At 55.6% G+C, this 57482-nt stretch carries 54 protein-coding genes (2 of these 54 cut by a window edge); 30 read left to right on the forward strand and 24 right to left on the reverse strand.

All coding sequences use genetic code 11. From position 1 onward, the window contains the following. The 4 genes from ABFV38_RS11110 to ABFV38_RS11125 all read left to right on the forward strand — a co-directional run. Positions 1–885, forward strand: partial view of a four-carbon acid sugar kinase family protein gene (locus ABFV38_RS11110; RefSeq protein ID WP_348959391.1) — the 3' portion only. Its footprint begins 333 nt before the window's first position; only the last 885 of its 1218 coding nucleotides appear in the window; its start codon lies off the left edge, out of view; it ends in the stop codon at positions 883–885. Continuing rightward, the gene (locus ABFV38_RS11115; protein WP_032640168.1) at positions 878–1864 is read left to right on the forward strand and encodes a D-threonate 4-phosphate dehydrogenase; all 987 of its coding nucleotides are present in this window, start codon (positions 878–880) and stop codon (positions 1862–1864) included. The genes ABFV38_RS11110 and ABFV38_RS11115 overlap by 8 nt, the downstream gene beginning before the upstream one ends. A 1-nt stretch (position 1865) precedes the next feature. Continuing rightward, positions 1866–2627 carry a DeoR/GlpR family DNA-binding transcription regulator gene (locus tag ABFV38_RS11120; RefSeq protein ID WP_023311787.1) on the forward strand — a complete coding sequence of 254 codons (762 nt, stop codon included), beginning with the start codon at positions 1866–1868 and terminating at the stop codon, positions 2625–2627. An 80-nt stretch (positions 2628–2707) separates the two neighbouring features. Then, positions 2708–3190 carry a GNAT family N-acetyltransferase gene (locus ABFV38_RS11125; RefSeq protein ID WP_348959392.1) on the forward strand — a complete coding sequence of 161 codons (483 nt, stop codon included), beginning with the start codon at positions 2708–2710 and terminating at the stop codon, positions 3188–3190. On the opposite strand, the gene ABFV38_RS11130 is transcribed toward ABFV38_RS11125, so the two are convergent. Further along, complete coding sequence (locus tag ABFV38_RS11130) at positions 3144–4022, reverse strand: LysR substrate-binding domain-containing protein (protein ID WP_348959393.1); 879 nt, start codon at positions 4020–4022, stop codon at positions 3144–3146. The genes ABFV38_RS11125 and ABFV38_RS11130 overlap by 47 nt on opposite strands. Before the next feature lie 98 nt (positions 4023–4120). Between ABFV38_RS11130 and sad the strand changes: the two genes are divergently transcribed. The 9 genes from sad (at position 4121) to ABFV38_RS11175 (ending at position 14487) form a co-directional block, all read left to right on the forward strand. After that, positions 4121–5509, forward strand: a complete 1389-nt coding sequence (sad, locus tag ABFV38_RS11135) for a succinate-semialdehyde dehydrogenase (protein ID WP_348959394.1) — start codon at positions 4121–4123, stop codon at positions 5507–5509. Positions 5510–5620: 111 nt separating this feature from the next. Continuing rightward, the gene (locus ABFV38_RS11140; protein WP_348959395.1) at positions 5621–7210 is read left to right on the forward strand and encodes a methyl-accepting chemotaxis protein; all 1590 of its coding nucleotides are present in this window, start codon (positions 5621–5623) and stop codon (positions 7208–7210) included. 62 nt (positions 7211–7272) lie between these two features. After that, positions 7273–8199, forward strand: coding sequence for a glutaminase B (gene glsB / locus ABFV38_RS11145; RefSeq protein ID WP_045910537.1), 927 nt, complete (start codon positions 7273–7275; stop codon positions 8197–8199). After that, positions 8199–8555 carry a DUF4186 domain-containing protein gene (locus ABFV38_RS11150; RefSeq protein WP_069719235.1) on the forward strand — a complete coding sequence of 119 codons (357 nt, stop codon included), beginning with the start codon at positions 8199–8201 and terminating at the stop codon, positions 8553–8555. The genes glsB and ABFV38_RS11150 overlap by 1 nt, the downstream gene beginning before the upstream one ends. 113 nt (positions 8556–8668) lie before the next feature. Next, a complete protein-coding gene (locus ABFV38_RS11155; RefSeq protein ID WP_348959396.1) occupies positions 8669–10108 on the forward strand; it encodes a GGDEF domain-containing protein in 1440 nt (479 codons plus the stop codon). A 119-nt stretch (positions 10109–10227) separates the two neighbouring features. Then, positions 10228–11193, forward strand: coding sequence for a sensor domain-containing diguanylate cyclase (locus tag ABFV38_RS11160; protein WP_348959397.1), 966 nt, complete (start codon positions 10228–10230; stop codon positions 11191–11193). Between the two features lie 82 nt (positions 11194–11275). Further along, positions 11276–11803, forward strand: a complete 528-nt coding sequence (locus ABFV38_RS11165; protein WP_348959398.1) for a GNAT family N-acetyltransferase — start codon at positions 11276–11278, stop codon at positions 11801–11803. Between the two features lie 117 nt (positions 11804–11920). After that, the gene (locus ABFV38_RS11170; RefSeq protein ID WP_348959399.1) at positions 11921–13372 is read left to right on the forward strand and encodes a tagaturonate reductase; all 1452 of its coding nucleotides are present in this window, start codon (positions 11921–11923) and stop codon (positions 13370–13372) included. Between the two features lie 200 nt (positions 13373–13572). Beyond that, complete coding sequence (locus tag ABFV38_RS11175) at positions 13573–14487, forward strand: bestrophin family protein (RefSeq protein WP_262763778.1); 915 nt, start codon at positions 13573–13575, stop codon at positions 14485–14487. Here the strand turns inward: ABFV38_RS11175 and ABFV38_RS11180 are convergent. After that, complete coding sequence (locus ABFV38_RS11180; protein WP_045910544.1) at positions 14475–15023, reverse strand: GNAT family N-acetyltransferase; 549 nt, start codon at positions 15021–15023, stop codon at positions 14475–14477. The two genes, ABFV38_RS11175 and ABFV38_RS11180, sit on opposite strands and share 13 nt — an antisense overlap. 253 nt (positions 15024–15276) lie before the next feature. Here ABFV38_RS11180 and ABFV38_RS11185 point away from each other — a divergent pair, with 253 nt between their 5' ends. The 5 genes from ABFV38_RS11185 (at position 15277) to ABFV38_RS11205 (ending at position 20269) form a co-directional block, all read left to right on the forward strand. Further along, complete coding sequence (locus ABFV38_RS11185) at positions 15277–15717, forward strand: GNAT family N-acetyltransferase (RefSeq protein WP_348957250.1); 441 nt, start codon at positions 15277–15279, stop codon at positions 15715–15717. Between the two features lie 145 nt (positions 15718–15862). Continuing rightward, positions 15863–16858, forward strand: coding sequence for an alpha/beta hydrolase (locus ABFV38_RS11190; protein ID WP_063621625.1), 996 nt, complete (start codon positions 15863–15865; stop codon positions 16856–16858). Between the two features lie 44 nt (positions 16859–16902). After that, the gene (locus ABFV38_RS11195; protein WP_348959417.1) at positions 16903–17643 is read left to right on the forward strand and encodes a response regulator; all 741 of its coding nucleotides are present in this window, start codon (positions 16903–16905) and stop codon (positions 17641–17643) included. Further along, entirely contained in the window at positions 17640–18941 is a 1302-nt protein-coding gene (locus tag ABFV38_RS11200) for an ATP-binding protein (protein WP_235401767.1), read from the forward strand. Before ABFV38_RS11195 ends, ABFV38_RS11200 begins: the two co-directional genes overlap by 4 nt. Before the next feature lie 137 nt (positions 18942–19078). After that, a complete protein-coding gene (locus ABFV38_RS11205) occupies positions 19079–20269 on the forward strand; it encodes a cytochrome c biogenesis protein/redoxin (RefSeq protein WP_348957251.1) in 1191 nt (396 codons plus the stop codon). A gap of 5 nt (positions 20270–20274) precedes the next feature. On the opposite strand, the gene tam is transcribed toward ABFV38_RS11205, so the two are convergent. Continuing rightward, positions 20275–21033: a trans-aconitate 2-methyltransferase gene (gene tam, locus ABFV38_RS11210; RefSeq protein ID WP_348959418.1), complete on the reverse strand. Its 759-nt coding sequence runs from the start codon at positions 21031–21033 to the stop codon at positions 20275–20277. A 439-nt stretch (positions 21034–21472) separates the two neighbouring features. On the opposite strand from tam, the gene ABFV38_RS11215 reads away from it, so the two are divergent. Beyond that, positions 21473–22111, forward strand: a complete 639-nt coding sequence (locus tag ABFV38_RS11215) for an acyl-homoserine-lactone synthase (RefSeq protein WP_048223222.1) — start codon at positions 21473–21475, stop codon at positions 22109–22111. 14 nt (positions 22112–22125) lie between these two features. On the opposite strand, the gene ABFV38_RS11220 is transcribed toward ABFV38_RS11215, so the two are convergent. Next, positions 22126–22818: a LuxR family transcriptional regulator gene (locus ABFV38_RS11220; RefSeq protein WP_048030459.1), complete on the reverse strand. Its 693-nt coding sequence runs from the start codon at positions 22816–22818 to the stop codon at positions 22126–22128. Between the two features lie 306 nt (positions 22819–23124). Further along, a complete protein-coding gene (locus tag ABFV38_RS11225) occupies positions 23125–23709 on the reverse strand; it encodes an NUDIX domain-containing protein (RefSeq protein WP_045910554.1) in 585 nt (194 codons plus the stop codon). An 86-nt stretch (positions 23710–23795) separates the two neighbouring features. Here ABFV38_RS11225 and ABFV38_RS11230 point away from each other — a divergent pair, with 86 nt between their 5' ends. After that, a complete protein-coding gene (locus ABFV38_RS11230) occupies positions 23796–24569 on the forward strand; it encodes a DeoR/GlpR family DNA-binding transcription regulator (protein WP_223540555.1) in 774 nt (257 codons plus the stop codon). Positions 24570–24607: 38 nt separating this feature from the next. Here ABFV38_RS11230 and ABFV38_RS11235 read toward each other — a convergent pair whose 3' ends face one another. The 4 genes from ABFV38_RS11235 to ABFV38_RS11250 all read right to left on the reverse strand — a co-directional run bounded on the left by ABFV38_RS11235 (position 24608) and on the right by ABFV38_RS11250 (position 26675). Beyond that, positions 24608–24970: a DUF4406 domain-containing protein gene (locus ABFV38_RS11235; RefSeq protein WP_048030456.1), complete on the reverse strand. Its 363-nt coding sequence runs from the start codon at positions 24968–24970 to the stop codon at positions 24608–24610. A 135-nt stretch (positions 24971–25105) separates the two neighbouring features. Continuing rightward, entirely contained in the window at positions 25106–25477 is a 372-nt protein-coding gene (locus tag ABFV38_RS11240) for a VOC family protein (RefSeq protein WP_069719226.1), read from the reverse strand. A 94-nt stretch (positions 25478–25571) separates the two neighbouring features. Continuing rightward, complete coding sequence (locus ABFV38_RS11245) at positions 25572–26015, reverse strand: PACE efflux transporter (protein WP_348957252.1); 444 nt, start codon at positions 26013–26015, stop codon at positions 25572–25574. A 336-nt stretch (positions 26016–26351) separates the two neighbouring features. Continuing rightward, positions 26352–26675 carry a Silver-binding protein gene (locus ABFV38_RS11250; RefSeq protein ID WP_348957253.1) on the reverse strand — a complete coding sequence of 108 codons (324 nt, stop codon included), beginning with the start codon at positions 26673–26675 and terminating at the stop codon, positions 26352–26354. Between the two features lie 301 nt (positions 26676–26976). Between ABFV38_RS11250 and ABFV38_RS11255 the strand changes: the two genes are divergently transcribed. Continuing rightward, positions 26977–27423, forward strand: coding sequence for a hypothetical protein (locus ABFV38_RS11255; protein WP_325818348.1), 447 nt, complete (start codon positions 26977–26979; stop codon positions 27421–27423). Between the two features lie 41 nt (positions 27424–27464). On the opposite strand, the gene silA is transcribed toward ABFV38_RS11255, so the two are convergent. The 4 genes from silA to ABFV38_RS11275 are packed head-to-tail and all read right to left on the reverse strand — an operon-like array spanning position 27465 to position 33628. After that, the gene (gene silA / locus ABFV38_RS11260) at positions 27465–30605 is read right to left on the reverse strand and encodes a Cu(+)/Ag(+) efflux RND transporter permease subunit SilA (protein WP_348959419.1); all 3141 of its coding nucleotides are present in this window, start codon (positions 30603–30605) and stop codon (positions 27465–27467) included. 10 nt (positions 30606–30615) lie between these two features. Next, positions 30616–31866, reverse strand: a complete 1251-nt coding sequence (locus ABFV38_RS11265; protein ID WP_348957254.1) for an efflux RND transporter periplasmic adaptor subunit — start codon at positions 31864–31866, stop codon at positions 30616–30618. 11 nt (positions 31867–31877) lie between these two features. Next, entirely contained in the window at positions 31878–32219 is a 342-nt protein-coding gene (gene cusF / locus ABFV38_RS11270) for a cation efflux system protein CusF (protein WP_045910573.1), read from the reverse strand. A 23-nt stretch (positions 32220–32242) separates the two neighbouring features. After that, positions 32243–33628, reverse strand: coding sequence for an efflux transporter outer membrane subunit (locus ABFV38_RS11275; protein ID WP_348957255.1), 1386 nt, complete (start codon positions 33626–33628; stop codon positions 32243–32245). 162 nt (positions 33629–33790) lie between these two features. Here ABFV38_RS11275 and ABFV38_RS11280 point away from each other — a divergent pair, with 162 nt between their 5' ends. Together ABFV38_RS11280 and ABFV38_RS11285 are read left to right on the forward strand one after the other, a co-directional pair. Next, positions 33791–34474, forward strand: coding sequence for a copper/silver response regulator transcription factor (locus ABFV38_RS11280; protein ID WP_045910575.1), 684 nt, complete (start codon positions 33791–33793; stop codon positions 34472–34474). Beyond that, positions 34464–35918, forward strand: a complete 1455-nt coding sequence (locus ABFV38_RS11285) for a Cu(+)/Ag(+) sensor histidine kinase (RefSeq protein WP_348957256.1) — start codon at positions 34464–34466, stop codon at positions 35916–35918. The genes ABFV38_RS11280 and ABFV38_RS11285 overlap by 11 nt, the downstream gene beginning before the upstream one ends. A gap of 3 nt (positions 35919–35921) precedes the next feature. Here the strand turns inward: ABFV38_RS11285 and ABFV38_RS11290 are convergent, their stop codons facing one another. Continuing rightward, a complete protein-coding gene (locus tag ABFV38_RS11290) occupies positions 35922–36827 on the reverse strand; it encodes a LysR family transcriptional regulator (protein ID WP_063621652.1) in 906 nt (301 codons plus the stop codon). A gap of 117 nt (positions 36828–36944) precedes the next feature. Here ABFV38_RS11290 and ABFV38_RS11295 point away from each other — a divergent pair, with 117 nt between their 5' ends. After that, entirely contained in the window at positions 36945–38348 is a 1404-nt protein-coding gene (locus tag ABFV38_RS11295; protein ID WP_348957257.1) for an MFS transporter, read from the forward strand. Between the two features lie 144 nt (positions 38349–38492). Here ABFV38_RS11295 and ABFV38_RS11300 read toward each other — a convergent pair whose 3' ends face one another. From ABFV38_RS11300 to ABFV38_RS11310, 3 genes are read right to left on the reverse strand one after another with little or no spacing between them, the layout of a single operon-like run. Beyond that, complete coding sequence (locus tag ABFV38_RS11300; RefSeq protein ID WP_348957258.1) at positions 38493–39488, reverse strand: DUF2891 domain-containing protein; 996 nt, start codon at positions 39486–39488, stop codon at positions 38493–38495. A 9-nt stretch (positions 39489–39497) separates the two neighbouring features. Continuing rightward, on the reverse strand, positions 39498–40484 hold the full coding sequence (locus ABFV38_RS11305) for a DUF979 domain-containing protein (protein WP_348957259.1): 987 nt from the start codon (positions 40482–40484) through the stop codon (positions 39498–39500). Next, positions 40481–41203 (reverse strand): DUF969 domain-containing protein, encoded by a 723-nt coding sequence (locus tag ABFV38_RS11310; protein ID WP_008501655.1) that lies wholly within the window; start codon positions 41201–41203, stop codon positions 40481–40483. Before ABFV38_RS11310 ends, ABFV38_RS11305 begins: the two co-directional genes overlap by 4 nt. 200 nt (positions 41204–41403) lie before the next feature. Between ABFV38_RS11310 and ABFV38_RS11315 the strand changes: the two genes are divergently transcribed. Beyond that, positions 41404–41949 (forward strand): winged helix DNA-binding protein, encoded by a 546-nt coding sequence (locus tag ABFV38_RS11315; protein ID WP_024908533.1) that lies wholly within the window; start codon positions 41404–41406, stop codon positions 41947–41949. Here the strand turns inward: ABFV38_RS11315 and glgX are convergent, their stop codons facing one another. Genes glgX through treZ form a run of 3 tightly spaced genes read right to left on the reverse strand, consistent with a single transcriptional unit; the run spans position 41950 to position 48293 of the window. After that, a complete protein-coding gene (glgX, locus tag ABFV38_RS11320; RefSeq protein WP_348957260.1) occupies positions 41950–44025 on the reverse strand; it encodes a glycogen debranching protein GlgX in 2076 nt (691 codons plus the stop codon). A 15-nt stretch (positions 44026–44040) separates the two neighbouring features. After that, on the reverse strand, positions 44041–46509 hold the full coding sequence (gene treY / locus ABFV38_RS11325) for a malto-oligosyltrehalose synthase (RefSeq protein WP_348957261.1): 2469 nt from the start codon (positions 46507–46509) through the stop codon (positions 44041–44043). After that, positions 46506–48293, reverse strand: coding sequence for a malto-oligosyltrehalose trehalohydrolase (gene treZ, locus ABFV38_RS11330; RefSeq protein WP_348957262.1), 1788 nt, complete (start codon positions 48291–48293; stop codon positions 46506–46508). Before treZ ends, treY begins: the two co-directional genes overlap by 4 nt. 132 nt (positions 48294–48425) lie before the next feature. Between treZ and ABFV38_RS11335 the strand changes: the two genes are divergently transcribed. Then, positions 48426–48953, forward strand: a complete 528-nt coding sequence (locus ABFV38_RS11335; protein ID WP_045910584.1) for a GNAT family N-acetyltransferase — start codon at positions 48426–48428, stop codon at positions 48951–48953. Between the two features lie 77 nt (positions 48954–49030). Next, on the forward strand, positions 49031–49771 hold the full coding sequence (locus tag ABFV38_RS11340) for a 5'-nucleotidase, lipoprotein e(P4) family (protein WP_348957263.1): 741 nt from the start codon (positions 49031–49033) through the stop codon (positions 49769–49771). Between the two features lie 118 nt (positions 49772–49889). Here ABFV38_RS11340 and ABFV38_RS11345 read toward each other — a convergent pair whose 3' ends face one another. The 3 genes from ABFV38_RS11345 to ABFV38_RS11355 form a co-directional block, all read right to left on the reverse strand. Beyond that, positions 49890–51245, reverse strand: a complete 1356-nt coding sequence (locus tag ABFV38_RS11345; RefSeq protein ID WP_348957264.1) for a NosD domain-containing protein — start codon at positions 51243–51245, stop codon at positions 49890–49892. A gap of 43 nt (positions 51246–51288) precedes the next feature. Further along, entirely contained in the window at positions 51289–52683 is a 1395-nt protein-coding gene (locus ABFV38_RS11350) for an MFS transporter (protein WP_348959420.1), read from the reverse strand. A 91-nt stretch (positions 52684–52774) separates the two neighbouring features. Continuing rightward, positions 52775–53782, reverse strand: a complete 1008-nt coding sequence (locus tag ABFV38_RS11355; protein ID WP_348957265.1) for a LacI family DNA-binding transcriptional regulator — start codon at positions 53780–53782, stop codon at positions 52775–52777. A 252-nt stretch (positions 53783–54034) separates the two neighbouring features. Here ABFV38_RS11355 and ABFV38_RS11360 point away from each other — a divergent pair, with 252 nt between their 5' ends. After that, positions 54035–55021 carry an MBL fold metallo-hydrolase gene (locus ABFV38_RS11360; RefSeq protein WP_048223266.1) on the forward strand — a complete coding sequence of 329 codons (987 nt, stop codon included), beginning with the start codon at positions 54035–54037 and terminating at the stop codon, positions 55019–55021. A gap of 4 nt (positions 55022–55025) precedes the next feature. Then, positions 55026–55925: a LysR family transcriptional regulator gene (locus ABFV38_RS11365; RefSeq protein WP_348957266.1), complete on the forward strand. Its 900-nt coding sequence runs from the start codon at positions 55026–55028 to the stop codon at positions 55923–55925. Here ABFV38_RS11365 and ABFV38_RS11370 read toward each other — a convergent pair. Beyond that, positions 55916–56800: a LysR substrate-binding domain-containing protein gene (locus tag ABFV38_RS11370; protein WP_348957267.1), complete on the reverse strand. Its 885-nt coding sequence runs from the start codon at positions 56798–56800 to the stop codon at positions 55916–55918. The genes ABFV38_RS11365 and ABFV38_RS11370 overlap by 10 nt on opposite strands. Before the next feature lie 113 nt (positions 56801–56913). Here ABFV38_RS11370 and ABFV38_RS11375 point away from each other — a divergent pair, with 113 nt between their 5' ends. Next, on the forward strand, positions 56914–57482 hold the 5' portion of the coding sequence (locus ABFV38_RS11375; RefSeq protein ID WP_348957268.1) for a UbiD family decarboxylase. The gene runs 919 nt beyond the window's last position; only the first 569 of its 1488 coding nucleotides appear in the window; its start codon is at positions 56914–56916; its stop codon lies off the right edge, out of view.

A 57482-nucleotide genomic window follows, 5' to 3' on the forward strand; every position in this document is an offset into this window, starting at 1 on the left:
CCGGCATACCCGTCAGCAGGGCGGATCACGCGGTACGGCAGGTGTCTGGTAAACGGCGTTCCGGTGAATGAAACCGAATTTGCCAGCGATCCCAAAACGCCTGTCCCGTCTGCCGCTATTGCTGACCTGTTTACCGGGGTGAGCGCTAAAAGCGTGACCGTGAAAACGCTCACTGCCGAACTTGCCCGAGGAACGGAATGGCTCATCGTGGATGCGCACACCGATGAGGAGATGGACGCCATTATCGATGCCGCGTTGGCCTGCTCACAGAGGCCGCTGCTGGTGGGCTCTGCCGGACTATGCGATGCGCTGGCCCGTCATCTGGCCCCGGTTCGGCGTAAACAACTGCTGGCCGTCGTCGGCTCGATGAGTGAGATCGCGCAACGACAGATTGCACTGGCGGTAAGCCAGGCGGACGTCTCGTCGGTACTCATTGATGTGAATGACGCGCTGCGCGGAGACACGTCCGGGTATCTCGAACAGATTGCGCAGGTACTTCAGTCTGGCCATCACTGCATTGTGCATACCTGTGCGGGCCACGAGGCTCGGCATCAGGTCGAGCAACTCTGCCAGCAGTATCGCGTCACCCGCGCAGGCCTGGGCGAAAAAATTTGTACGTTTTTAGGCGAACTGACCCGACAGGTGCTGGCGGCGCAGACGCCTGACGCGCTGTACGTCTCCGGTGGCGACGTGGCGATGGCTGTCGCGAGGGCACTGGATGCTCGGGGGTTTGAGATTACCGGGTGCGTCGCACAGTGCGTGCCAGTCGGAAAATTTCTGGGTTGTGGCTGGCAGCAGCCGGTAATGACCAAAGCAGGGGGCTTCGGAAACGAAGAGACGCTGCTTGAGGTGTTGCATTTTATCGAGGAGAGACTGAGTGACTAAAATTATTGCTGTAACCATGGGTGACCCGGCTGGCATTGGCCCGGAAATCATCATCAAATCCCTCACCGAGGGTGAGTTGTCAGGGGCGCCTGTGGTGGTTGTGGGCTGCGCCAGAACGCTGCAGCGGGTGCTTGAGAAAGGAATCACCGGGCAGGCGGATATCCGCACTATCGACACGGTCAGCGGCGCGCGCTTTGCCGCTGGCGTGATTAACGTGCTTGATGAACCTCTGGCCGATCCTGATGCACTGAAGCCGGGTATCGTTCAGGCTGAGGCCGGGGATCTGGCTTATCGCTGCGTGAAGCGTGCTACCGAACTGGCGATGGCGGGTGAGGTGAAGGCGATTGCAACGGCTCCCCTGAATAAAGAGGCGCTGCACCTGGCCGGGCATCTCTATCCGGGTCATACCGAGCTGCTGGCGCATCTGACCGACAGCAAAGATTACGCCATGGTGCTGTATACGGACAAACTGAAGGTGATTCACATCACGACCCACATTGCGTTGCGCAAATTCCTTGATACGCTCAATCAGGATCGGGTAAAAACCGTGATTGGGATTGCGGATAGATTCCTGAAACGCGTCGGCTTTCAACAACCGCGCATTGCGGTTGCCGGCGTTAACCCGCATGCGGGTGAAAACGGCCTGTTTGGCGATGAAGAGATCAAGATTGTCGGCCCGGCTATCGACGCGATGAAAGCGCAGGGGTTAAACGTCACCGGACCGTGTCCACCGGATACGGTATTTATGCAATGCCACGAAGGAATGTATGACATGGTCGTTGCGATGTATCACGATCAGGGGCATATTCCGCTAAAATTACTCGGCTTTTATGACGGGGTGAATATCACCGCCGGCTTGCCGTTTATCCGTACCTCTGCGGACCACGGTACCGCATTCGATATTGCCTGGACCGGCAAAGCGAAGTCTGAGAGCATGACGGTGTCTATCCAGTTGGCTATGCAAATTACACGGGAATGATATGAAGGGATATAACCGGTTAGAGCAGATAATGGATTACCTGAAAGGGCACAATCTGGTGACGGTGGATCAGCTGGTGGCAATTACCGATGCCTCTCCGGCGACGATCCGCAGGGATTTGATAAAGCTCGATCAGGAAGGTGTCATTAGCCGCACCCATGGCGGCGTTACCCTTAACCGGTTTATTCCTTCCCAGCCCACAACGCATGAAAAAATGCAGCGCAGTCTGGCAGAAAAACATGCCATCGCCAGCGCGGCGGCAAGCTTTGTTAAAGCGGGCGACGCCATTGTGCTCGATGCTGGCACCACGATGATTGAACTCGCTCGCCAACTTACGCATCTGCCACTTCGCGTCATCACCAGCGACTTGCACATCGCGCTGTTTCTCTCGGAATTCCGTCAGATTGAAGTGACGATAATTGGCGGGCGTATTGATGATTCAAGTCAGTCCTGCATCGGTGAGCACGGGCGTCGCTTGCTGCAGAACGTGTGGCCAGACGTGGCTTTCGTTAGCTGTAACGGATGGGATATCACCCGCGGCATTACCTCACCAACGGAAGAGAAGGCTGCCTTAAAGCGGGATCTGATTGCCAATGCTAAACGTCGCGTGCTGCTGGCGGACAGTTCCAAGTACGGAGCCTGGTCGTTGTTTAACGTGGCGCATCTTAATACCCTGACGGATATCGTCACGGACAGCAGGCTGGACGAAGCGACACAGGCCGGGTTGAGGGCGTTAGATGTCCAGTTGACGCTGGCGTCATGACATAAGTTAATACTATGAAGCACCCTGGCAGGCCTGCGCTATGTTGAAATTTAGCCTCATAAAAAAGCAAGGAGCCTGCCATGTATTCCATTACCTCTGAATCTGCACGTCACCCGGACATTCTTAGCCTGATCGCGGCGCTTGACCGCTATCAGAGCGAACTCTATCCCGCTGAAAGTAATCATCTGCTCGATCTGGCTGCGCTGCCGGAAGCCTCGCTGATCCTGATGATCATTCGCGACCAGCAGCTTCAGGCCGTTGGCTGTGGCGCTATCGTGCTCAACGGCGACGGTACGGGCGAGATGAAGCGGGTCTATATTGACCCGGCCCATCGTGGCCAGCATCTGGGAGAGACGCTGCTGGCCGCCCTGGAAGATGAAGCTCTGAGCCGTCATTGCCATACGGTACGGCTGGAGACGGGCATCAGGCAGCATGCCGCGGTGCGTCTTTATGAACAGTGCGGATACGATTTGCGTCCGGCGTTTGCTCCGTACGTTGACGACCCGCTCAGCCTGTTTATGGAGAAGGCGCTGGTTGAAGACGTTCGTTTAGCAGCGCTATAAAGGCCTCCAGCTGGCGGGTCATCGCCCCGCGTCGCCACACCAGCCAGGTGGTGAGCCAGCGCCAGTTTTCTGCCAGCGGCCAGGCTTCCACCTGATGATGCCCAGGCATACTCTCCAGCATCGAGCGCGGCATCAGCGCGATGCCCGCGCCCGCAATCACGCAGGCGAGCATGCCGTGATAGGACTCCATCTCATGAATGCGGCCGGGCGCGGCGCGGTCAGCGTGAAACCAGCTCTCCAGGTGTCGGCGATACGAGCAGTTGGCGCGAAAGGCATACACGTCGCTGCCGCTGACCTGCGCGGCGCGCGAGATTTCCGTCTGCCCGGCAGGCGCGACCAGCATCATCTCTTCCCGGTAGACCGGCATTCCTTCCAGCTCCGGGTGCGACAGCGGCCCGTCGACGAAGGCGGCGCTCAGGGTTCCCTCCAGTACGCCATCAATCATCGTCCCGGATGGCCCGGTCGAAAGGGCAAACTGAATGCGCGGATAGCGCTGATTAAACTGTGCCAGCGTTTCAGGAATGCGCACGGCGGCGGTACTTTCCAGCGCGCCGAGGGCAAATAAGCCCTGCGGCTCATCCCCCGCGACAACCATGCGCGCTTCATCCACCAGCGCGAGGATCTGCTTGCTGTAGCGCAGGAAGTTATGGCCAGCCGGGGATAAACGCAAACGCTGGTTCTCACGAATAAACAGCTCAACGCCCAGATCGGCTTCCAGTTGGCGAATGCGGGTCGTCAGGTTAGACGGCACGCGGTGCACCTTTTGCGCCGCCTGGGTGATACTGCCCGTCAGCGCGACGGCGTTAAACATCTCAAGCTGGGTTAAATCCATAATGTTCTCGTTTCGTGAATAAGGTGGTTAGTATTATTCATTTTTAAGAAATAGCAGAGTGGGCCACAATTAATCAACCGAAAAACGTGGAGAACACCATGACTTATTCCTCTGCAACACATGCCTTCTCTGTCAACCCGGCCACGGGTGAAACCCTCGCCGCGTATCCGTGGGCGACGCCGGAACAGGTTGAACGCGCGATTTCTCAGTCCGACGCGGGCTATCGCCAGTGGCGTCGCGAAAGCGCCTCCCACCGGGCGCAAAAGCTGCGCGATCTTGGTGCCGCGCTGCGTCATCGCGCTGAAGAGATGGCGCAGACGATCTCCCGTGAAATGGGCAAACCCATTCAGCAGGCGCGGGCCGAAGTGGCGAAATCCGCCGGCCTGTGCGACTGGTACGCCGAGCACGGCCCGGCGATGCTGCGTGCGGAACCCACTCAGGTGGAAAACCAGAACGCGGTTATTGAATACCGTCCGCTGGGGCCGATCCTCGCGGTAATGCCGTGGAACTTCCCGCTCTGGCAGGTGCTGCGCGGCGCGGTGCCGATTCTGCTGGCAGGGAACAGCTATCTGCTCAAACACGCGCCCAACGTGCTCGGCTCGGCGGATCTTATCGCGCAGATTTTTGCGGATGCGGGTTTCCCTGACGGCGTGTTCGGCTGGGTGAATGCCACCAACGACGGCGTCAGCCAGGCGATTAACGATCGTCGTATTGCGGCGGTGACCGTCACCGGCAGCGTGCGTGCCGGGGCAGCCATTGGTGCTCAGGCGGGGGCCGCGCTGAAGAAATGCGTTCTTGAACTGGGCGGCTCAGACCCGTTCATTGTTCTCAACGATGCCGACCTGGATCTTGCCGTGAAGGCGGCGGTAGCAGGCCGCTACCAGAATACCGGACAGGTGTGCGCGGCGGCCAAACGCTTCATTGTGGAAGAAGGTATTGCAGACACCTTTACCCAACGCTTTGTCGATGCGGTTGCGGCCCTGAAGCTGGGTGCGCCGGACCAGGAAGAAAACTACCTGGGCCCGATGGCGCGTTTCGATCTGCGCGATGAACTGCATCAGCAGGTACAGGCGACGCTGGCAGAAGGGGCAACGCTGCTGCTGGGCGGTGAGAAAATCAGCGGCGAGGGGAATTATTATGCGCCAACCGTGCTGGCGAATGTCACCCCGTCGATGACGGCGTTCCGTCAGGAGCTGTTTGGGCCGGTCGCGGCCATTACGGTCGCGAAAGACGCGGAGCACGCCCTGATGCTGGCCAACGACAGCGATTTTGGTCTGTCAGCCACGGTCTTTACCGCCAGTGATGCGCTGGCAGAGACCTTCTCCCGCGAGCTGGAGTGCGGTGGGGTGTTTATCAACGGCTTTAGCGCCAGCGATGCGCGCGTAGCCTTTGGCGGCGTGAAGAAAAGCGGCTTTGGCCGCGAGCTCTCCCACTTTGGCTTGCACGAGTTCTGTAATGCGCAGACGGTGTGGAAGGATCGCGTGTAATCTTGAATTTCGGCCCTCTTCACGAGGGCCGTTGTCACTATTCTGCAATGGTTCTGTCATTTTCATTTCGTAGACTCGCTCGCGTCTAACGCCTTGTAAATGAAGCTAATTATGAACCTAACGCAAATTTTCCGCCGTATTGCGCAGCGTCTCACCCCCCGTCACTTTGGCCTGCTGACGGGCATCTTTTGCATCATTGGCCTTTTCTCCGCGCTGCAGCTCTCCTCGTCACTCCTGCTTAATGCCTCCCTGAACGAAGCCCAGCGCAACGAGCAGCACAACCTGTTGGCCTGGCAGCAGCAGAGCAAGCTGGATTTGGCTCGCGTCTCTCTGCTGGCCGCAAGCGATCTCCTTAACCGCTCCGGTGTCTGGTTTATGCAGGATAAAGAGACCGGCTCCGACGGAAGCTGGCATAGCCTGATGGATGACGCGCAAAAGGCGCTGACGGTTTCGCAGCAGGCATGGAAGGCCTGGCTGGCGCTGAATCCACCGAAAGACGACGCGCTGGTGAATAGCTATCAACTTTTCTACGGTGCGATCAAAGAGCAGGCGGAAGGTCTGGTCAAAACCAACACCATCGACGCTTTTTTTGCCGTTCCGGCGCAGGCGTTTCAGACGGATTTTAACGACAACTATGCGCGCTATCAGCAGGCAAGCGAGAAGCAGGCGATGCAGGGGCGTCAGAGCCTCATGGCGCAGCTCTCCGACCTGCAAACGTTATTCCTGTTTGCCCCGGTGCTGTTAGTCGCCATCGCCGCTGTCGTCTGGTTCGGTATGTCCCGATGGGTGATTACACCGCTGCGTCGGCTCATCGCGCATATCAACCGGCTGGCAGCAGGGGATCTCTCCGGCACGCCGCCGAACGTTATGCGCTTCAATCGCGAGATTGGGCAGCTTAGCGACAGTATTGCCACGATGCAGCTTGGCCTGCAGCAGCTGGTGACGCAGGTCAGCCATGCCACGGCGACCATGGTGGAGAACATTGATGCCCTGGCACAGGGTAACCAGAAGCTGTATCAGCAGTCGGCACGTCAGGCGAAAGAGCTTGAGGATGTGACGGCGCATATCGCGGCGCTGGAAAGCCACGTTGAAGGCAACACCGGGTATGCCAGACTCGCCAGCGCCCGGGCCGATGAAGCGCGCCAGGCAGCCGTGGGGGGAGACCAGATGATGTCGACCGTAAACGCGTCGATGCAGGCGATCGTCGACCGATCGTCCGAGATGCGCGGGATCGTGGCGATGATCGACAGCGTGGCGTTTCAGACGAACATCCTGGCGCTGAATGCCGCTATTGAGGCGGCCCATGCCGGAAATCAGGGGCGCGGATTTGCCGTCGTTGCCCGGGAGGTTGGGCTGCTGGCCAGAAAGAGCAGCCACTCGACGCAGACCATTCAGGAGCTTATCAACCGCTCGGTGCAGGGGATTGAAGACGGTTCTCGTGCCGTCACCCTGATGGAAGAGAATCTGCAGCAGGTCACCGGTCTGGTGGGCAATTTAAGCAGTTTGCTTAATGAGATCTCCACCGCCACGCTCAGCCAGGGAGACAGTATTCACCAGATGACGCGTCAGCTTCAGTCGCTGAACCAGGTCTCCCGTCAGACGGATTTACTGGTCTCTGACGCCTCGGATGCTTCTGAACGTCTGCAAAAGCAATCCGATCTTTTATTGCAGGCCGTTTCGCGTTTTCGTCTTAGTGCCTGACGCAATACATAAGCCTCTGTTATACTCGCAGCCCGTTTTAGCCTGAGGGCAAGGAGCAAAGTGTGGCTGCGGTCATCCATAATGAGATGTTGGACGAGATTCTGGCGCAGGTTCGTCCGTTAATTGGAAAGGGGAAGGTTGCCGACTATATTCCGGCCCTTGCCTCGGTCAGCGGGAATAAGCTGGGCATTGCTATCTGTACCATCGACGGACAGCGATATCAGGCAGGGGATGCAACAGAACGTTTTTCCATTCAGTCCATTTCGAAAGTGCTCAGTCTGGTTGCGGCGATGCGGCAGTATGAAGAAGACGAGATCTGGCAGCGGGTGGGCAAAGATCCGTCCGGACAGCCTTTTAACTCGCTGCTTCAGCTCGAGATAGAACAGGGTAAACCGCGAAATCCCTTTATCAACGCCGGGGCGCTGGTGGTCTGCGATATGCTGCAAAGCCGCCTCAGCGCGCCGCGTCAGCGTATGCTGGAGATCGTGCGCCAGCTTTCGGGCGTCGACGACATTGCCTACGATCCGGTGGTGGCCCGCTCGGAATTTGAACACTCCGCCCGTAACGCGGCCATCGCGTGGCTGATGAAATCCTTCGGCAATTTCCATAACGACGTGGCGACCGTCCTGCAAAACTACTTTCATTACTGCGCCCTGAAGATGAGCTGCGTTGAGCTGGCTCAGACGTTCCTGTTCCTGGCGCATCAGGGGCACGCGCCGCATCTCGATCAGGAGGTGGTTTCACCTCTGCAGGCTCGCCAGGTTAACGCGCTGATGGCGACCAGCGGGATGTATCAAAACGCCGGCGAGTTTGCCTGGCGCGTTGGTCTCCCGGCTAAATCGGGCGTCGGTGGCGGAGTCGTGGCTATTGTGCCGCATGAAATGGCGATTGCGGTCTGGAGCCCGGAGCTGGATGAAACCGGAAATTCGCTTGCCGGTGTGGCGGTTCTGGAGAAACTGACCCAGCGTATGGGACGTTCAGTCTACTGATGTCTGACCTGGATCCTCTTTTTTCCCGTCTGGCGCGATCGACGTTTCGCTCGCGCTTTCGCTTAGGCGATAAGGAACGGCAGTACTGCTGGGACAAAGGCCCGGATACCATTGACCAGCATGCCGCGGATTTTGTTGAAAAGCGTCTTGCCCCTGCACAACCTGCAAACGACGGGAAACAGACGCCCATGCGCGGTCACCCGGTGTTTATCGCCCAGCATGCTACCGCCACCTGTTGTCGGGGCTGCCTGGCAAAATGGCATAATATTCCACCCGGTGTTCAGCTCACCGCGCAGCAGCAGCAGTATATCGTCAGCGTCATTCACCACTGGCTGGTACTGCAGATGAACGCCTAAATTTGACAAGTTATGATCCCGCTGTATTTGTGTTATAGATGCATCTTAAGTGAGCTCCGATCGTGCTGACGACCGCAATAATTGCCATAAGCTTTCATATGGAATGATATCTAATGCGTTCTGCTCTTACCGCTTTCAGACCGTTCCAGCCTGACACGCCGCTGCGAAATGCATCGACGATCTTTATCCTCACCACCTTGTTCTATTTTGTGGGCGCGGAATTACGTCTCGTGGAGGCCTTGTCGCTGTTCTGGCCACTCAATGGCGTGATGGCAGGGATCTTTGCCCGTTATGTTTTCCTGAATCGCCTGCATTACTATGCGGTATCCTATGTCGCGATGCTGTTGTACGACGCGGTCACGACCAGCTGGGGGATGGCCTCCGTGGTGATCAATCTGTCTAACATGGTCTTTATCGTCGTTGTGGCCGTGCTGGTTCAGCGTGACAGGCGGTTGATGAAGAAAACCCCCGATCCGCTTAACGCATTACGCCTGTTCAACTACTGTCTCATTGCCGCGCTGCTATGCGCGTTGCTCGGCGCGGTAGGTTCGGTCGGGATTGACAGTCACACCTTCTGGCCGTTGTTTGCCGACTGGTTTAGCGAGCAGTTCTCAACCGGCGTGCTTGTTGTGCCGTGTATGCTCACGCTGGGCATGCCCGTGCGCGAATTCAGGTTGCGTCTTGAGCAACTGTTACCGGTTATTGCGCTGATTGTCTCGGTGGTCGCGTCGGTGGTGATCGGCGGAGCGGGGAGCCTCTCTTTTCCTCTGCCTGCGCTTATCTGGTGTGCGGTACGCTACCCATTGCCTGTGACCTGCTTGCTGACGTTTGTCACGGGCGCCATAGAAATTATTCTGGTCGCCAATTCGGTGATTAATATTGCCGTGGCGACGCCGTTTACCACCCCAATGATGTTTTCTGCCCGGCTGGGTATTGCCACGATGGCGATCTGTCCGGTGATGGTTTCCGTCAGCATGGCTGCCATTAATTCCCTGATCCGTCAGGTTTCCCTGCGGGCGGATTATGACTTCTTAACGCATGTTTACTCGCGTTCCGGGCTTTATGAGGCGTTAAAACACGAAGAGACGCACCGGCACTCGCGTTTTCTGACCGTCATGCTGCTGGATATCGATTACTTCAAAAGCATTAATGATAACTATGGCCACGAGTGTGGTGACCGCGTGCTGACGTCATTTGCCAGACAGGTTCAACAGGTTGTCGGCGAAGACGGCATGGTTGCGCGAATGGGCGGGGAAGAGTTCGCGGTGGTGGTAAACTCTGGTAATGCGCAAAACGGTTATGAACTGGCGGAGCGTATCAGAACCACCGTCGCCAGCCACCCTTTTACGTGGCGCCACCAGACGCTCTATCTGACGGTCAGTATTGGCCTCGGAAGCGGAAAGTCTGAGTCATGGCAGTTGACCGAGGTCTTTAACACGTTGATGGCCGAAGCGGACGATCATCTTTATCGTTCAAAAAAAGCGGGTCGAAATCGTACCAGTGCCCGGATGTCGGACGAGCAGGTTGCCGCGACCTCCGGGAGTGAAATATAGCTGCGTTAATCGTCATAAGGCATTGACGTGAATAGCAAGCGGCTTAACAGGATGTTCGAACACTGACAATGTCTCTGTTTAAGCTACGCTTTTAGTAACGCTTTACGTCAGGAGACATTATGAAAGCACCTGCAACCCCTGAAAATGAAACAGACAGACTGAACTCGCTGCGCGAATCCGGTTTGCTTGAGATCGACAGCTCCCCGGCGTTTGACCGGCTAACACGTCTGGCAAAGCGCTTCTTCCAGGTGCCGCTGGCGATGGTCAATCTGATTGATGAGCATTCACTTATTGTGAAGTCGGCCGACGGGCAGGCACCCAATTCCGTACCGCGTAACATTTCGTTTTGTGGCCATACGATCCTCACCGAAGCACCGCTGGTGGTGGGAGACATGCTGCAGGACGATCGTTTTGCGGATAATCCGCTGGTGGCCGGTGAACCTCGCGTGCGTTTTTACGCGGGCTTCCCGCTGCGCCTGCGTGACGGCGCGAGCGTGGGCTCGCTCTGCCTGATTGACTACGCGCCCAGGGAGTTTTCAGCGGCCGATCTCGCCGTGCTGGGGGATCTTGGCGCGCTGGCTGAAGATGAGTTTGCCGCTATCAGCGCGGCGACAACGGATGAATTAACGGGTTTATTCAACCGCCGGGGCTTTAATCAGCTGGTGCGGTTCACGCTTTCCGTTGCCCGACGCCGGGCTGAGCCGCTCACGCTCGGCTGGCTGGATCTGGATCGCTTTAAGGAAATCAACGATCAATACGGGCATGAAGAGGGCGATAAGGCGCTGAAAGCCATGGCGCAACTGATGCGTGCTTCTTTCCGTGAAGCGGATCTGCTGGTGCGTTTTGGCGGGGACGAGTTCGCCGTGCTGTTTGCGGATACGGATGAGCAGGGGGCCTGGATTGCCATGCAGTATCTCGCTGAGCAGGTGGAACACTATAACGCCCGCAAGCTGCATCCCTGGTCGCTTCATTTCTCATGGGGGCTTAGCGAATTCGATCATAACGGCAATGACCTGCAGCAGTGGTTAAAAGATGCCGATGAAAAGATGTACGCCATGAAACAGCAGCGCCAGCGCGCCCGGTGACATAACAAAAGCCTATGTCCGATCCGCTTGCGTTAATAAGTTGTTAAATACAAAGTGAGTGTATTCAACGTAAGGAAAAACAATGAATACCTCACTGCAAATCAAAAATCTCACCCGGGAAGAGATCCTCACCCATCTTGATGCGCTGGCCGGGATCCTCGAAAACTGCGTAAACGGCGGGGCATCCGTCAGCTTTATGCTTCCTTATGGCCTGGATAAGGCCCGTAATTTCTGGCGCGGTATTGCCGAAAGCGTCGCGCGTGGCGAGCGACTGGTGCTTGCCTGCGTCGATGCGCAGGACGGCGTCATCGGAACGGTGCAGCTGATCACAGACCAGCCGGAAAACCAGCCGCATCGCGCCGATGTGGCGAAGCTGCTGGTCCACGAGAAAGCGCGCCGGAAAGGGGCCGCGATGGCATTGATGGAAGCGCTGGAAGCTGAGGCCAGAGCCAGAGAGATTTCGGTGCTGGTGCTCGATACCTCCACCGGCAGCGGGGCCGAGACCTTCTACCAGCGTGCTGGCTGGCAAAAGGTTGGTGAGATCCCGCGCTATGCCCTGATGCCGGACGGTGCCATGACATCCACGTCCGTGTTTTATAAGTTTTTATAATTTTTCTGCACAACTACGCGACGTATTGATCAAAACAGGGTTTCTGGTCGTTAAGTTTTGATAAGTTATCGTACCAATCTTATCAGGCTGTATGACTAATCATAAAAGGAACCTCTTGTGAACACGCTCAACCGTCGCGATTTTCCCGGTGCTCTGTATCCCGAACGCATCATTCAGTTTGGTGAAGGCAACTTCCTGCGCGCGTTTGTCGACTGGCAAATTGACCTGTTAAACGAACATACCGATCTTAACGCCGGCGTGGTTATCGTCCGTCCGATTCAGAGCGACTTCCCGCCGTCACTGAATACGCAGGACGGTCTCTATACCACGCTCATTCGCGGTCTGAATGAGAAGGGTGAGGCGGTGAGCGCGAGCCGGCTTATCCGCTCCGTTAACCGGGAAATCGACGTCTACGGCCAGTATGATGCGTTCCTGAAGCTGGCACACAATCCGGATATGCGCTTTGTTTTCTCGAATACCACCGAAGCGGGTATCAGCTACCACGAGGGTGACCGGTTCGACGATGCCCCTGCGGTGAGCTATCCGGCGAAGCTGACGCGTCTGCTGTTTGAGCGCTTTAGCCACTTCAACGGTGCGGCTGACAAGGGCTGGATCATCATTCCCTGCGAGTTGATTGACTACAACGGTGACGCACTGCGTGAACTCGTCTTGCGCTATGCGCAGGAGTGGGCGCTGCCCGCCGCCTTTATTCAGTGGCTCAACGACGCCAACAGTTTCTGCTCGACGCTGGTTGACCGTATCGTGACGGGGTATCCACGTGACGAAGCGGCTGCGCTTGAAGCTGAGCTGGGTTATCACGATGGGTTCCTGGACACGGCCGAACACTTCTATCTGTTTGTTATTCAGGGGCCAGCATCCCTTGCCCGCGAACTTCGACTGGATAAGTACCCGCTAAATGTACGGATTGTCGACGACATCAGGCCCTACAAAGAACGCAAAGTTGCCATTCTGAACGGGGCGCATACGGCGCTGGTGCCGGTCGCCTTCCAGGCCGGGCTGGATACGGTAGGCGAGGCGATGAATGATGCGGAGATCTGCGCGTTCGTCGAAAAAGCAATTTATGAGGAGATCATTCCGGTCCTCGATTTGCCGCGTAACGAGCTGGAATCTTTCGCCAGTGCGGTGACTGGGCGTTTTCGTAACCCTTACATCAGACACCAGCTGCTTTCCATTGCGCTTAACGGTATGACCAAATACCGTACCCGCATCCTGCCGCAGCTGCTGGCAGGGCAGAAGGCAACGGGGCAATTACCGGCACGTCTGACGTTTGCCTTAGCCGCGTTGATCGCGTTCTACCGCGCGGAGCGTAACGGGGAGAGCTATCCGGTGCAGGATGATGCGTGCTGGCTGGAATGCTATCAGCAGCTCTGGGCGCAGCACCGCGATCGGCAGTTGAGCACCCGTGAGCTGGTACAGTCGGTGCTCAGCGCACGCGAACACTGGGAGCAGGACTTGACGCAGGTAAGCGGTCTTGTCGACCAGGTCACGCTGGACCTGGATGCCATTCTGCTGAAGGGCATGCGCGCTGCGGTTAAACCGCTTTGCTAATGCGTTCACCCGGCTTCGGCCGGGTTTGAATACGATCTATTTAGTTACAACATACTATTGTCTTTGTTTTTAAAAAACACATGCAGCACTGTGCGAATTTCGCTAATCAGGGGAGAAAATGCAATGTCCCGTTAACAAGCTTGCAACGGTGACGGGGATCTCGTTTAATAGCCTCGCTCTTTTCTTTCCTGAAACTCACTATGATCGTTCGTCCTAAACAGCACTGGCTACAACTGATTTTTGTCTGGCACGGTTCGGTACTGCCTAAGATCTATACCCGATTGCTGCTCAATTTCCTGCTTTCTATTGCCGTTATCCTGATGTTGCCGTGGTATACCTCGCTGGGCATCAAATTTACCGTGGCGCCATTCAGCATTCTCGGCGTGGCGATCGCTATCTTTTTGGGTTTCCGAAACAACGCCTGTTATTCACGCTACGTTGAGGCTCGTCTGCTCTGGGGGCAGTTGATGATAGCGGCACGCTCGCTGTTTCGCGAGGTAAAAAACACCTTGCCTGACGATAAGCAACTTGGCGAATTCGTGCGACTGCAGATTGCTTTTGCCAACTGCCTGCGGATGACCCTGCGCCGGGAGCTGAACGCAGAGCAACTCTCTCGCTATCTTTCTCCGGATGATTTACGTCAGGTGATGAACGCCAGCGCGCCCGCGAACCGTATTTTACTGATCATGGGGGAGTGGCTGGCCGTGCGGCGACGTAACGGGCAACTCTCAGACATCCTGTTTCACAGCCTGAATAACCGTCTGAACGATATGTCCATCGTCCTGTCCGGCTGCGAGCGCATTGCGACCACGCCAGTACCGTTTGCCTACACGCTGATTTTGCACCGTACGGTCTATCTGTTCTGCATCATGCTGCCGTTTGCGCTGGTAGTGGATCTGCACTACATGACGCCCTTTGTCTCGGCGCTGATTTCATACACCTTTATCTCGCTGGACACCCTGGCGGAAGAGCTGGAAGACCCGTTTGGCACAGAAGATAACGACCTGCCGCTGGACGCCATCTGCAACATGATGGAACGCGATCTGCTGCAGATGAACGACGAGGAGAATATTCCGGAAAGGCTGGTGCCGGATAAGCACTATCAGCTGACCTGACGGGCGTTCCACTCGTCGCGGGTGATCTCCCACAGCTCGGAGTCCAGCATCCCGCTGACGTAGGCTTTCTTCTCCGTCCTGATAAGCCGCATGCCGCTACTGTCTGAAATACGACGGGAGCGGCTGTTAGCAGCGGCCTTCGGGGCCCGCAAAACGGATTTGTTTAGCGTGTTGAACCAGTAATCCGTCGCGGCAATGCTGGCTTCGCGCATATATCCCTGACCCTGGAACTCCGGTGCGAGCCAGAACCCGCGGTTGTTATCCTCGACGTCGTACAGGCAAATAATGCCCATCAATTCATCCGGCACCTCACGTCGCCGGATGCTCCAGAACCAGGCAATCCCTTTCGCCATATCCGGCAGCGCCACGTTGTTGACATAGTTTTCCGCGCCGTTATCCGGATAGGGCCAGGGTACGGAAGAGACCATATAGCGGACGATCTCCCAGCGCGGATACAGCGTTTGTATCTGGACGGCATCTTCCGCAACCAGCGGTTTCAGCAGTAAACGTTCTGTCGTGAGCGTCGGTATTGTCATGCGCGGATCTCCCTATTTAGGCGTTATGCTTTTGTTTGCGTTCTGGTATTTACTAAAGGGCGCTTGAGATTGCTGACAAACCCTGTCATAAACAATTTAGCCGTCTTTCTTGCCGGGTGGCGCTGCGCTTACCCAGCCTACACAGTGCCAGGATATCAATATATAGCACGTTACATTGTAGGCCCGTGCAAGCGTAGCGCCGCCGGGCGAAACATACAACATGCACTTTATAGCGCCCTAAAGTGAGGAATGCATGAGAGTTATCGTAAGACCTTTACGCGCAGAGGACTATTCCCAATGGCGACCGTTGTGGGAGGGTTACACCCATTTTTATGATTGCTTCCTCGAGGAATCCGTCACCGCAGCGACGTGGGAAAGGGCGCTCTCAGCGCATTCATCGATGTTCTGCCGGGTCGTGGAGAAGGACGAAAAGGTCATCGGTTTCGCAATGTGTGTTCTGCATGAAGGCACCTGGTCAACCGCGCCGATCTGCTACCTGGAAGATCTGTTTGTTGATGCTGCCGAACGCGGGGCGGGAGCCGGTAAGGCGCTCATTGACGCTCTGATTGACGAAGGCAAGCGCGAAGGGTGGTCGAAACTGTACTGGGTCACTCGGGAAAACAACCCGGCGCGTAAACTCTATGACAAATATGGTGAAGCTGACGATTACATCCGCTATCGTCTCTCCCTCTAAAACTTCAGCGCCTGTGTTTGTATCACACTGTATCAGCGTCCCGGATACATACACAGGCTTGCAATAAACCCGCTTTCGCACATATCCGCTATACATTGAGGTGTTGTGATATCCCCGTGAATTGTACTCAACCGGAGATACCAACATGTTCAGCAAACTTGCTTACTCAACCCTCGCACTGACCGTTTCGCTTGGCACCGTGATGTCCTGTCAGGCCGAAGTCACCGGCACAAACGTCGCCGCAGCCTTTGATCATCCTCAGCAAATTAATGCCGGCGATCTGAATGTCGGTTATGTCGACATTGGCCCGAAAGACGGTCAGCCGGTTATTTTACTGCATGGCTGGCCCTACGATATTCACAGCTATGCCGAGGTTGCACCCGCACTGGCGGCAAAAGGGTACCGGGTCATTGTGCCGTCTCTGCGCGGCTACGGTACCACGCGTTTCCTGTCAGCAAACACACCGCGCAACGGCCAGCCCTCGGCGATGGCGAAAGATATCGTTAATCTGATGGATGCCCTGAATATCAGGCAGGCGGTATTTGCAGGATATGACTGGGGCGCCCGGACGGCGGATATCGTCGCGGCGCTGTGGCCTGAGCGCGTAAAATCACTGGTGTCGGTGAGCGGGTATCTCATCAGCAGCCAGCAGATTGGCAAACAGCCGCTGCCGCCAAAAGCAGAGCAGCAGTGGTGGTATCAGTTCTATTTCGCCACCGCGCGCGGTGCTGAAGGCTATGCCAAAAACACGCATGACTTTGCGCGCTTAATCTGGTCGCAGGCCTCGCCTGACTGGAAATTTAGCGATGCGGTCTTTAACGCCAGTGCCAAATCCCTCGATAATCCGGACCACGTCGCGGTGACGCTCAGTAATTATCGCTGGCGTTTAGGGCTGGAAAAAGGCGAGCGTAAATACGACCGCTACGAGCAAAAACTGGCCACGCTGCCGAATATAACCGTCCCAACGATCACCATCGAAGGCGGCAACAACGGCGCGCCGCATCCGGCACCGCAGGCCTATGCAGCTAAATTTACCGGCAAATATGAGCACCGCACCTTCGGCGCAACCGTGGGGCATAACCCACCTCAGGAAGATCCACAGGATTTCGTAAAGGCAGTTATCGACGCGGATAAGCTGTGAAATGTGCTATTTTCAGTACGTTACCCTTCGGTCTGGAGAGTTCGGTGGAACATATTGACCACATCCTTGTCGTCGATGACGACAGGGATATTCGTGAACTGATTGTCGATTATCTCGGTAAGTCTGGCTATCGCGCGACGGGCGCGGCCAACGGCAAAGAGATGCGTAGCGTACTGGATAAACAACATATCGACCTGGTGGTGCTGGACGTCATGATGCCGGGAGATGACGGTCTCACGCTATGCCGGCAGATACGCAGCGGCAAACATAAAGATCTGCCCATCCTGATGCTGACGGCGCGCAATGAGGAGACGGACAGGATCCTGGGTCTGGAGATGGGGGCGGATGACTACGTGGTGAAGCCGTTTGTTGCCCGTGAGCTTCTGGCACGCATCAAAGCGATTTTACGGCGTTTTCGCACGATGCCGCCCAATTTACAGGTGACAGAAGCAGGGCGGCTGGTGATGTTCGGTGAATGGCAGCTCGATACCGTTGCTCGCCACTTAATCGACCCGGAAGGGGTGATTGTGGCACTCAGTGGGGCGGAGTATCGTCTGCTGCGCGTTTTCCTGGATCATCCGCAACGCGTGCTGACCCGTGACCAATTGCTCAATCTGACGCAGGGTCGTGACGCCGAACTGTTTGAACGTTCTGTCGATCTGCTGGTAAGCCGGGTTCGCCAGCGTCTCAATGAAGATGCCCGCACGCCCGCCTATATCAAAACCGTGCGCAGCGAAGGTTACGTCTTTACGATGCCGGTGACCATCAAAGAGGTTAACGAATGACGCTCTGGCCACGCTCTCTGCTGGCCCGTTTGCTGATCGTCGTACTGTCCGGTTTGCTGCTGGCTAACGCCCTGAGCCTGACGCTGGTCATGACTGAACGCATGCACAGCGCGCGCACGGTGATGCTCGGTAATCTGGAAAACGATGTCGCAACCAGCGTCGCCATTTTAGACCGCTTACCGGCCAGCGAACGCGCCGCCTGGCTGCCTCGGCTTGAACGAGGTAACTATCGTTATATTCTGGGCACAGGAGAACCCGGCGCAGCGCCGACGGATAAGCGTTCGCAAGATGCCATCCGAACCTTAAAAGCGACGCTTGCCGCGCATTACCCGCTTAGCTTTACCGCGGTTCCCGGCGCCATTTCGCATATTCAGGCCCATCTTACGTTACGCGATGGCGCGCCGCTGACCATTGACCTGATCCCGCGCATGCCGCCCGTCGCCAGCTGGCTCCCGATCGTTCTCGTCCTGCAGCTGCTGGTTCTGGCCGTCTGCGCCTGGATCGCCGTGCGGCAGGTGGTACGGCCTTTTTCACACTTTACCCGCGCGGTGGACGCGCTGGATCCGGCGGCCAGCACGCCAATGACGGAAAAGGGGCCGCTTGAGGTGCAGCGGGCAGCGCATGCCTTCAACGCCATGCAGGCGCGCATTCAGTCTTATCTCCGGGAACGCGCACAGATCCTGGCCTCGATTTCCCACGATCTCCAGACGCCCATTACTCGCATGAAGCTGCGTGTCGAAATGGCCGGGGAACCGGAACTACGCGACAAGCTCCTCAATGATCTTGATAGCATGTCTCGTCTGGTGCGAGAGGGTATCGCGTATGCCCGGTCATCAGAATCACTGGAAGAGACGTCGCTGAAGCTGGAGCTGAACGCCTGGGTCAACAGCATCGCCAGCGATTATCAGGACATTGGTAAAAACGTGCAGTTTCAGGCAAGCGAAACCCGCTTGCCCATTGTCACGCGTCCACAGGCGCTTCGTAGAGTGATGACTAACCTGCTGGATAATGCGCTGAAGTTCGGCGGCGGTGCCGTCATTGCCATTGATATTTCGTCTGCCGAAGAGGTGGTGATTCACATTGTGGACGACGGGCCGGGAATACCCGAAGCCGAACTGGAGGCGGTTCTGCAGCCGTTTTATCGGGTTGAAACCTCGCGTAATCGCGATACCGGCGGGACAGGTCTCGGCCTGGCGATTGCCGCGCAGTTGACCGCACAGCTGGAAGGAAAACTCAGGCTGGCGAACCGCGCCGGAGGCGGACTGGATGTCGCCATTACGCTACCGCGTCGTGCGTAAAATTGTACGGCTTTGTATCTCCTGGCCTGGGTGATACAGAGCCAGACAAAAACCGAGCGTTTACACATATCCTGAACACATCAGGACGATGAAATAGCCTCACTGCAGTGTCGCAGGACGTGTAATGTGAGGTCATTATGTTTCTGTTAATCGCTTTTCTGGGCGGGATGATAAGCCTGCTCAGCCCATGTACGCTCCCGGTTATTCCACTCCTGTTTGCCGGTTTTCAGGGGCAACGACGACATATTGTGGCCCTGCTCGCAGGGATGGTCGTGATGTTCACCCTGGTGGCGATGGTCGTCACCGTCGCCAGCGAGTGGATAACAGAGGCGACCATTGTCGGGCGCTGGATCGCGCTCGTCATTCTGGCCACCGCCGCGCTGGCCTTAATTTTCCCGTCTTTCGCCCAGCGTATTGCCGGTCCGGCCGTCAGCGCGGGAAATGTCCTCAACACCCGAAGCGGGCAAACGCGCGGAATGGCATCGGCATTTCTGGCCGGGCTTGCGGTAGGACTGCTCTGGTCTCCCTGCGCGGGCCCCATCCTGGGAGCGATCTTCAGCATTAACATTGCGGGGCATTCCGCCATTACCACCGGCGCACTGCTGGCTGCCTATGGCAGCGGATGCGCGCTGATGCTGGGATTACTCGTCATTGGAGGCCGCACGCTAATGACCCCGCTGAGAGCAAAATCGGCACTCATGGCGAAGCTGCGTCAGGGGGCGGGGGTGGCGATGTTAGCGGCAGTCGTCCTGAATGCGACGGGGATGACCTCGTTGCTGAAAGGCGCTAACGGCGTCGCAGACCGTCTTGAGACCGCGCTCTTAAACCTGGCAAAACCCGCAACTGCGACGGTGAAGCTCCAGCCGGTGGCAATCGCTGAGCCCAGTAGCCAGCTGCCTCCGCTAAGCGGTGGAACAGGATGGATTAACGGTGACCCTGTCACGTCTGAATCATTGCGAGGGAAGGTTGTTCTGATTGATTTCTGGACCTGGGACTGCATTAATTGCCAGCATACGCTCCCACATGTGCGGGAGTGGGCTACAAAGTATCAATCGCAGGGTCTGGTGGTGATTGGGGTTCACACCCCGGAATACCCCTGGGAAAAACCGCTTTCGTCGGTTAAAAATGCGGTGAAAAAGTGGCAACTGCCGTATCGGGTCGTGACGGATAACAACTATCAAATCTGGAATGCGTTCGGCAACCAGTACTGGCCAGCGCATTACTACTTTGATGCTAAAGGGCAGCTGCGCTATACCGCCTTTGGCGAGGGGGATTATGCGCAGCAGGAAAAGGTTATCCAGCAGTTGCTCAAAGAAGCCCGCCTGTAATCGGATCAGGGCTGGCGTTGAGCCACGATAAACAATCGAGGAAAAGCCAGCAGTATCTGCCCGTTTTCCTGAAGCGGATACTGCTCTTCCAGCAGTTCATGGTAGCGTTTCAGGAAACGTTTCTGTTCGCTCTCATTCAGTTCCTGGAGCCAGGGCCGCAGGCCGGTGGCGCTTACCCAGTCAATAATGGCCTGATGAGAGCTCATTTTGTGATAATAGGTTGTCCGCCAGATATCCACGTCACAGCCAGCCTCCGACAAAATATCGTAATAAGCATGTACGCCCGGCAGAGGTTCGCGGCCCCGGTCTGGGTAGTCTTGCTCCAGCGCCACTTCACGCATCGCCACATGAGTGGGTTCCAGCCAGTTGTCGGGCATCTGGATCGCCAGCACGCCATTTAACTTAAGCAGGGAGACAAGATACGGCAGGAGATCGTAATGGTCCGGAACCCATTGCAGCGACGCGTTGGCATAAATCAGGCTCAGCGGCTGACCAGGCTTGTACTGCCGGATATCGGCCTCAACAAAGTGGCAGTCAGGTAAGGCGGCGCGTGCTTCCTCGAGCATAGCAGGGGAGTTATCGACCCCGGTGATGTGCGCAGAAGGCCAGCGATGCTTCAACAGCGCCGTGCTGTTGCCCGGACCGCAGCCCAGATCGGCGATAGTCGCAGCCTCATCCAGAGGAATTCTGGCGAGTAATTCGGCGGCTGGGCGCGTTCTTTCTGCGCCAAATTGCAGGTAAAGAGAAGGGTTCCAGTCGGCCATCATCAATTCTCCGTCTTACATGATTCAGCAAGAATAGCACAGGCAGATGTCTGTAAAGCGGTACCGACGAGGGTTTTGGGCAGATGAAATCAGCAGAGTCAGTAAAACGAAGGGAAAGTAGAAAAAATAAGCAAACGGAAATATTACCCCTTAAAAGATTAAGGGGCAATGTTTTTATTGTAATTATTTTGTGATTATTGTTTTTTAATATTTTATCGGCAAAGTGCTTCTTATGCTCTGTACCCGAAACTTTAAATATTAGATAATCATCGATGGGTATATCCCTGGTGTTTCGTAGGTCTTTGACCTCCTGACCGCTTAGTTTTGCGAGAACTTCGTGGTCAGGTACTTTTTAAGTATAGGGAATATGCGGCACAATGAAAGCTGTCCTTAAAGACAGGTGATAATAGTTTCAGGTGTTATTATCAGGAACAAGAGCATGAATTCTGTCATTGAATTTTTTTTACACGACTACGATGATTTACCACCAGCATTAGCACACGAACTCTACCGACTCAGAAGAAAAACTTTTCGGGACCGACTCGACTGGAAAGTGGAATGCATCGAAGGTATGGAAAAGGATCAGTTTGATTCCCATAACACGACATACTTGCTGGGGATGTATGATGGACAGCTGTTATGCGGCGCGCGATTTATTAACGCAACGCAGCCGACAATGATAAGCGAGATCTTTCACAACTATTTCGATAATCCCATTGTTTTTCCAGCAGATGTTCCCTGCTGTGAAGTGAGTCGTTTATTTTTAGATAAAGAAACACGAGACTCTGCAAGTCTGCAGGGCGTGCCCGCCAGTAAAGCATTGTTTCTTGCAATGAATATTTATTGCCTAAAGAAAAAATATCACGGGATGTACGCAGTAGCCAGTCGTGGTATGTATGCCATATTTCGCCATGCAAACTGGAAAGTTGAAGTAATTCAGCGCGGTGTCTCTGAAAAAGGGGAAGTTATTTATTATATTTATATGCCTGCCAGCCCCAGCATTATTGAAGACATTATTAGCAAAGATAAATCCAGTCACTGGCTTCGCGAAATGCTCGAGCATTTACGCCATTTATAACCAGTGGCTGAGGCTCAGTCCTCCAGTAACCGGAGTTCCGTTCCAAGTTTTATTGCGTGTCTGGCATTATTTACACCGAGTTTTTTCATTATATTGCCCATGTGAAATTTAACGGTGCGCTCAGCAATAGACAAAATAACCGCAATTTCTGCGTACGTTTTCCCGGCGCTGACCCATTTAAGGATTTGGCGCTCGCGTGGCGATAAGAAAACATTCTTCTTCTGCTGATGCTGACTATAAAGATTGAGTGTCTTCTGATGTAACTGAACAAGGAAGCGTAGAAATTGCGGTCGATATTTCTCTATGTCAATGCCAGAATGCTTAGGACTGATGACGGATAAGACCACAAGATTATTCAGATAGTCATGGAGAGGAAACGTCTGTCCCTGGTAAATATCATACTGGACACTTTCGTCGAAAATGCGTGTCAGGTTGTAACCATCCGACAGGACGACATCACTTTCCCAGAAAAAATCGTCAACACAGCGCAAAGCCCGAATAATGACAGGGTCAATGAACTGATATTTTCTTTCAAGATAGATATTAAACCACTCGGGACTATTATTGAGTATCCTCATCTGCGAAGGATCTTTCTTGTTCATAATAGCGTAGGCGAAGACGATCCCTTTGAAATCCTCAAAAAACGCGTCCAGCTCACTCTGAATTTGCGTGTTAATCGTTATGTCGTTGTAATATGTATCCTTCACGTGAGTTGCTGCCTCCTGTTCGAGTGGAGGAGCAAGTATAATATGCTTCGTTATCTGTAGCGAGTCGCATTTTAATCCAGACAACCGATGAGACAGGCTACCTCAGCAGGCAGCCTCTTGAACGTTTGGCATTTTTGAATGATAAATGCAGGTGACTCAGGGAATAGTTGATGATTTTATCGAATTTCGGAATCGCTCACTAATTATAGTAGGCTGCAAAATTTAGGAGGTTTTCCGCTTTTCATCCGGGTAGCGCACAAGCGTACCGATTTCGTACGCCTTCAAATCAGGATGTAAACCAGTCGGTTACAGAATACCTTTCAGGGCAACATGATAAAGCAGCATGATGGTTTTACCGTCGACAATCTTGCCCGTTTCAATGCTGCGTAATGCCTCTTCAAGCGTCATTTCCAGCACATCGATATCTTCCCCCTCGGCCTTGATCCCACCGCCTGCGCCGGTTCTGTCATCTGGCTGGTACTCGGCAAGATAAAAATAGAGTTTTTCCGTGACGGAGCCTGGGCTCATATAGGCTTCAAAGATTTTCTGCACGCGCGAAACGTGAAATCCGGTCTCTTCTTCCGCTTCTGCTTTTATGCGGCTTTCGGGATCCATGTTGTCCAGCAATCCCGCGGCAGCTTCAATTAAATCGTCCTGGTGGCCGTTGATAAAGACAGGGAAGCGGAACTGGCGCGTCAGGATCACCGTCTTTTTCTCACGGTTATAGAGAAGAATCGTCGCGCCGTTGCCACGGTCATAGACTTCCCGATGCTGCCGTTGCCATTCACCATCACGTCGCTGGAGGTCAAAGGTATATTTTTTAAGGATGTACCAGTTGTCAGAAAGGGTTTCACTGTCGATGATGCGCACATCTGCACGTTTTGATTGCACGATTGTTCCTCCTTACGTAGAGTAATGATCATAAACAGCAATATCATGCATGTTCAAGATAAAACATGCAACATCAGGAATTCATGATGCTCACCAGTCAGCGAAAACAATTGATCCTTGAAAAGCTGGGTGCCGAAGGGCAGGTCCAATCAAAAGCACTCAGCATTCTTTTTGACGTCTCTGAAGACACCATCCGGCGTGATCTGCGCGAGCTGGCGGCAGAAGGGCGTTTGCAGCGTGTTCATGGCGGCGCGCTGCCGTCATCTTCCGCTATAGCTCCGTTTGCAGAACGGCAATCCGTGAAGATGGATGCGAAAAAACGGGTGGCCCGGAAAGGAGCACAGCTGATTTCATCAGGCCAGGTGGTGATTGTCGACGGTGGCACGACTACCTCGGAGCTGATTACATTTTTCCCTCCTGACTTGCGCATCACCGTGGTGACGCACAGCCCAAGTATTGCTTTGGGGCTCGTTGATCATCCTTCCATTGAGGTGATTTTAATCGGCGGACGCTTGTATAAACACTCGATTGTTGCGGTCGGTGCTGCGGCCATCGAAGGCATAGAGAATATACATGCAGACCTGTTCTTTATGGGAGTGACCGGTATTCATCCCGATGCGGGGCTGACAACCGGTGATTTCGAAGAGGCATGCATCAAACGTGCATTTTCCGGCAGAGCCGCGGAAACGGTCGTTCTGGCGTCTCCGGAAAAGATCAACACAGCGTCGTCGTTTGTGATTGGCGATGTATCTTCAGTGAATACCATCGTCGTTGAAGACGGTACGGATAAGGATTGGATCCGCGCGGTATCGGAAAAGGGGGTATCCGTCGTGCTGACCTCAGATCGTGACCGCCTCTGACAGCCAGCCTTTAACGTCAGGCTGGCAGGCGTCCTGGCTTACGCTTCTGGAATGTTCTCAAGCGCGGTATACACGCTGAGACCATATTTTCTGGCTACCTCAATGTCCATATCGGCACCTTTAGACGCACCGGCAATACGATAAATCGCATCGCATTTTGCGATGAGCCGGTGAGCAACGGGGTACAGCATCGCTTCGCTGATTTCATCACCCACCGTTTTTGAGCCTGCGGCTTTTGCCAGCGGCAAAGCAAGCCATTCACCAATGACCGGGATGTGGCCACGCTGGTAAACGGCTAATGCTGCGTTTTCGAGACGCGCCAGATTCTCATCAATTCGCGCCTGAATACCATCGGTTCCGCTGCGATAGGGACCGGCAATTAAAATCAACTGTTGTGTCATTAATACCTCTGTCAGCGTTATTGCATGAAACTGCACATTTACAGAGGATACCTTACGCCATTACCGGCCTGAAATACAACACTTCGTGCAATAACGTGCAAAAAGTCGCATGAGCATTTTGACAAAGTCGTTGTGCTACCGGCTCTCCGGTGCATGGCACACGGCCTCGATGTTATGACCATCAGGTGAGATGACAAAAGCGGCATAATAATTTTCACCGTACGGTCGTAATCCCGGCCCGCCGTTATCACGTCCGCCAACGCGCAGCGCGGCGTGGTAAAAATCATCAACCTGCTGACGTGTAGTAGCCACAAACGCCAGATGCAGAGGCGCAGGTTTATCATTCGTCTGGAAAAGGCAAAGTGAAACGTCGCCAGCGCTCATTTCAACACCGTAATCTGGCGCGCCTTCATCAATGAGTTCCACACCAAGCGGGCGAAGCGCCTCAAGGAAGAAGGTTTTACTTTTTTCATAATCGCTGACGCCGAATTTAACATGGTCAAACATTATCGACTCCTCAAAAGAGATAGAGAAATGAAGAGTATAGAAGGTGAGAGGAGTCGAATATGATCAAGGGCGTGCCTATGTGACAGATGTCTCGCTACAGAGCAGACCGTTTCCGCCCAACAAATGTCCAGCGCAGGTAGTCGTAGAGCCAGTTAAACAGCATCGTGTACGGCAGGAAAAACAGTACAAGACCGATCTCTACAAAAAAAGCCTCCGTCACCGTTAAATTCAGCATCACCATTGCCACAGGAATTAACGTGATGATAAGGCCAACTTCAAAACAGGCCGCATGGAGCGCGCGGACCAGAAATGTTCTTTCAAATCGGTATTTTTTCTGAAGAGAGTCAAAGAATTTGTTAAACACAAAATTCCAGGCCGTGGCGGTTAGCGCGGATATCACGGACAGCGAGCCTGACTGGAGTACCGACACGTTCATCAGCCAGGCAAGCGACAGCGCGATAATAACGTTGGCCGTCACTTCAAAAATGACCGCGTGGAAAATCCTTTCTCTGACACTTTTATCTAATACAATTTCCATAAGTTTACGGCAGCAGTGGTCAAAGGCTGAAGTATATCAAACGTCTTTCAACCATGTGTAAACGTAGAGGTTGGGTTGTGTGGGTATCATGACAGCATGAACGCGTGAAAAGGCGACTGCACGAGCTCTGAATGGGCCAGGACAATCTCGACCGAATAAATCCAGATTTTGAGGAATCATACATTGGTGCGCATAATGTATATTATGTTAAATTAGGTGTACCAATAACCCAGTCTCGATTCTCTACGTGATAACCCGGCCTTCCCACTAACAAACGCCCTTTTTTTAAGGAGCGTATCAGTAACGTCAATAATCACTGAGAGGCTTCGCAGCCGATTAATTCTCAGTCATCTGGCGACGATGCTGTTCAGCCTGCTGCTGATGGCTAGCCGAAGACTGTCCGTTATTCGCCGTTTCGTGTGCAATCGCCGCTTTCTCGTGTTCATTCATCGCAGAAAACGACGTCGCTGTTTCGTTAGTACTGCATGGACCGTTTTTGATCATCTCCTTATGCATGTCAGCCATGCTCTGGTGTGCAGCTTCTGTGTTGTTTTGCATCATGTCATGAGACATTACCTGTTCGTTGTTGTTTGTCTCTGCAGCCCAGCTGGATGCAGAAACCGCCAGGATGGCAATAACAGTTAAAAGGAACTTTTTCATGGTTGTATCTCCGAAGTTAAAGTGCTCAACAGTTGGTGGCCTTCTTTATAATGAATTATAAAAACCGGCCGCTGTTTATCGCATGACTGGCGAGTGACATTTCTGTCACTCCAGGGGCTTAATCCCTACCCTGTTTCGGGACTCAAGGAGTGAGAGAGGCAAAACTTTGATTATTCGAATAATTAGAAGAGCATCCCGTCGCCTGCAACACTGTAACGAGGTGGCTACCAGCATAAGCAATACCTCCCCGACACAGCTGCAACAGCTAAAGACTCAGTTGGCTGAAGAAATGGGCAAACCTGTGGGTCTACACACCATGGGTATTCCGGCGGCAATCAGCACTCTCGGGGTAATTGTCAGCTTCGCGATTCCTCAGCTGTGGTTGGGCTATGGCGTACTCGCCGCACTCGGCCAGCCAGCCGAACGCGTATTCGTGTGGGTTGTGCTGATCGCCCTCCTGTTCGCAGGCATCAACGGCGTGACGATGTTTATGATTGGCAAAGGCAGCATGCGCGCCGTGCGGTTACATCTTACGCTGGCGGTGATGAGTCTGGTATTAACGGCAGCCTATCTGCTGGCCGCGCTGAGCGGTAGTGCTGCTCCGGGCGTCAGTCTGACCGCTGCGATGGTGAGTACTGTCATGCTGGGGCTTAGCGGCAGCTGTATCCTCTCTACCGCTTTCTATAAGATGCTGCTATTTACGCTACATAACAGAGCCTGGCGCAAACTGATCAGCAAGGCGCGCTAAGCATTCATCCCGTAAAAACCCGCCGCTACCGGCGGGTTTTTTTATGGCTTTTTATGTCTGCGCAACCAAATTAACTTATACGCCGCAGGAATAATAAACAGCGATAGTAGCGGTGCCGTAATCATCCCGCCGATCATGGGCGCCGCTATCCGGCTCATGACTTCTGACCCGGCGCCTGTCCCCCAGAGAATGGGCAGCAGACCCGCGATGATCACCGCGACGGTCATTGCCTTTGGCCGCACGCGCAGCACGGCACCATGATAAAGCGCCTCATCAAGCCCCTGTTCGGTGAATGTTTCCTGGCGGGACAACGCCGGATGTGCTTCAACGGCATGACGCAAATACATCAGCATGACCACCCCAAATTCTGCCGCCACCCCGGCCAGGGCGATAAACCCGGTGCCGGTTGCAACTGACATATGAAAACCCTGCCAGTAGAGGAACCATATCCCGCCGACCAGCGCGAACGGCAGGCTCATCAGGATCAGCAACGCTTCATCCACGCGACGGAACGCCAGATAGAGCAGAATGAAAATGATCATCACCGTCATCGGCACCATCAGCTTCAGTTTCTTGTTGGCGTGTTCAAGCAGTTCAAACTGTCCGGAGAATGACACGCTGGTACCCGGCCTCAGCTTTACGTTCTGACCGATGGCCGTTTTAATGTCGTTCACTACGGACACCATATCCCTGCCGCGGGCATCGATATAAATCCAGCTTGCAGGTCGGGCATTCTCCGTTTTTAGCATCGTGGGGCCGGAAACCACGTTGATATCCGCCACATCACCCAGCGTGATCTGCTGTTTCATCGGCGTCAGGATCGGCATCTGCCTCAACGCGTTCGGGCTGTTCCGGTAGTCCTGAGGATAACGAATATTAATCGGGTAGCGGGCCACGCCTTCCACCGTTTCCCCCACCGTCGCGCCGCCGATGGCCGAGGAGACGAACAGCTGCACGTCGCCCACCGTCATTCCATAGCGGGAGGCTTTCTCCCGGTTGATATCAACATCGATGTAGCGCCCGCCTTCCAGACGTTCAGCGAGGGCAGACACCACGCCTGGCACCGTTTTGGCGACTGCCTCTATGCGCTGCGCCGTGGCGTCGATATCAGCCAGAACGGTACCTGACACCTTGATGCCAATGGGGCTTTTAATCCCGGTTGAAAGCATATCGATGCGGTTGCGGATGGGCGGAACCCAGAGATTCGCCAGGCCAGGCAAACGAACGGTCTTATCGAGCTCGTCAACGATCTTGTCAATCGTCATGCCGGGTCGCCACTGATCCTCAGGCTTAAGCTGAATGGTGGTTTCGACCATTTCGAGCGGCGCGGAATCCGTGGCCGTTTCGGCTTTACCGGTTTTACCGAACACCGACGCTACCTCAGGCACGGTTTTGATGAGTTTGTCCGTAGTCTGCAGGAGCGCCGCCGCTTCTGCCGGAGACACGCCTGGCAATGTCGAGGGCATATACAGCAGATCGCCTTCGTTGATCTTCGGTAAAAACTCGCCACCCACCTGGCTCAGGGGCCAGATAACCGTGAAGATGGATAATGCCGCAACCAGCAGGGCTGTTTTAGGCCAGTGGAGCACCCGAATCAGAAGCGGATGATAGGCGTTAATCAACAGTCTGTTCAGCGGGTTACGGGTCTCGGCAGGGATTTTACCCCGGATCCAGAATCCCATCAGAATGGGGATCACGATGATGGCCAGCGCGGCCGCCCCCGCCATGGCGTACGTTTTCGTGAAGGCCAGTGGACCAAACAGCCGCCCTTCCTGACCCTCGAGGGTAAAGATGGGAATGAACGACAAGGTGATGATCAGCAGGCTGATAAACAGGGCTGGCCCCACTTCAACGGAGGCACTGGTGATCACCTGCCACCGGGTGGCGTTGTCAATCTGTTCCCCCGGATGCTGGTGATCCCACTCTTCCAGCCGTTTATGCGCATTTTCAATCATCACGATGGCGGCATCCACCATTGCACCGACGGCAATGGCAATACCTCCGAGCGACATAATATTGGCGTTCAGCCCCTGGAAATGCATGATGATGAAGGCAATACACAGGCCAAGCGGCAGAGAGATAATCGCCACCAGCGCCGAGCGAATGTGCCAGAGAAACAGCGCGCAGACGATGGCCACCACGATAAACTCTTCGAGAAGCTTGCCGCTCAGGTTATCAATGGCCCGGTCGATGAGCTGGCTGCGATCGTAGGTGGTCACAATCTCAACGCCTTCCGGCAGGCTGGCCTTCAGCGTCTCCAGCTTATCTTTCACCGCCGTGATGACCTCGCGCGCATTTTTACCCGAACGCAGGATCACCACGCCGCCCGCCACTTCACCCTGCCCGTTCAGCTCGGCAATACCGCGGCGCATTTCCGGCCCTGTTTGTACGCGGGCAACGTCACGCAGATAGATCGGTACGCCGTTTTCGCCGGTTTTCAGGACGATGTGATTGAAATCATCGATGGTCTGCAGATAGCCGCTGGCCCGCACCATATACTCCGCTTCCGCGATTTCTACGGACGATCCCCCTGCTTCCTGATTAGACGATTCAAGGGCCTGCTTAACCTCCGGCAGGCTGACGCCATACTGTGCCAGCTTTAACGGGTCAACCTGAATCTGATACTGCTTCACCACGCCGCCGACGGAGGCCACCTCGGCCACGTTCGGGATCGTTTTCAGCTCAAACTTCAGGAACCAGTCCTGCAATGAGCGCAGCTCGGCGAGATCGTGTTTTCCGCTGCGATCCACCAGCGCATATTCAAATATCCAGCCCACGCCGGTGGCATCCGGGCCGATCTCGGAACTCACGCCAGCAGGGAGTTTGCCCTGAACCTGATTCAGATACTCCAGCACGCGCGAACGGGCCCAGTACAAATCAGTGCCATCTTCAAAAATGACATAGACATACGAATCACCAAACTGCGAAAAGCCGCGCACGGTCTTCGCGCCGGGAACCGACAGCATGGTGGTGGTGAGTGGATAGGTCACCTGGTTTTCAACAATCTGCGGGGCCTGGCCGGGATAGCTGGTTTTGATAATCACCTGAACGTCAGACAGATCGGGCAAGGCATCGACCGGCGTATTGATGATGGTCCATGTTCCCCAGACGCTGAGAAACAGCGCCCCCATCATAACCAGGAAACGATTAGCCACTGACCGCCGGATAATCCATTCAATCATCATCGTCTCCTTAATGGCCAGAATGGGCGTCGTCAGGGGTTTCAGCGTGGCGCATGCGCTCCAGCGCACCGGTAATATTGGCCTCCGAGTCAATCAGGAACAGACCGCTGACGACGACTGACTCCCCCTCTTCCAGCCCGCTACCAATGCCGGACTGCTGCTGAGATTCATGCAGAACGTGGATCCTTTTCGGTACAAAATTCCCGTTAGCGTCAACGGTAATAACGCGCTGCTCTTTGCCGGTATCGATAACGGCCTGAGACGGAATCAGCAGCATTTCCTGACTTTGGGTATTCAGCTTCAGGTAGGCATTCATGCCCGGTTTCAGCAGCTCATCCTTGTTGGAGACCTGCAGGCGCACCTGCAGCGTACGGGTAGTTTGATCCACGCTCGGCAGAAGACTCCACTTTTCAACCGGGAAGGATTTATCCGGCCAGGCCGGTACCGAAACAGCAAACTGCGAGGTATCTTTCAGCAGATACGCAATCGATTCTGGGACCGCCGCGCCGATCCAGACCGGATCCATTCCCTGAATTTGCGCCACGACCTTATCTTTCGAAATATTCATCCCGGTGCGCAGGTCAAATGCCGTGATCACCCCGTCGATGGGCGCCCTGATGGTAAACCGGGTCTGGATAGTGCGGGTCGCACGCAGCCGCTGAATATCCTCATCCGGCATACCCGCCAGCCTAAGCCGTTCCAGAACCCCTTTAATCTGCGTGGGCGTTCCACCGGTGCCGGAGAGCAGCAGGAACTCGCTCTGCGCTTCGACCCAGTCCGGAATGGTAATATCAATCAGCGGCGTGCCTTTCTTCACCTTATCGCCGATCGTCAGCGGGTAGACTTTCTCAACGAACCCATCCGCACGCGCTTGCACAATGACAAACTGATAGTCGTTATAGCTGACGTTGGCCGGGATCGTCTGGGAATAATTCAGCGTTCCGCGCGTCACTTTTTGCGTTTTTAATCCTAAATTCTGGACCTGCGTCGGATCGATACGGATACCGCCACCGCTTTTATCGTCATTTTCGTCCGCATATTTCGGGACCAGATCCATATCCATAAACGGTGATTTACCGGGCTTGTCGAATTTCACGTCAGGCTTCATCGGGTCATACCAGAAAAGGACCTTTCTTTCCGCAACGCTATTTGCTGTTTTTTCAGATGAATAAAGTGTCTGCCATGCCGTCACGGATATCAGCCCTCCGGCAATAAGGCTGCTGACTATCATGGCAGCGTATTTTATTTTTAATGAGGCCATGCCGTTTCTCGCTATTTAATGCTCTTTAGTAAAGAGATATTGCCCTGCTGAACAAATGAAAAATCAACGTGACTGCCGACCTTTAAGGCGTTGATGCTCTCATCGGCCTCAATAAAGGTGAAACGCATGGTCATCGCGGGCCAGCCAATCGCCGGGATGGCCTCATGAGAAATCGTGACTTTTTTATTCGTGAGATCAATGTCTTTCACGATACCGGTCCCCGTAATAACCTGCTCAGCGGCCCCTTCACGGGCGGCGCTCATCGCCTCGTGCTGATGAACCTCAGCCTGAAGGCCGGCAGAAAACGTCACGGCGATTGCACCGAATACCACGGCTTTAAGTGAATTACGCATTTTAGTTTCCTCTTTAAGTACAGTTATTCGACCCAACCGCCGCCCAGGGCGGTGAAGAGCGTTATTTCATTAACCTGTCGGGCATAAATAAGGTCGAGAAGGGTCTGGCGGGTGGAGAAAAGAGAACGTTCCGCGTCCAGCACGTTGATATAACTGACCGCACCACTGGCATATAATCCTCTGGCACGCTGGAGCGTAATCTGGAGCGAATCAAGATAACGACGCTGAGCGTCAATTTGCTGGTTAATGCTGTCCCGCAGCGCGAGCGCATCGGCGACCTGTTTGAAGGCGGCCTGTATTTTTTGTTCGTAATTCACGACCGACTGCTGCTGACGAATTTCAGCCAGTTTCAGGTTGGCCTTATTCCTGCCCGCATTGAAAATGGGAATTTCGATTTTAGGAATAAAATTCCACATCCCACTGCCTGCTGTGAACAGGCTGGACAACTCCGTGCTGCCAGTTGAAAGCCCGCTGGTCAGGGAAATCGACGGGAAAAAGGCGGCACGCGCGGCGCCGATATTCGCATCGGCCGCGTTAAGCTGATACTCCGCCTCCATAATATCCGGGCGCTGCAGCAGTATCTCTGAGGAAAGATGAGGCGGGAGTTTTACCGGCGCAATATCGCTGGCGTTCATGCCACTGTCGCCCGGCAGCGCACGGTACGTCCCGAGGAGCAGCTGCAGGGCATGATTGGCCTGCGCCAGCTCCCCCTCACGTTTGGCAATCTCTGCCTGCGTGCTTTCGATCTGCCCCCGGGCCTGCTCCAGCGCGAGTACGTTAGTGCTGCCCGTCACCAGCTGTTGCTCAACGAATGCATAAGACTGCCGGTAATTTTCCAGCGTTTCCCGCGCGATACGCAGCTGTTTATACGCCAGCTGCTGGTTGAAATAGCTCTGCGACACGTTAGAGACGAGCAGGATGTGCACGGCGCGACGGGCCTCTTCCTGGGCATAATAGTTTTGTCGATCAGCCTCACTCATGTTCTTCAGCTTGCCGAAAAAGTCGAGTTCGTAACTGAGCGCAAGACCCGCGTCGTACTGCTGAGAAGCCGGTTTGTCACTTTTCAGTCCCCCGCTGTACGTGATACCTGCGGATCCATTCAGCTGCGGATAACGCTCCGCCTCCGTCACGTTGAACTGCGCACGCGCCTCTTCAACCTTCAGGACGGCCATTTTTATATCGCGATTATTGTTCAGGGCTTCCGTAATCAACCCGGCTACCTGCGGGTCGACAAAAAAGGTGCGCCAGCCGGTGTCCTGATACCCCGCCACCGCGGGCGTCAGGCCGTTGCGCGAAAGCGAAAAATGCTGGGGTACCGGTGACGCCGGGCGCTGATAGTCGGGAGCCAGCGAGACGCAGCCTGCCAGGATAAATACCGTACTGATGCTAAGTCGTTTTATCAGGAACATAACGGTTCAAATGAAGTCCAGAGTATTTTTAGGGCTACTCTACTGAACGCTTCCTGTTTGACGGGTGACGGGATAATGACAATGTTGTCATTTTTAACGTAAGTCATTGTGAACGGTGGCGGGCGCCATAGAATGTCATCAGCAGCCAGTCAGGGGAGCAAGATGAAAATACTGATCGTTGAAGACGAAATGAAAACCGGTGAGTACCTCAGCAAGGGACTCACTGAAGCGGGGTTTGTCGTGGACCACGCTGATAATGGCCTGAACGGTTACCATCTCGCCATGACCGCTGAATACGATCTGCTGATTCTCGACATCATGCTGCCCGATGTGAACGGCTGGGACATTGTCCGCATGCTCCGCTCTGCCGGCAAAGGGATGCCCATACTGCTTCTGACGGCTCTCGGTACGATTGAACACCGTGTTAAAGGGCTTGAGCTGGGTGCAGATGATTATCTGATCAAGCCATTCGCCTTTGCCGAGCTGCTTGCCCGGGTAAGGACGCTGTTAAGACGCGGAAATACGGTGATCGCAGAAAGCCAGCTTCAGGTAGCAGACCTGACGGTTGACCTCGTGTCGAGAAAGGTCAGCCGGGCCGGAAGTCGGATTGTGCTCACCAGCAAGGAGTTCAGCCTGCTGGAGTTTTTCATGCGCCATCAGGGGGAAGTGCTGCCCCGCTCCCTGATTGCCTCCCAGGTTTGGGACATGAACTTTGACAGCGACACGAACGCGATTGACGTGGCGGTAAAGCGGCTGCGCGCAAAGATCGATAACGACTTTGAACCGAAGCTGATCCAGACGGTGCGCGGCGTGGGCTATATGCTGGAGGTACCGGATGCGCGTTAAGCCCCTCCGACGCCCGTTCTCTCTTGCGCTGCGGCTGACCTTTTTTATCAGCCTCTCCACCATACTGGCCTTCTTCGCCTTTACCTGGTTCATGCTGCACTCCGTTGAGAAGCACTTTGCCGAGCAGGATATCAGCGACCTTCAGCAGATCAGCACCGCGATGCACCGCATACTGCACTCACCGGTAGATCCCGACCAAAAGAAAATCAGTAAGATCAAAGAGTCGATCGCCAGTTACCGCAACGTGGCCGTCCTGCTTCTGGATCCGCAGGGCAATACCCTGTTCAGCTCGACGCAAGGGGCGGCATTGCGCCCGGCAATGAAGACGGCGGACTTTAGCGAACACCGTCGTACACAGGATGTGTTTCTCTGGACGGTAGAAGACCCGGGCAACCCGATGCATGCCGGGTCCGACATGAAAATGGAAACGTACCGGATTATCGCCTCCTCAGGCACGGCGACGCTGCAGGGCAAAACCCAGGACTACGTCATGCTGATCGGGCTCTCCATTAATTTTCATCTCCACTATCTTGAGGCGCTGAAAAAAAACCTTCTGGCGATTGCCGCGGTTATCAGCCTGCTGATTATTCTTGTCATCCGCATTGCGGTGCGTCAGGGACATTTGCCCCTGCGTAACGTCAGCAACGCCATTAAAAACATCACCTCCGAAAACCTGGATGCACGACTGGAGCCGTCCCGCGTCCCCGTTGAGCTGGAACAGCTGGTCATCTCCTTCAACCAGATGATCGAGAAGATCGAAGATGTCTTTACCCGTCAGGCTAACTTTTCCGCCGATATCGCGCACGAAATCAGAACCCCTATCACCAACCTGGTGACGCAAACCGAAATCGCGCTGAGTCAGAACCGTTCTCCGAAGGAGCTGGAGGATGTGTTGTACTCCAGCCTTGAAGAGTACAACCGGATGACCCGCATGGTCAGCGACATGCTGTTCCTGGCACAGGCCGATAATAATCAGCTCATCCCGGATCGGGTGATGTTTGATTTAAGCGCCGAGGTCATGAAGGTGTTTGATTTCTTCGAAGCCTGGGCGGAAGAACGCCACATCGCGCTGACATTCAACGGGATGCCCTGCCTGATAGAAGGCGATCCGCAGATGTTCAGAAGGGCCATCAATAATCTGTTATCTAACGCCCTGCGCTATACGCCAGCGGGCAAAACGGTGACGGTCTCACTGCGAAAACAGGATAATGACGTTGAGCTGGTGACAGAAAACCCCGGCACGCCGATCCCGCAGGCGCATCTGCCGAAGCTGTTTGACCGTTTTTATCGCGTCGATCCGTCCAGGCAGCGTAAAGGCGAAGGCAGCGGCATTGGGCTTGCCATCGTGAAGTCCATCGTCACGGCACACCACGGAAAAGTCCGCGTGGAATCGGATGCGGTGTCGACGCGCTTCATCCTCACCGTGCCGGGGAAAGTGCTCTGAGCGTCAGCAAACCGCGCGGCACACTTCAAGGACCTTTTCCCTGAGCCAGCGATGCGCCGGGTCCCGTTCCATGCGCGGATGCCACATCTGGGATACCGTAATAGTGCGGGTCTTAAAGGGCAGTTCAAAGACGTGCACGCGCTCGGTCATCGCCTGATTGAGCAGGTATAACGCTGGCACCATGGCAATCAGATCGGAGGCCAGCGCCACGGATAACGCCGTCGGAAAGCCGGGCACCACGCTGGCGACCTTGCGCTTCATCCCGCGCTCCGCCAGCGCCTCATCAACAAACCCGTGCAGCGATCCGTCCGGTGAGGCCACCACATGCCCCCAGGCGACATAGTCACTCAGGCTGACCTCCGGCTGCTCTGACAGCGGATGCCCCTTGCGCACCGTGCCAACAAACCGATCCTGGAAAAGCCTTTGCAGCCGTATTTCTGGCCCCATGTTGCCCTGCACGCCAATCTCCAGATCGACAAGTCCCTCCCGCAAGTAGCGCGACGTTTTTTCCGGTTTCGGTGAGAAGCGGATGCACACCCCGGGCGCAACGCTCGCCACCGCAGCAATAAGCAGAGGCCCAAACGCCACCACAAAACCGTCGTTGGCCCGGATGGTGAACAGCCGTTCGAGGCTTTCCACCTTCAGCGCGTCGGTGGAGGGCTGCAGCACCGCCCTCGCCTCGTGCACGGCGCTTCTGGCGCGGTCCCGGGTGGCTTCGGCCCAGGGCGTCAGCACCATGTGACGACCGGCCCGCACCAGGATCGGATCGCCGGTCACCTCCCGCAGCCGGCTCAGGGTGCGGCTCATGGCGGAGGTGCTCAGGTTCAAACGTCGCGCCGCGCCCGCCACGCTGGCTTCTGCCAGCAAAACATCGAGCGCAACCAGAAGGTTAAAATCAGGGTCGGACACGTTGGCTCCTCAGATATGGCGTTACGTGCAATGATTAAGTGCAAATGCTGCGTCTTCCGCCCTGTATACCGCATGATTATAGTTTCGTCATCACGATTCTTATTCGGAGTAACGACGATGACGCTCTTTTCAAACCAGCCCGGCGATGAAGGTTTACCCGGACATGAACGCGCCAGGGTGATGGCCGCCGTTATGACCACCACGCTGATGGGCGTTTTTGACGGTACCATGATCAACATCGCGCTCCCCTCCATGGCAAGCGCGATGCAGGTCCCCGCGAACGTAGCGGTCTGGTTCGCCAACGGTTATCTGCTGTCAGCGGCGATGACGTTGGCCATCTTCGCGGCGCTGGCGGCCCGTGTGGGCTATCGCCCAATCTTTCTGGCCGGGCTTTCCACCTTTACGCTCACCTCGCTGGGCTGCGCGCTGGCAACAACACCGGAAATGTTAACCGGGATGCGAATTCTGCAGGGCATCGGCGGCGCGGCGACCCTGAGCATTGCCCCGGCGATCCTGCGCTCCGTTTTTCCGGGCCGACTGCTGGGCCGTATTCTCGGGCTGCACGCCCTGCTTATCGCCTCCAGCACGGCGATAGCCCCGGTACTCGGCGGAACAATACTGGACGCCCTGAGCTGGCAATGGCTGTTCGCCATTAACCTTATTCCGGGCAGCATCGCCCTGCTGCTGGCATGGCGGGCCTTGCCGCGGGAATCGGCCGTTGACCGCACTCCCTTTGACGCGCCGGGCGCCGTACTTTCCGCCGTCCTGTTAGGTTCGGCGATCATGATGGCCGACAGCCTTCAGCACGTGACGCAACACATTAACCGGCAGGCCGTCTGCTGGGGCGTTCTCGCGCTGGTCAGCGCCTTCGCCTTTACCTGGCGTATCCGGCGCGCGCAACATCCTTTACTGCCGCCGGTGATGTTCAAAAACGGGCGCTTCACCCTCGCCGCGCTGACCTCGCTGGCCTCGTTTGTGAGCCAGGGGATCACGTTTGTCGCGCTGCCGTTCCTGTTTCAGAGCGTGTATGGCTACAGCCCGGTGGTGTCGGCACTGCTGTTTACCCCGTGGCCGATTGGCATTGTGCTGATCGCGCCGCACGCGGGTCGCTGGGCGGATACGATCTCCGCGCCGCTGATCTCGACCCTCGGGCTTATCGTCTTTGTCGGTGGGTTGGTCCTGCTGGCCACGTTGCCGGAGAATCCTTCCGTGTGGAATATCTGCCTGCGCAGCCTGGTATGCGGTATTGGATTTGGCTGCTTCCAGAGCCCCAATAACCGGGAAATGCTCGCTAACGTCGCGCGGGAATATGCCAGCTATGCTTCCGGCGTGTTGTCGATTGTGAGGACATTCGGCCAGTGTCTCGGCGCCGCCGTGGTGGGCGTTCTGCTGGGAGCAGCGGCAGGATGGGACCATCAACATGCTATCCAGGTTGCACTGTGGCTAGCCGTCATCGCCTCGACGGGTTCGGTGGTATTTAGCCTGAGCAGGCTGCGCCCTGCGGTTCGGGCATCCGCGTAAATTGTTGCAGCGCCTCTCGGCGCTGCTAATCGCATTAAAAATCAAAGAAATGTAGGCTGCGCCCGGCTAGGCCTACAGGCAAGCGTTGCACAATGTAGGCCGGGTAAGCGCAGCGCCACCCGGCAAGAAAGACGGCGCGTTTGTTTACTCCAGCGCCAGCAGCGCAAAGCTCGCCAGCCAGTGCCCGCCGCTATAGTGGCTGCCGACCACATGCCCGACGCTTGCGGCCAGATGTTTCGTCACCGCCTCGCGCAATGCCGGTTGCGCCGGGTGGCTGGCTGGAAGCGCTTTCGCAATGTGCTTCATACACCACGCGCGGCTGAGGTTTAATCCGTCCAGATGGGCAATTTTCGGGTCGGTACGATCGCTCACTTCCGCCGGGTTCATCAGTGCCGTAACGGCGCCCACCTCCGGCAGAAACGCGTCAAACCAGGCCGGGAAGTCTTCAGCCACCTTGCTCATCAGCAGCGCCTCCGTCAGCGCGCCGGAAATATACTCGTCTCCGCCGGGCTCATAATGAGCCGGATAGCGCGTGTCGGCGAGATAAAACCGCTCCGCCGCTGCCACAATCGCCTGTTCAAGCGCCTTGTCTCCGACTGTACGACCGTAATCGAGCGCCAGCGCGAGGGCAAACGCGGTGTTGTAGTGCGTCCCGACGCGGATCGGATAGGTGAGCTTACCGAGGTAATCCACCAGTCGGTTGCGAATATCCTGGGTGAGCGGCGCCAGCGTCTGGTACCAGCCTGCGGCCTGCGGCAGCGACGACTGTTTCAGCTCCTGGGCCAGCGCCAGCAGCCAGCCGTAGCCATACGGTCGCTCAAACGAGGCGCGGAACGGCGCGGTAAAATAGGCCAACTCCTTCGCCACGTTCTCTTCGGTCATGTGCTCGTCAAAAAGCGCGACGATCGCGTCCCGACACGGTAATTCTGGATAGAGGCGCACGCAGCGCAGCAGCAGCCAGTAACCGTGCACCGCCGAGTGCCAGTCAAAACAGCCGTAGAAAATCGGGTGCAGTTCACGCGGCGGCAGAACGTCACCATCATCATTAAGCAGGTGCATGATGTGGTTCGGGTATTCCTGGCGCAAATAGGTCAAAGGCATGCGGGCAAACGCGTCGGCCTGATGTTGCGTTAATTCCATGACAGCTCCTTAGCGAAACACGAGGAAATACATTAAGAACACGTTCACCACCAGCAGGGTTAACGCGGTCGGGATCTGGATCTTGATCACCTGATATTTGTCTTTCAGCTCCAGCAGCGCGGCGGGAACGATATTGAAGTTCGCGGCCATCGGCGTCATCAGCGTGCCGCAGTAGCCCGCGTACATGCCAATCGCCAGCAGCGGCGCAGGGTTACCGTGATGCACGTTGATCAGAAACGGCAAGGCGATACCGGCACTTAACACCGGGAAGGCCGCAAAGGCATTACCCATAATCATGGTAAACAGCGCCATACCCACGCAGTAAATCACCACCAGCATAAAGCGGCTATGCGGGTTCACAAACAGGCTCACCACCTTCTGTACCGAGTCGCCCGTGTTGGCCACCACGAACACGCCGCCGAGCATGGCCAGCATCTGCGGCAGGATCACCGCCCAGCCGATGGTATCGACAAGACGACGGGACTGACGAACGGCATGCAGCGGTGTGCCTTTGGTCAGCCACCAGCCGGTGAGGATCGCCGCGACGCAGGCCACGCACAGCGCCGCCAGGGTGAGCTGCTTCTGATCGAGCAGAAACACGCCGCCGACCGAAACGCCCTTCAGGAATAACGTGCCCAGCACCGTCACCACCGGGATCATCAGCGCGGGCAGGAACAGCCAGTTTTTAAGCCGGGTTGACGACGCGACGCGCTCCTCCTCGGTCGACATTTTATAGTGCCCTTTCCCGACGAGGCCAAACCCCGCCAGCAGCGCGATGGCGATAACGCCGCCGCCGATAATCCGGTACGCCAGCGATTTGCCGAGCTCCTGAACCATCAGATCGCCAAACAGGAAGATCCCGCCAAACAAGAACCAGAACAGCGCGGTGGTAAAGCGCTTCGGATTGGCGCGATCGCGCAGGGTCATCACAACCAGCAGCATCACGACAAAGCCAATCAGGTAGTACACGCGGTTAATGGTGATAAGCGTCATCATTGCGCGGCCTCCTGCGTACCCTGCTCTGCACGCCAGGCCATCACGTCGCGACGGATACTTGCATCGAGGCGCAACAGGCGCGTCATATGAATAATCAATGCCGCAATGGCGGTGGGAATGGCCCACAGGCCGATATGCAGCGGTTCAATGCCCTGAATACCATTCTCTTTCAGGAACGCGTCGATCAGCAGCACCGCCCCAAAGGCAATAAAGATATCTTCCCCAAAGAAAACCGCGATGTTGTCGCACGCGGCGGCATGGGCTTTGATTTTGTCGCGAATGTGCTGCGGCAGCTCGCCATATTCGTTCAGCGCCGCCCCTTCGGCCATCGGCGCCAGCAGCGGGCGCACCGTCTGCGCGTGACCGCCCAGCGACATCAGGCCCAGCGCGGCGGTACCTTCACGGGCGACAAAATAGAGCATCAGAATACGCGCTGAGGTGGCGCTGGCGATCTTCGCCACCCAGGCCTGGGCGCGCTCTTTTAGCCCGTAATATTCCAGCAGACCAATCACCGGCAGGATCAGGATGAAAGTGGCCAGCGATCGGCTGTTGACGAACTTCTCGCCAAAGGTCTCCAGCAGCATGCCGAAATCCATCCCGACCAGCAGACCCGTCGCCAGCCCCGCCACCACGACCACCAGCAGCGGGTTGAAGCGCAGTGCAAAACCAATAACCACGATCGGTATCCCGATCAGCGGCAACAGCGTAGTACCGTCCATAACGTTTACCCTATCGAAAGTGAGCGTTGCGCGCCGACGGCTATTTTTTTAATTTGCGGCGAGCGATGTTGTGTTTTGTTGGCAGGCTTCGCAAAACCTGCGCTAAAAAGCTATATCTGAACCTCAAAAACATGTAAACAAATTATCAATAAAATGTTCTTATTTTATCGATGAGTTTACATTTCTGGCTAAGGAACGTTATGACCTCAGAAAAGAGTGCTTCACCCGATCGCGACGATATCAACGATGGCCGGATCGTCTCTTCCCGCCACCTGGTATCCGAGCGCTGCGCGGAGTTATCAGAGCTGGAATATGCGCTGATCATGACCAGCAACGCGTTCAACAAATGGATGGTGCGCTGCATGACGGCTGCCGGCGAGCCCGATATGGGCGCCTTTGACGTTTCGCTGCTGCATCACGTGAACCACCGCGACCGCAAGAAAAAGCTGGCCGATATCTGCTTCGTCCTCAACGTGGAAGATACCCACGTGGTGACCTATGCCCTGAAAAAGCTGGTCAAAGCAGGCTACGTGACGAGCGAGAAAGCGGGTAAAGAGCTTTTTTTCTCTACCACGGAGGAAGGGAAAGCGCTGTGCATGAAATACCGGGACGTGCGGGAAGCGTGTCTGATTGCGATCCACGCGGAGAGCGGCATTGCCGGGAAGTCGATTGGCGAGACCGCGCAGCTGTTACGCACGATCTCCTCCCTGTATGACACCGCCGCAAGGGCGGCGGCGTCACTGTAACTAAGGACGCCGGAACAGCGTAATGCTGCGCCCAGCCAGTTCGTACTCAATGGTTTCGGTGATCGCTGTCCCGGTGGCAGCGTCATCCGCCGTAGACAGCTCCAGCACCCATCCCCCTTCGCCAAATTGCGGGATCTGGAACGGCACGGTGCCTTCAAACGGGTTGAACAGCATCAGCACGTCGTGCCAGATACCGTCCTCCTGCCGCAGATCCGGTCTGCTGATGGAGACCCCAAGCGTCGAGCCTTCATCCCACTGCTCGGCCTGCTGTGGACCGCCTCCGGCATTGAACCAGCGGATCTCCAGCCCGTCGCGCCAGCTTTCACGGCGCAGCAGCGGCTGTTGCGCGCGAAGGACAATGAGACGACGGGTAAACTCGCGCAGCGCAGCGTCGTTTTCGGACAGCCCCTTCCAGTCGATCCACGAGATCTCACTGTCCTGGCAGTACCCATTGTTATTCCCCTTCTGCGTACGGCCAAACTCGTCCCCCGCCAGCAGCATCGGCGTGCCGTGGGAGAACAGCAGCGTGGTCAGGAAATTACGTTTCTGCCGTTCGCGGGTAGCAATAATATCCGGGTTCTCGGTTGGCCCTTCCTCGCCGTAGTTGTACGAGCGGTTATCGTTATGCCCGTCGTTATTGTCCTCACCGTTGTCGGCGTTGTGCTTTTCGTTGTACGACACCAGGTCATTCAGCGTAAAGCCGTCATGGGCGGTGATGAAATTGACGCTGGCCCACGGCCGGCGTCCGCGCAGATCGTACAGATCGCCGGAACCGAGAAGCCGCGCGGCAAAGTCCGTGGAGACGTTGTCCCCCTTCCAGTACTCGCGAACGGTGTCGCGGTATTTGTCGTTCCACTCCCCCCAGCCTGGCGGGAATCCGCCCACCTGATAGCCGCCGGGACCGATATCCCAGGGTTCACCAATCAGCTTCAGTCGGGATAAGACCGGATCCTGAGTCATGGCGTCAAAAAAACCGCCGCGCGGGTCAAACCCTTCGGGCTCGCGGCCCAGGATCGTCCCGAGGTCGAAACGAAAACCGTCAATGTGCATCGATTCCGCCCAGTAGCGCAGGGAATCCATCACCATCTGCAGCACGCGCGGATGCGAGGTGTTGACCGTATTTCCCGTCCCGGTGTCGTTGATGTAGTACCGGTGCTGGTCCGGGAGCGTGCGGTAATAGCTGTAGTTATCAATCCCCTTAAACGAGAGCGTCGGGCCAAGCTCGTTCCCTTCCGCCGTGTGGTTGTACACCACGTCCAGAATCACCTCAATGCCCGCGTCATGATAGGCGCGCACCATATCGCGAAAGCCCTGGATCCCCGCCGGACCGTAGTAGCGCGACGCAGGAGCAAAAAAGCCCAGCGTGTTATAGCCCCAGAAGTTCTTCAGGCCGCGGTCGAGCAGGTGCTGGTCATCCGGGAACCAGTGAACCGGCAGCAGCTCCACCGAGGTAATGCCCAGGCTTTTGATATAATCGACCGAGGCTTTATGCCCCATGCCTTCAAACGTGCCGCGTAGCTCGGGCGGTATGGCCGGGTTCATCTGGGTAAAGCCTTTCACGTGGCTCTCATAGACAACGGTATGCGGCCAGGGCACGTTCGGTCGGCTGTTGTCCTGCCAGTCAAAGGCATTCGGGTCGATGACCCTGCCTTTCGGCGTAAACGGCGCGCTGTCCCGCGTGTCAAAGCTCAAATCAAGCTCGTCATGCCCCAGCTCATAGCCGAAATGGGCATCGTTCCAGTCGATGTCACCCACCAGTTCGCGGGCGTAGGGATCGATAAGCAGCTTATGCGGGTTGAAGCGATGACCGTTTTCCGGGTCGTAGGGGCCGTAGACGCGATAGCCATACAGCGCCCCCGGCTTCAGGTCAGGCACATAGCCGTGCCAGACCTCATGGGTATACTCCGGCAGCTCCAGCCGGGCGATTTCCGTTTTCCCGGACGGGTCAAACAGACAGAGTTCCACCCGTTCAGCGTGAGCGGAGAACAGCGCGAAGTTAACGCCCTTCCCGTCATAATTCGCCCCCAACTGCTGGCCATGACCGGCCCGAATTTCAAACGATGTATCCTTTGCCATTTTCGTTCTCCACGATTATTCGCAGGTAAGCAGAACCAGTACACATCCCTTTTCTGACGTTAACGCCAGCGTTTCTTGCAGCATGCGGCTTTCGCCGCTGAACAGATCCCGATAGCGCTTCCCGGCCAGCTCGTCGGGTAACGCGACCGTGGTATTGACCCACAGCTGATGATTATCGGTGACGTCAAAAACCAGACGCGGCACGGCGACAATCAGCGCCTCGTCGTCCTTAACGCGCGCATAGACAATCAGGTTCTCCTCGCGCTCGCCGCTGACCTTTAGCGGTAGCCAGTCGCCGTAGCGGAAAAGCGCGTCGTAGTGCGGTCGAAGCCGCAGCAGCGTGGCGGTAACAAACTGCTTCACCCTGCCGTCCCGCCAGCATGCCGGGTTGTCAAACACCCCGGCATCCGCCGCGCTGAGGCTCTGCACCAGGGCCGGAAAGTCCGGCTCGCGTCGGTTATCCGGGTCGACAAGGCTGAAGTTAAGCGCCTCGCTGCCCTGATAAATATCCGGCACGCCGGGGGCCGTCAGCTTGATCACCGTCTGGCTGAGGCTGTTCATCAGCCCGGCGCGGATAAAGGGCTGCATCGCCTCGCTGAAATCGTGCAGGAACAGGCTATTGTCCGGTGAAAGCAGGTGCCGCGCGTAGCTCAACACCACGCTCTCATAGCTCTCGTTACTGTCAATCCAGTCGGTGCGCTGTTTCGCCTCGCGCAGCGCTTTTTCGAGGAAGCCGAGAAAACGTTCTTGCAGTGATGCCAGCCCGTCAGCGTCGTCCGGTGACAGCGTGGCGGGCCAGACGCCCGCGAGCGCCTGGTAGATCATCCACGTATCGGCGGCGTTTGGCGCGGTACCGTCATTGAGAAAACGCACCTGGGTCTGGTTCATCTGCCGCCAGCGGGCCAGATTTTCCCCCCAGCGTTCCGGGGCTTCCGTCAGGGTGTAGAGACGCGCCCGGGCATCTTCCCCGCGCTTGGTATCGTGCGTAGAGGTGCCCAGCAGCGCGTCGGGCTGACGGGCCAGACGAATGCGCATCTCCTGATGAAAGCGGGATAAGGAAAACGCGCGCGGGGTCGGGTCGGCACCGACTTCATTGAGCGCAAGCTCAAGGTTGTGGCGAAAGAAAAGCGTGTCTTCAACGGACTTCGCCATCAGCGGCCCGGTGAGCTGCTGGAAGCGGGTTCTGAACAGCGCGGCGCTCTCGCGGCAATCTTCCGGCAGGTCGCCGGTAAGAATGCGCACGATCAGGCTGAGCGCGGCTTCCGACGTCTCCACGCTGGCAACCACGCGGTTGAGCAGCGCCACGTCCGGCGGGGTTAACCCCTCGCGAGTGCCATAGGTGCGGTAGACCGGAAACGCAATAAGCAGTTCGCGCAGCGCGTGGCGGATTTCCTCGTGCGGCAGCGCAACCTCATTGCGGCGTGCCAGATCGGCAGCAAGGCTTAGCAGCGTGGTGAATTCACCCTCAAAATTACGATCGGCCATCAGGCCTTTGGCATCCCGCAGTTCCGCGTGGCGATCGACCGTGATGCCCAGCGTCTCGTCGTGAATTTTCTCAAGACGTCCCAGGCTATCGTCGTCGACCAGCACTTCCGCCAGCGAGGCGATAAACTCGTAGCCGGTGGTACCGGATACCGGCCAGTCAGCGGGGAGCTGTTCCCCTTTGGCGAGAATCTTTTCGACCGTAATGTAGCAGTCGGGCCCGGTGGCCTGCCGCAGGCGCTGCAGATAGCCCAGCGGATCCGCCAGGCCGTCGACATGGTCAATGCGCAGACCATCCACCACGCCCGCGTGGACCAGCTCAAGGATCAGCCGGTGCGTGTCGTCGAAGACTGCATCATCTTCAACCCGAACGCCGACCAGCCCGGTGATCTCAAAGAAGCGCCGCCACGAGAGCTGCTTCGGCGCCTCCCGCCAGGACATCAGCCGCCAGCTTTGCGCGTTGTGCAGTTCTGCAATGCTCTTCTCCTCGCTGTACGTGCCGGGGTTGAGCGGATACTCGGCGTCGTAGTAGACCAGCGCGGCCTTTTTCGTGACAGGGTCACGTTTTAGCGTGATAGCTCCCTTCTCCAGCTCCGCCTCAAAGGTGTCGCCAAGAAACGGCAGCGTTAGCGGTCGCGACCCGTCGATATCGAAGTAGCGGAAATAGTGGCTCTGCTGGCCATATTCAATCACATCCCGCCACCATGCGTTTTCCAGCGAGGTGGACATGTGGTTGGGGACAATGTCCAGAATCAACCCCATACCGGCCTGCTTAAGCGCGGCGGCCATACGGTCAAACCCGTCTCGCCCGCCGATGGCAGGGTCGATTTCATTCGGGTTGGTCACGTCATAGCCGTGGGTAGATCCCGTCGTGGCAGTGAATACGGGCGACGCGTAAAGGTGGCTAATGCCGAGGTCCTTCATATACGGCACCAGCGCCACAACGCGGTCGAAGGTCATGCCGTTACGGAACTGAATTCGGTACGTGGCGGAAGGGATCATAACGATGCTTCTCCATCAGCAAAGCGAACGACAATACCGTTCGGGGGTAAAACGTCAGTGACCTCCGGCGAGGCAAAACGCGTCTCCCCCGCCATAGCGGGCAGCGCGACGGGCTTAATGCCGATATTAAGCGCCAGTGAGAGCGTCCCCGACGGGAAGCGCCAGCACACCGCAACCATGCCGGGCGCGGTCTTGAGCACATGGCCCTCAACGGCCCCGCCCGGATGCAGAAGCGGAACGATATAGCGATGGCGCAGCGTCAACAGGTGGCGCGTGAAGCGTAGCCACGTTTTACCTTCGTCGGTGGCAATCTTATTCCAGTCGATCTTTGAGTGAACAAAGGTGTTCACGTCATTCGGATCCGGGACGGTTTCATCGTGCCCGGCATGGCCAGTAAACTCTTTCGCGCGCCCTTCCCGCACCGCCTTTGCCAGTTCGCCGTGAAAATCGGTAAAGAACAGGAACGGATGCGTTTCCCCAAACTCCTCGCCCATAAACAGCAGCGGGATATGGGGAGAGAGCAGCAGCGCGGCAAGCAGCACCCGCGTCTTGTCGGCACCCGCGAGGGAGATAAGCCGCTCGCCCTGGGCGCGATTGCCGGTCTGATCGTGGTTTTGAATAAAATCGACGAAGAACTGCGGCGGCTGCGTGCGGCACTCCACCCCTCGGGATTCTCCGGTTTGCAGAGACACCTCGCCCTGGTAGACAAACCCTTCCGCCAGCGCCCGGGCGAACTTTTTCTCCGGCTCAAAGGCAAAATCCTGGTAGTAGGCGTGCGTCTCACCGGTGGCAAATACGTGGGCGGCGTTGTGGAAGTCATCGTTCCACTCGCCGGTAAACAACGGCGCGTTGCCCTGTTCATCGCGCGGATGCAGGAAAATCACGTTGCGGCTGTCTTCCGTGGTCAGGTGAACGTGATGGTGCGGAATGGCCTCGCGAATTTTTGCGGCAATCTCCTCGAGAATATGCGTGTCCGAGCCGTCTTTAATCTGGTCAATGGCATCAAACCGCAGGCCGTCCAGCCGGTATTCCGTCAGCCAGTAGAGCGGCGCGTCGGTCATGTACTGTCTCACCGGCTCGCGCTCGTAGGCGATGCCGTTGCCCCACGGCGTCATCCGCTGAGCATCGAAAAACGCGGGTGACAGCAAAGGCAGATAGTTCCCCTCCGGGCCGAAGTGGTTGAGCACGATATCCAGCACCACGGAAAGCCCCAGCCCGTGCGCGGCGTCGATAAACGCGTGGAAATCCTCCGGCGTACCGTAGGCAGAGTGAGGGGCATACAGCAGCACGCCGTCGTACCCCCAGCCGCGAGAACCGCCAAACTGAGAGACGGGCATCACTTCAAGCTGGGTAATCCCGAGTTCTGCCAGATACGGCAGTTTGTCGATTGCCGCCCGGAAGGTGCCCTCCGGGGTAAAGGTGCCGATGTGCAGTTCGTAAATGATCGTCTCTTCCCACGGCCGCCCTGCCCAGTCGCGGTTGACCGGCTGGTAACGTCGGGGATCGATCACTACCGAGGGTCCGTTAACGTCGCCCTTTTGCGCCCGCGAGGCGGGATCGGGCACCGCCATGCCGTCCTGAAGAACAAACTGATATTCTGCACCGTGCGTGACGCCAGGGACGTCTGCCTGGAACCAGCCGTCGCCGGTTGCCGTCATCGGCACGTCGGTGGCGGCAAGACGTAGCGTAAGTTCTTTCTGTCCTTCTGCCCAGACGCGAAAACGTACAACGTCATCGGAAATAAACTCAGCACCCCACTGCTTTTGAAATGTCCTGAATTCCATTCATTGTCCTCGAATGACCCACATTTTACGCGGAACGAAGTACAAGCTTAGTTCAGGATTAAAAGTGCGTGAGCTCAGCGGATTTAACCGCTTCGTCTATTCTTTATGAAATAACTCACTATCGGGAATACTATGCAGATTCGAAAAGGATTAAATACGGACCTCGTCCGTCTTGAATGTTGTGACTTTTCTTTCACCATTAGCCACATTGCGCGAGAGCCCTTTATCCATTGTGATTTGCATATTGAAGCCGTCGCCGAGCCGTGGATAAAAACCTACGAACTCGACATTCAAACGCTTGAAAACCATTGCGTTAATCCGGACGCCATATTTCTTGTGGCGGAAACGGATGACGGTGAATTAGCCGGATTTATTACCGCGTCAATCGGCTGGAATAAGTTTATTTCAGTGGATTATATTGCCGTTGATCGCACCAGACGCAGAACCGGCGCCGCGCAAAAATTAATGGCCGCCGCCCACGTTTGGGCCCGCAGCGTAAACGCGCCGGGATTACGACTCGAAACACAAAATGTGAACGTCTCTGCCTGCCTGTTTTACCGTCACTACGGATTCACCCTGGGCGGATACGACCGTTATCTCTACAACGCCTTGCCGGAAAAAGACGAGGTCGCCCTGTTCTGGTATTACATGCTGGTCTAGCGATGCGGCCTTCATATTTCTGTCATTGAACTTCACTACTCTTTGCGGATTTTAAACAAGGCGTTGAGGAAAGAAGCGTGAATTTTATGGCGAAGGCATTACTGCTGGCATTACCTGTTTTAAGTACAGCGGCGACGGCCGCTGAGCGCGACCTGTGTGAACCGAAAGCGTACGAAATGGCGCTGCGCTATCAGCAGAAATCGGCAGAGATTATGGCCCTTCAGCTGCAAACCTATCGGTTTGCCACCGAGCGTTTCAACGAAAAGTTAAAGGATCTGAAAACGCCCGAAAACTACGCCGTGGTGATGGACCTCGACGAAACGGTGCTGGATAACACCCCTCTGCTGGTGCGCGACGCGGAGCTGTGTCACGACTATACACAATGGGACACCTGGAGCGACTGGGAGAAGCAGGGAAAACCCGGCTTAATCCCGGGTGCAAAAGCGTTTCTTGACCACGTGAATCAGAGCAAGGTCCGGATCTACTATGTCTCGGATCGTATGCAGGAAAATAAAGCCGACACGCTGAAGACGTTAAACGCTCTCGGCCTGCCGCAGGTGTCTGACGAAAGCGTGCTGCTGGATACGGTCAGCAAGGAAGAGCGCCGCCAGAACATCCTCAAAAAGCAGCAGATCGTGATGCTGTTCGGCGACAGCCTGCCGGACTTTGCCGTGCAGTTTAAAAACAAAAAGCCGAGCGAGCAGCAGCGTGAGCTGGTTGAAGCCAGCGCCGAACACTTCGGCAACGACTGGATTGTGCTGCCTAATGCCGCTTATGGCGCCTGGTCCAAAGCTTCCCTGGACAGCTGGAAACCATGAATCTTGCCAGGCGGCGCTGCGTTTACCTGACCTACGTCCTGAATGTAGGCCCGTGCAAGCGTAGCGCCGCCGGGCGATACTTACATTTTCTGGGATGCTAAATATTCATCAACATCTTTCACGCAGGCGTGGGCGTCGCTCTGAAGGCATTCGCGGTTTTATCCATCACGACCTGAGCGTCAGTACCGGAATCCAGTATGGTATTTTGCACCGATGCCGCTTCAATCTGGACGGTTGTTACCGTCAGCGCTTCAAGTCCATCGGTCGTCAGTAATGCATTCACTTGGGTTGAGAAACACGCGCTGGCGTCTGCCGCTGGCTCTACGGCAGACGTTTCGGTAGTGGCGACAATATGATTGTCAGAAATATAATTTCCTTTACCCGCTACCACTCGAATAATGACCGGGGTTACGCCCGGTGGGGTTATAAATTGCGTATCAATTGTCTCGGAAATATGGTTGGCAATGACGGAATTATTATCACCGCTGATATACAGCAGACCATATAAATCATCTAACCCATTATTGTAGCTCTGCATTGGCCCCCACGGTTCACGCTCGCGGAAGAAATGGTTTGACGATACCAGGTTTTCAGCGCTCTCTTCTTCAAGGACCAGCATGCCCGGGTAAAACGAATGGAATCGGTTGCTGCTGACTGAGGAGCGAACCACCCCGGAGAAATGGACGCTGCTTTTTCCGCGCGGAAAGATATTGTTAGCGGTAATCAACAGGCCACCGAAGTTTTCAGCGTAAATAGAGTAGCCTCTGTAGCCTGCACCAATCAGGTTATCGATGATTTTTGAAGCCTGCCCGGACCCACGTAGCTCAATGCAGTTACCACATTCAGCGATGAAGTTGTTATGGATAGCCAGGGCATCAGCATTATAAATGGTCACGCCGTGCTCAAGATAAACCATACCCATACCGCTGATGCGGAAGGAGTCTTGCGCGCTGGCTATGTAAATGCCGGTCTTGCCGTTAAGGTAGCTGTTCTCCGGGTCATTGCTTCCAGAACCGTCGTCAACAAAGTGCAGTCCGTCGATGCAAAAATCAGCAAACTCAACCGAGCTTATCCGCGGGTCACCGCTGCGCGCTATATAGAATGCGGCTCCAGTAGATTCCTCGCCTCCCGCTTCGGGTGACATATCCACCAGGACACGGCTGCCACCTGGCCATAATTCATGCCAGTTTGTCCAGTCACTTTCTGGGGTATTAAAGCGAATACTTGAAGACGTAAAACCATGCCCGGACCCCATGATTTTTAGATAACTAATATCAATGACAACCTGTGTCAGAAGATGATAATCGCCTGGTGGAATATAAATCACCGCGCCGGGTTTACCGCCTTCATTCACATCGGTATTTGTTTGCCGACGCTTAATATCTGCGATAATACTATTAATCACTTCACCAATATCATCATATGGATTACCTGTACTCCACTCTGTGACATCGTAATAATTATTACTGGGCATGTGTAAAATCCTTATAGTCAATTAACATTAAACAAATTTATTACTACGCGTAAGTAGGGTTTGTTTCTAGTTCACGCTTAGCGAGCTCGACTTTTATTTTCTCGAGGAACGTATTATTCAGCTTGAAGTAACGCACTATCCACGCGCTAAAGAAATAGCTCACCATCGGCAATAACGAAAACATCATAATAATGCCCTGGAGGGTCTGCGGATTTTGTTGAGCCTGATTCGCAACATAACCGGTCCAGGACAGTATCCACGCGACAATAGCCCCGGCGACAGCCAGTCCCATTTTCAGCATGAAAAGATTCCCGGCAAAAGAAATACCGGTCAGACGTTTACCAAACTTCCAGTCGCCATAATCGTCGACGTCGGACATCATGGCCCACAGAATTGGACCAGACTGAATCAGGTGCAGAATATTTATGACAATAAAAAGCGTCAGTAGCGGCGTCAATGAATGCGGATCGATAAACCACAGGGCAAAGGAAAGTATGCCGAGAATAATATTAATAATGCGAAAGAGTTTAACTTTATCAAAACGATCGGTCAGCGGTTTAGCGATGACGCTACCCAGCATATTGCAGGCCACACCGAGAGCCATAAAGAAGGTGATAAATCCTACGGAGGCCTGCATCACATAGGTGGCGTAATAGATGGTGACTGCCCCGCGAATGAATGCTGGAAAAACGTTCAGAAAGGTAATGGAGATCATCAACAGCCATTGGTCATTTTTAATGATGTCGTTGAGATCCTTTCTTAAGGAGTCATTGGTCTTAATCGAGACCACTCGCTCTTTAATACTGGAAAAACAGAACAAGAACATTAATGTGGCGACTCCCCCCATGATCATCATGGTCAGTTGAAAGCCAGATGCCCTATTCCCGTCACCCAGCCAGTCGGTTAACGGCAAAATAGAAGAAGATACAATCAGCGTTGCGAGGCCATTGAGGAAGAAGCGCCATGAGAGACAGCCAAGACGCTCTTTCTGATTAAGCGTAATAACGCCCGCAACCGAGCAGTACGGGATATTTATAGCTGTATAAATCAACGACATGATCAGATAGGTAACCCATGCATAAATGATTTTCCCGTTCATGCTCAGGTCCGGCGTGGTGAACATCAATACCGCGCCCAGACCAAACGGTACGGCCATCCATAACAACCACGGCCGGAACTTACCCCAGCGGGTTCGGGTACGGTCACAAATTGCGCCCATAACGGGGTCGCTGAAGGCGTCAAAAACACGGATTACCAGAAAAAGGGTACCAACAATACCGGCGTCAAGGCCATACACGTCGGTATAAAACCAGGTCAGATATAGCGCCAGCACGCTCCAGATCATACATGACCCAGCATCGCCCATACCGTAGCCGATCTTTTCTTTCAGACTCAATTTTTCATAAGCGCTGTGTTTATCTGCGGCTGTCATATATATCCTTAAATATTGATAATAAATACAAAGCAAGGTTTATCATCCGAAGTCAGGGAGACATTCCCTCTTCGAGTTGCATGTGATTAATAAATACTTAAAGCGTAGTGATATTAAGGGTAATGCTGCTCTCACGAATAATCAGGCGAGAGTCGATTTCAACCATTTCGATACTTTCCTGCTTGTTATTATTGACCATCTGAAATGCCAGATGCGCAATTTCATTTATCGGCTGTGCGACGCTGGTAATTTTCTTGGTCTGCGCCAGCAGTGTATTATCGAAACTAACGACGGCAATGTCCTGTGGGATGCATAAACCCTTGACATTTAACCCATCAATAATATAGCTGGCAGCGACGTCGTTATAGATCATCAGGCCCGTACATATCGCTCTTCGTCTGGCTAAATTCTCTATAATATCGTCAAGGATACTGATATGACCTGATATTTTTTCACCCTCGCCTTTTGCTATCCAGAATTGGTTCTGTGGATTATGTGCTATGCCGTGTCCGGTGATTTTTTTACTCCAGGCGGATACTTTTCGATTGTCTACGCCCTCCTGTGCAATAAAACCTAACGCGGTATGTCCGGTCTGGATAAAATGTTCCGCAATTTTTTCCGCACCTTTGCTCTGATCAATCGACACCGAGTTAAAAAAACGGGAAACCTGCGTCACCACGGCAACCGGAATGTGTGTTGCTGTAAGCCACTCCGCCAGTTCAGCTTCCGCTTCCGTCGGCACCCACAGCAGGCTGTCAATACCCATCCCGATCAGGGTGTGAACGATCTGTTTATCCTGCTGCGGCTGGTTCTGATGCGTTTTAACGATCACCGTTTTGCCAATGTAACGGGCTTCTTCCTCAAACGTCGCCAGCAGTTCACAGAAATGTGGGTTGACCAGATTCGGCAGCACGACGGCTATCAGGCCTGAGCATTTACCGCTCAGTTGAATCGCGCTTTTATTGGGTACATAACACAGGTAATCCATCGCATCACGTACCGCCCGACGCGTTTCGGGTACCACGCTGGGGTGATTGTTCAGCACCCGCGATACGGTAGCTGTTGATACTCCAGCTTTTTTTGCGACGTCTTTAATGGAAGCCATAATGATGAAATGTACCCTCTACACAATGACGTCACTATAAAGTGTGATAGAGGTCAAAAATGTAAGCCAGTTCACATGTTGTTTCGTTACATGAATTCCGGTTCACGCTCTCATTTTTCCATTCGCGTTGCGAAACGTTAGCCGCCGTTTTCCCACTGGACCTATCCAACCCATTTATAGGTCCTATCATTTCTGGGCAGGTTCTTATAATTTTACGGAGCAGTAAGATGAGCACTTTCAAAGGAGACTCGTATGCTTACCGTGAAAAAACTTGCTCTTTCCACACTGATTTCCAGTTCACTGCTTTTCTACCCTGCGCTCCAGGCCTCGGCAGAAACGCCGCAGCACGTCGTTAAACAACCGGCGGGCGGTTACAGCGTGCAGGTCGGCGACGTGCTTGTCACCTCGTTTACCGACGGGACCGTCGCGCAGGATCTGCACAAGCTGCTGCGCCGGACAACGCCGCAAAACATTGATGCGCTGCTCGCAAAAAACTTTCAGACCAACCCGGCTGAGGTCTCCATCAACGCTTTTCTGATTGCGATACCCGGACATAAAATCCTGGTGGATACCGGCTCGGGCCAGCTCTTTGGTCCTGATACCGGCGGACGTCTGGTTGAAAGCCTCGCTACGCAGGGGATAAAACCCGAGGACATCACTGAAGTCCTGCTGACTCACGCTCACTCCGATCATGCCGGTGGTCTGGTGAAAGATGGCAAGGTGGTGTTCAGCAACGCGCGCGTTTTCGTTGGCAAACCGGATATCGACTTTTTCTTTAACGACGACAATCAGAAGAAAACCGGCTACGGCAAGAACTACTTTGACGTCGCGCAGAAGACCTTAAAACCCTATCTTGATGCGGGGAAAGTGGTGCCGTTTAGCGGTACATCGGAGATTCTCCCGGGTCTGACCGGCACGGTTCATCCCGGCCATACGCCGGGTTCAGCCTTCTACACGCTAACGAGTAAAGGCGAGAAGATCACCTTTGTCGGCGACATCATTCATGCCGCGGCGGTTCAGTTCCCGCAGCCTGCGGTGACCATCACCTACGATGAAGATCAGAACAAAGCGGCAAGCGTACGCGAGCATGCGTTCGCTGACTTTGTGAAAAACAAGGACCTGGTTGCCGCCCCGCACCTGCCTTTCCCGGGCATCGGCTATGTGACGAAAGGTGAGAAAGGCGGTTATGCCTGGGTCCCTGTCACCTATACCAACCGGGACGCCAGCGGCGCGAAATAGAGCGATGACGATGGACATAGCCCTGCTCCTGACGCTGGACGCCCTGCTTCAGGACAGGAACATCACCCATGCGGCCGCTCGGCTGGGCATCAGCCAACCCGCGCTGTCTGCCCGTCTCGCCCGTCTGCGCACGCTGTTTGGCGAACCGCTGTTCATTCCCTCCCCGCATGGACGCGGGGTGCTTCCCACGCCGCGAGCGGAAGCGCTCAGGCCGCAGGTGGCGAACGTACTGCGCGGCATCAGCGCGATGTTTGCCCCCACGGCATTTGATGCGCAAACCAGCAGCCGCACCTTTGTTATCGCGCTGCATGAGAACCCGGCGCTGATGCTCGGCACCGGGCTGCTTAACCAGGTGGGAACCGACGCCCCCGGCATCCGCCTGCGCTTCGCCCTGCCGGAGATGACTGACCTGCCGCAGCAGCTCGAAAACGGGGATGTGGACATCTACATCGGCGTGAGCGCGGGCGCCCATGACGGCTGGGTGAGGCGCAAACTCCTCGACGACGCGTTTGCCACCGCCCAGCGTAAAGGCCATCCGCGCGGAACAGGTCCGTTAGATCTGGAAAGCTACTGCGCGCTTTCCCATCTGGTGGTGTCGTCGGCGGGAGATCCGTTTACCGGCTTTGTCGACCAAACTCTTGCCGGGCTGGGCTATCAGCGACACGTCGCCATGTCCACCCAGAGCTACGCCATGGCGCCGCCGCTGGTTGCCGGTACCGACCTGGTCTGTACCCTGCCGGAACGGATGCTGCGACGGTTCGCCAGCACGCTGGATATTTTTCCACCGCCGCTGCCGCTCCAGCCGATTACCATCAACATGTACTGGCACCCTAAAAACAGCCAGGATCCGGCGAATGCCTGGCTGCGCGAGCAGCTCCTGCGGGCCGCCGGACGTCAGGTGTGATCGAGGGTAACCAGAAACTTTTTAAGCACTTCTGAGCGTATAATCCGGTGGCAAACCAGGGTGAGTTCGCTCTCCCGCAGCCGGTCGAGGATGTCCACGTAGACGACGTTCTCGACGCTCACCGCCTTTGCCGACGCGGGCAGCAGCGCCAGACCAAACCCTGCCGATACCAGGCTTATCACCGTGGGCACGTCAGTCGCGTTTTGCACCACGTCCGGCTGAAAGCCCGCCCCGCTGCAGGCGTCATAGAAATACTGCTCCAGCCCCATTCCCTCCGGGTCGCGCAGGGAGATCCATTTTTCGTCTTTCACCGACGAGAGCGTCAGCGCGGCGGACGCGGCCAGCGGATGCTGACGATAGAGCGCCAGCACCGTTTTCTCCGAGGCGAACGGCCGGCTTTGCAGATCGTCCGGCAGAGACGGCAGTGGCGCGCGGATGATGGCCACATCCAGCTGGTTGCTCTGCACGGCAGCGTAGAGCGTCTGTACGTTTCCCGTCATCAGCGACATGGTAATGGCCGGCCAGCGGCTATGCATCTGGCGCAGCGCGGCGGATAGCCTGCCGTCGAACATCGCGCTCGACACGCACCCGAGGTTTAACACGCCCTGCTCGCCCCTTGCCGTCTGTCTGGCGTCCAGCACTGCCTGCTCGGTTAACGAGATGGCAAGCCTGGCTTTTACCAGGAACGCTTCGCCCGCGGGCGTCAGGGTTAAGCGGCGATTCGCACGGCTGAAAAGCGTGACGCCTAAACGTTCTTCCAGCGCCTTTATCTGCTGGCTCAGCGCCGGTTGCGCCATGTTCAGACGCTCGGCGGCCCGGTGCATATGGAGTTCTTCGGCCACGACGATGAAGTGGCGCATCTGACGAAACTGCACGAGACGCCTCCTTATATTGATATGAATTTACTTATCAATTTAACAGTAATGATGCAATTGATGCTATTGGTCATTGCCATAAAAATGGAGGTATTCAACCGAGGGAGGAAAATATGGAACACAAGATTAACGATCTCCGCAGCGCCATCGCCTTACTGCAGCGCCACGAAGGGCAGTATATCGAAACCGATCATCCGGTCGATCCCAATGCGGAGCTGGCGGGCGTCTATCGCCATATCGGCGCGGGCGGCACGGTCAAACGTCCAACCCGTACGGGCCCGGCCATGATGTTCAACAGCATTAAGGGCTATCCGCACTCCCGCATCCTGGTGGGTATGCACGCCAGCCGCGAGCGCGCGGCGCTCCTTCTGGGCTGCGAGCCCTCTGAACTGGCAAAACACGTCGGCCAGGCAGTCAAAAAGCCGGTTGCGCCGGTTGTCGTCCCGGCCTCGCAGGCCCCCTGTCAGGAGCAGGTCTTCTACGCTGACGATCCTGACTTCGACCTTCGCAAGCTGCTTCCGGCCCCAACCAACACGCCGATTGATGCGGGTCCGTTCTTCTGTCTGGGGCTGGTGCTGGCAAGCGATCCGGAAGACAGCTCGCTGACGGATGTCACCATTCACCGCCTCTGCGTGCAGGAGCGCGACGAGCTTTCCATGTTCCTTGCCGCCGGGCGCCATAT

The sequence above is a fragment of the Enterobacter cloacae complex sp. Mu1197 genome, from assembly GCF_040059225.1.
In the GTDB taxonomy this organism is placed as follows: Bacteria; Pseudomonadota; Gammaproteobacteria; order Enterobacterales; family Enterobacteriaceae; genus Enterobacter; species Enterobacter quasiroggenkampii.

Excerpts from the sequence above, each read along its gene's own strand:
- ABFV38_RS11120 (WP_023311787.1), top strand. The coding sequence starts at position 1,866 with ATGAAGGGATATAACCGGTTAGAGCAGATAATGGATTACCTGAAAGGG.
- ABFV38_RS11125 (WP_348959392.1), top strand. The coding sequence starts at position 2,708 with ATGTATTCCATTACCTCTGAATCTGCACGTCACCCGGACATTCTTAGC.
- ABFV38_RS11130 (WP_348959393.1), bottom strand. The coding sequence starts at position 4,022 with ATGGATTTAACCCAGCTTGAGATGTTTAACGCCGTCGCGCTGACGGGC.
- sad (WP_348959394.1), top strand. The coding sequence starts at position 4,121 with ATGACTTATTCCTCTGCAACACATGCCTTCTCTGTCAACCCGGCCACG.
- ABFV38_RS11140 (WP_348959395.1), top strand. The coding sequence starts at position 5,621 with ATGAACCTAACGCAAATTTTCCGCCGTATTGCGCAGCGTCTCACCCCC.
- ABFV38_RS11150 (WP_069719235.1), top strand. The coding sequence starts at position 8,199 with ATGTCTGACCTGGATCCTCTTTTTTCCCGTCTGGCGCGATCGACGTTT.
- ABFV38_RS11155 (WP_348959396.1), top strand. The coding sequence starts at position 8,669 with ATGCGTTCTGCTCTTACCGCTTTCAGACCGTTCCAGCCTGACACGCCG.
- ABFV38_RS11160 (WP_348959397.1), top strand. The coding sequence starts at position 10,228 with ATGAAAGCACCTGCAACCCCTGAAAATGAAACAGACAGACTGAACTCG.
- ABFV38_RS11165 (WP_348959398.1), top strand. The coding sequence starts at position 11,276 with ATGAATACCTCACTGCAAATCAAAAATCTCACCCGGGAAGAGATCCTC.
- ABFV38_RS11175 (WP_262763778.1), top strand. The coding sequence starts at position 13,573 with ATGATCGTTCGTCCTAAACAGCACTGGCTACAACTGATTTTTGTCTGG.
- ABFV38_RS11180 (WP_045910544.1), bottom strand. The coding sequence starts at position 15,023 with ATGACAATACCGACGCTCACGACAGAACGTTTACTGCTGAAACCGCTG.
- ABFV38_RS11185 (WP_348957250.1), top strand. The coding sequence starts at position 15,277 with ATGAGAGTTATCGTAAGACCTTTACGCGCAGAGGACTATTCCCAATGG.
- ABFV38_RS11190 (WP_063621625.1), top strand. The coding sequence starts at position 15,863 with ATGTTCAGCAAACTTGCTTACTCAACCCTCGCACTGACCGTTTCGCTT.
- ABFV38_RS11200 (WP_235401767.1), top strand. The coding sequence starts at position 17,640 with ATGACGCTCTGGCCACGCTCTCTGCTGGCCCGTTTGCTGATCGTCGTA.
- ABFV38_RS11205 (WP_348957251.1), top strand. The coding sequence starts at position 19,079 with ATGTTTCTGTTAATCGCTTTTCTGGGCGGGATGATAAGCCTGCTCAGC.
- tam (WP_348959418.1), bottom strand. The coding sequence starts at position 21,033 with ATGGCCGACTGGAACCCTTCTCTTTACCTGCAATTTGGCGCAGAAAGA.
- ABFV38_RS11215 (WP_048223222.1), top strand. The coding sequence starts at position 21,473 with ATGAATTCTGTCATTGAATTTTTTTTACACGACTACGATGATTTACCA.
- ABFV38_RS11230 (WP_223540555.1), top strand. The coding sequence starts at position 23,796 with ATGCTCACCAGTCAGCGAAAACAATTGATCCTTGAAAAGCTGGGTGCC.
- ABFV38_RS11235 (WP_048030456.1), bottom strand. The coding sequence starts at position 24,970 with ATGACACAACAGTTGATTTTAATTGCCGGTCCCTATCGCAGCGGAACC.
- ABFV38_RS11240 (WP_069719226.1), bottom strand. The coding sequence starts at position 25,477 with ATGTTTGACCATGTTAAATTCGGCGTCAGCGATTATGAAAAAAGTAAA.
- ABFV38_RS11245 (WP_348957252.1), bottom strand. The coding sequence starts at position 26,015 with ATGGAAATTGTATTAGATAAAAGTGTCAGAGAAAGGATTTTCCACGCG.
- ABFV38_RS11250 (WP_348957253.1), bottom strand. The coding sequence starts at position 26,675 with ATGAAAAAGTTCCTTTTAACTGTTATTGCCATCCTGGCGGTTTCTGCA.
- silA (WP_348959419.1), bottom strand. The coding sequence starts at position 30,605 with ATGATTGAATGGATTATCCGGCGGTCAGTGGCTAATCGTTTCCTGGTT.
- ABFV38_RS11265 (WP_348957254.1), bottom strand. The coding sequence starts at position 31,866 with ATGGCCTCATTAAAAATAAAATACGCTGCCATGATAGTCAGCAGCCTT.
- cusF (WP_045910573.1), bottom strand. The coding sequence starts at position 32,219 with ATGCGTAATTCACTTAAAGCCGTGGTATTCGGTGCAATCGCCGTGACG.
- ABFV38_RS11275 (WP_348957255.1), bottom strand. The coding sequence starts at position 33,628 with ATGTTCCTGATAAAACGACTTAGCATCAGTACGGTATTTATCCTGGCA.
- ABFV38_RS11280 (WP_045910575.1), top strand. The coding sequence starts at position 33,791 with ATGAAAATACTGATCGTTGAAGACGAAATGAAAACCGGTGAGTACCTC.
- ABFV38_RS11285 (WP_348957256.1), top strand. The coding sequence starts at position 34,464 with ATGCGCGTTAAGCCCCTCCGACGCCCGTTCTCTCTTGCGCTGCGGCTG.
- ABFV38_RS11295 (WP_348957257.1), top strand. The coding sequence starts at position 36,945 with ATGACGCTCTTTTCAAACCAGCCCGGCGATGAAGGTTTACCCGGACAT.
- ABFV38_RS11300 (WP_348957258.1), bottom strand. The coding sequence starts at position 39,488 with ATGGAATTAACGCAACATCAGGCCGACGCGTTTGCCCGCATGCCTTTG.
- ABFV38_RS11305 (WP_348957259.1), bottom strand. The coding sequence starts at position 40,484 with ATGATGACGCTTATCACCATTAACCGCGTGTACTACCTGATTGGCTTT.
- ABFV38_RS11310 (WP_008501655.1), bottom strand. The coding sequence starts at position 41,203 with ATGGACGGTACTACGCTGTTGCCGCTGATCGGGATACCGATCGTGGTT.
- ABFV38_RS11315 (WP_024908533.1), top strand. The coding sequence starts at position 41,404 with ATGACCTCAGAAAAGAGTGCTTCACCCGATCGCGACGATATCAACGAT.
- glgX (WP_348957260.1), bottom strand. The coding sequence starts at position 44,025 with ATGGCAAAGGATACATCGTTTGAAATTCGGGCCGGTCATGGCCAGCAG.
- treY (WP_348957261.1), bottom strand. The coding sequence starts at position 46,509 with ATGATCCCTTCCGCCACGTACCGAATTCAGTTCCGTAACGGCATGACC.
- treZ (WP_348957262.1), bottom strand. The coding sequence starts at position 48,293 with ATGGAATTCAGGACATTTCAAAAGCAGTGGGGTGCTGAGTTTATTTCC.
- ABFV38_RS11335 (WP_045910584.1), top strand. The coding sequence starts at position 48,426 with ATGCAGATTCGAAAAGGATTAAATACGGACCTCGTCCGTCTTGAATGT.
- ABFV38_RS11345 (WP_348957264.1), bottom strand. The coding sequence starts at position 51,245 with ATGCCCAGTAATAATTATTACGATGTCACAGAGTGGAGTACAGGTAAT.
- ABFV38_RS11355 (WP_348957265.1), bottom strand. The coding sequence starts at position 53,782 with ATGGCTTCCATTAAAGACGTCGCAAAAAAAGCTGGAGTATCAACAGCT.
- ABFV38_RS11360 (WP_048223266.1), top strand. The coding sequence starts at position 54,035 with ATGCTTACCGTGAAAAAACTTGCTCTTTCCACACTGATTTCCAGTTCA.
- ABFV38_RS11365 (WP_348957266.1), top strand. The coding sequence starts at position 55,026 with ATGACGATGGACATAGCCCTGCTCCTGACGCTGGACGCCCTGCTTCAG.